Source organism: Bradyrhizobium sp. CCBAU 45394 (assembly GCF_028128655.1).
Taxonomy (GTDB): Bacteria; Pseudomonadota; Alphaproteobacteria; order Rhizobiales; family Xanthobacteraceae; genus Bradyrhizobium; species Bradyrhizobium diazoefficiens.
Genome location: NZ_LBIX01000177.1, coordinates 627,153 through 684,823, shown reverse-complemented (window position 1 = coordinate 684,823; position 57,671 = coordinate 627,153). Strand labels below are relative to the sequence as shown.

At 65.3% G+C, this 57,671-nt stretch carries 46 protein-coding genes and 1 pseudogene (2 of these 47 cut by a window edge); 18 read left to right on the top strand and 29 right to left on the bottom strand.

The features are described from left to right. From WN73_RS43935 to hpaR, 7 genes are all read right to left on the bottom strand, one after another. On the bottom strand, positions 1 to 2,313 hold the 5' portion of the coding sequence (locus tag WN73_RS43935; protein ID WP_271558432.1) for a transglutaminase family protein. The gene continues 957 nt to the left of window position 1, outside the view; the window shows 2,313 of its 3,270 coding nt (coding positions 1–2,313); its start codon is at positions 2,311 to 2,313; the stop codon falls past the left edge of the window. A gap of 294 nt (positions 2,314 to 2,607) precedes the next feature. Then, positions 2,608 to 3,912 carry a methyl-accepting chemotaxis protein gene (locus WN73_RS43930; RefSeq protein WP_028172347.1) on the bottom strand — a complete coding sequence of 435 codons (1,305 nt, stop codon included), beginning with the start codon at positions 3,910 to 3,912 and terminating at the stop codon, positions 2,608 to 2,610. Then, the gene (locus WN73_RS43925) at positions 3,890 to 4,411 is read right to left on the bottom strand and encodes a PAS domain-containing protein (RefSeq protein WP_011085759.1); all 522 of its coding nucleotides are present in this window, start codon (positions 4,409 to 4,411) and stop codon (positions 3,890 to 3,892) included. Before WN73_RS43925 ends, WN73_RS43930 begins: the two co-directional genes overlap by 23 nt. A 171-nt stretch (positions 4,412 to 4,582) precedes the next feature. Then, the gene (locus WN73_RS43920) at positions 4,583 to 6,106 is read right to left on the bottom strand and encodes a UxaA family hydrolase (RefSeq protein ID WP_271558431.1); all 1,524 of its coding nucleotides are present in this window, start codon (positions 6,104 to 6,106) and stop codon (positions 4,583 to 4,585) included. A 168-nt stretch (positions 6,107 to 6,274) separates the two neighbouring features. After that, positions 6,275 to 7,051 (bottom strand): HpcH/HpaI aldolase family protein, encoded by a 777-nt coding sequence (locus tag WN73_RS43915; RefSeq protein ID WP_008549964.1) that lies wholly within the window; start codon positions 7,049 to 7,051, stop codon positions 6,275 to 6,277. A gap of 115 nt (positions 7,052 to 7,166) precedes the next feature. Then, complete coding sequence (locus tag WN73_RS43910) at positions 7,167 to 7,394, bottom strand: hypothetical protein (RefSeq protein ID WP_028172349.1); 228 nt, start codon at positions 7,392 to 7,394, stop codon at positions 7,167 to 7,169. 90 nt (positions 7,395 to 7,484) lie between these two features. Further along, entirely contained in the window at positions 7,485 to 8,003 is a 519-nt protein-coding gene (gene hpaR, locus WN73_RS43905) for a homoprotocatechuate degradation operon regulator HpaR (RefSeq protein WP_028172350.1), read from the bottom strand. 111 nt (positions 8,004 to 8,114) lie between these two features. Here hpaR and hpaH point away from each other — a divergent pair, with 111 nt between their 5' ends. The 6 genes from hpaH to WN73_RS43875 all read left to right on the top strand — a co-directional run bounded on the left by hpaH (position 8,115) and on the right by WN73_RS43875 (position 14,516). Beyond that, positions 8,115 to 8,921: a 2-oxo-hept-4-ene-1,7-dioate hydratase gene (gene hpaH / locus WN73_RS43900; RefSeq protein WP_028172351.1), complete on the top strand. Its 807-nt coding sequence runs from the start codon at positions 8,115 to 8,117 to the stop codon at positions 8,919 to 8,921. A 31-nt stretch (positions 8,922 to 8,952) separates the two neighbouring features. Further along, positions 8,953 to 9,351: a 5-carboxymethyl-2-hydroxymuconate Delta-isomerase gene (locus WN73_RS43895; protein ID WP_271558430.1), complete on the top strand. Its 399-nt coding sequence runs from the start codon at positions 8,953 to 8,955 to the stop codon at positions 9,349 to 9,351. After that, positions 9,344 to 10,882, top strand: coding sequence for a 5-carboxymethyl-2-hydroxymuconate semialdehyde dehydrogenase (gene hpaE / locus WN73_RS43890; RefSeq protein ID WP_271558429.1), 1,539 nt, complete (start codon positions 9,344 to 9,346; stop codon positions 10,880 to 10,882). The genes WN73_RS43895 and hpaE overlap by 8 nt, the downstream gene beginning before the upstream one ends. A gap of 126 nt (positions 10,883 to 11,008) precedes the next feature. Beyond that, the gene (gene hpaD / locus WN73_RS43885; RefSeq protein WP_271558428.1) at positions 11,009 to 11,992 is read left to right on the top strand and encodes a 3,4-dihydroxyphenylacetate 2,3-dioxygenase; all 984 of its coding nucleotides are present in this window, start codon (positions 11,009 to 11,011) and stop codon (positions 11,990 to 11,992) included. A gap of 3 nt (positions 11,993 to 11,995) precedes the next feature. Then, on the top strand, positions 11,996 to 12,865 hold the full coding sequence (locus WN73_RS43880) for a fumarylacetoacetate hydrolase family protein (protein WP_060911122.1): 870 nt from the start codon (positions 11,996 to 11,998) through the stop codon (positions 12,863 to 12,865). Positions 12,866 to 12,890: 25 nt separating this feature from the next. Beyond that, on the top strand, positions 12,891 to 14,516 hold the full coding sequence (locus WN73_RS43875; protein ID WP_011085749.1) for a thiamine pyrophosphate-dependent enzyme: 1,626 nt from the start codon (positions 12,891 to 12,893) through the stop codon (positions 14,514 to 14,516). Here WN73_RS43875 and WN73_RS43870 read toward each other — a convergent pair. The 5 genes from WN73_RS43870 to WN73_RS43850 form a co-directional block, all read right to left on the bottom strand. Next, positions 14,494 to 15,738: an MFS transporter gene (locus tag WN73_RS43870; RefSeq protein ID WP_271558427.1), complete on the bottom strand. Its 1,245-nt coding sequence runs from the start codon at positions 15,736 to 15,738 to the stop codon at positions 14,494 to 14,496. The genes WN73_RS43875 and WN73_RS43870 overlap by 23 nt on opposite strands. A gap of 56 nt (positions 15,739 to 15,794) precedes the next feature. Further along, entirely contained in the window at positions 15,795 to 16,448 is a 654-nt protein-coding gene (gene alkB, locus WN73_RS43865; RefSeq protein ID WP_271558426.1) for a DNA oxidative demethylase AlkB, read from the bottom strand. A gap of 9 nt (positions 16,449 to 16,457) precedes the next feature. Then, entirely contained in the window at positions 16,458 to 17,204 is a 747-nt protein-coding gene (locus WN73_RS43860; protein ID WP_271558425.1) for a 2OG-Fe(II) oxygenase, read from the bottom strand. A gap of 282 nt (positions 17,205 to 17,486) precedes the next feature. Continuing rightward, a complete protein-coding gene (locus tag WN73_RS43855; RefSeq protein WP_060911117.1) occupies positions 17,487 to 18,173 on the bottom strand; it encodes a DUF2848 domain-containing protein in 687 nt (228 codons plus the stop codon). Then, positions 18,166 to 19,515 (bottom strand): amidase, encoded by a 1,350-nt coding sequence (locus tag WN73_RS43850; protein WP_161535827.1) that lies wholly within the window; start codon positions 19,513 to 19,515, stop codon positions 18,166 to 18,168. The genes WN73_RS43855 and WN73_RS43850 overlap by 8 nt, the downstream gene beginning before the upstream one ends. A 179-nt stretch (positions 19,516 to 19,694) precedes the next feature. Here WN73_RS43850 and WN73_RS43845 point away from each other — a divergent pair, with 179 nt between their 5' ends. The 4 genes from WN73_RS43845 to WN73_RS43830 all read left to right on the top strand — a co-directional run bounded on the left by WN73_RS43845 (position 19,695) and on the right by WN73_RS43830 (position 23,519). Further along, the gene (locus WN73_RS43845) at positions 19,695 to 20,108 is read left to right on the top strand and encodes a Zn-ribbon domain-containing OB-fold protein (protein WP_271558424.1); all 414 of its coding nucleotides are present in this window, start codon (positions 19,695 to 19,697) and stop codon (positions 20,106 to 20,108) included. Between the two features lie 3 nt (positions 20,109 to 20,111). Beyond that, positions 20,112 to 21,251 (top strand): thiolase C-terminal domain-containing protein, encoded by a 1,140-nt coding sequence (locus WN73_RS43840; protein WP_161535828.1) that lies wholly within the window; start codon positions 20,112 to 20,114, stop codon positions 21,249 to 21,251. 106 nt (positions 21,252 to 21,357) lie between these two features. Then, a complete protein-coding gene (locus tag WN73_RS43835; RefSeq protein WP_011085741.1) occupies positions 21,358 to 22,272 on the top strand; it encodes an SDR family oxidoreductase in 915 nt (304 codons plus the stop codon). 128 nt (positions 22,273 to 22,400) lie between these two features. After that, on the top strand, positions 22,401 to 23,519 hold the full coding sequence (locus WN73_RS43830) for an SMP-30/gluconolactonase/LRE family protein (protein ID WP_271558423.1): 1,119 nt from the start codon (positions 22,401 to 22,403) through the stop codon (positions 23,517 to 23,519). A gap of 90 nt (positions 23,520 to 23,609) precedes the next feature. On the opposite strand, the gene ppc is transcribed toward WN73_RS43830, so the two are convergent. From ppc to WN73_RS43800, 6 genes and pseudogenes are all read right to left on the bottom strand, one after another. After that, the gene (gene ppc, locus WN73_RS43825) at positions 23,610 to 26,408 is read right to left on the bottom strand and encodes a phosphoenolpyruvate carboxylase (RefSeq protein WP_271558422.1); all 2,799 of its coding nucleotides are present in this window, start codon (positions 26,406 to 26,408) and stop codon (positions 23,610 to 23,612) included. A 129-nt stretch (positions 26,409 to 26,537) separates the two neighbouring features. Then, positions 26,538 to 26,942, bottom strand: a complete 405-nt coding sequence (locus WN73_RS43820; protein WP_161535831.1) for a YccF domain-containing protein — start codon at positions 26,940 to 26,942, stop codon at positions 26,538 to 26,540. Between the two features lie 49 nt (positions 26,943 to 26,991). Next, entirely contained in the window at positions 26,992 to 28,077 is a 1,086-nt protein-coding gene (locus tag WN73_RS43815) for a rhomboid family intramembrane serine protease (protein ID WP_271558421.1), read from the bottom strand. 87 nt (positions 28,078 to 28,164) lie between these two features. After that, a pseudogene (locus WN73_RS43810) lies at positions 28,165 to 28,960 on the bottom strand (enoyl-CoA hydratase/isomerase family protein). Between the two features lie 122 nt (positions 28,961 to 29,082). Beyond that, positions 29,083 to 30,627, bottom strand: a complete 1,545-nt coding sequence (locus WN73_RS43805; protein WP_271558419.1) for an acyl-CoA synthetase — start codon at positions 30,625 to 30,627, stop codon at positions 29,083 to 29,085. Between the two features lie 116 nt (positions 30,628 to 30,743). After that, on the bottom strand, positions 30,744 to 31,553 hold the full coding sequence (locus WN73_RS43800) for a crotonase/enoyl-CoA hydratase family protein (protein WP_271558418.1): 810 nt from the start codon (positions 31,551 to 31,553) through the stop codon (positions 30,744 to 30,746). A 105-nt stretch (positions 31,554 to 31,658) separates the two neighbouring features. On the opposite strand from WN73_RS43800, the gene WN73_RS43795 reads away from it, so the two are divergent. Next, positions 31,659 to 32,531, top strand: coding sequence for an SDR family oxidoreductase (locus tag WN73_RS43795; protein WP_028172371.1), 873 nt, complete (start codon positions 31,659 to 31,661; stop codon positions 32,529 to 32,531). Positions 32,532 to 32,745: 214 nt separating this feature from the next. Next, a complete protein-coding gene (locus tag WN73_RS43790) occupies positions 32,746 to 34,323 on the top strand; it encodes a fatty acid--CoA ligase (protein ID WP_271558417.1) in 1,578 nt (525 codons plus the stop codon). 117 nt (positions 34,324 to 34,440) lie between these two features. On the opposite strand, the gene WN73_RS43785 is transcribed toward WN73_RS43790, so the two are convergent. Next, a complete protein-coding gene (locus WN73_RS43785; RefSeq protein WP_271558416.1) occupies positions 34,441 to 35,715 on the bottom strand; it encodes an acyl-CoA dehydrogenase family protein in 1,275 nt (424 codons plus the stop codon). A 210-nt stretch (positions 35,716 to 35,925) separates the two neighbouring features. Here WN73_RS43785 and WN73_RS43780 point away from each other — a divergent pair, with 210 nt between their 5' ends. Continuing rightward, a complete protein-coding gene (locus WN73_RS43780; protein ID WP_063921431.1) occupies positions 35,926 to 36,705 on the top strand; it encodes an enoyl-CoA hydratase-related protein in 780 nt (259 codons plus the stop codon). A gap of 249 nt (positions 36,706 to 36,954) precedes the next feature. On the opposite strand, the gene WN73_RS43775 is transcribed toward WN73_RS43780, so the two are convergent. From WN73_RS43775 to WN73_RS43765, 3 genes are read right to left on the bottom strand one after another with little or no spacing between them, the layout of a single operon-like run. Then, on the bottom strand, positions 36,955 to 37,332 hold the full coding sequence (locus tag WN73_RS43775) for a DUF6285 domain-containing protein (RefSeq protein WP_011085729.1): 378 nt from the start codon (positions 37,330 to 37,332) through the stop codon (positions 36,955 to 36,957). Between the two features lie 3 nt (positions 37,333 to 37,335). Continuing rightward, positions 37,336 to 38,322, bottom strand: a complete 987-nt coding sequence (locus tag WN73_RS43770) for a phosphotransferase family protein (protein ID WP_271558415.1) — start codon at positions 38,320 to 38,322, stop codon at positions 37,336 to 37,338. Further along, complete coding sequence (locus tag WN73_RS43765; RefSeq protein ID WP_011085727.1) at positions 38,319 to 39,107, bottom strand: enoyl-CoA hydratase/isomerase; 789 nt, start codon at positions 39,105 to 39,107, stop codon at positions 38,319 to 38,321. Before WN73_RS43765 ends, WN73_RS43770 begins: the two co-directional genes overlap by 4 nt. Positions 39,108 to 39,286: 179 nt before the next feature. Here WN73_RS43765 and WN73_RS43760 point away from each other — a divergent pair, with 179 nt between their 5' ends. From WN73_RS43760 to WN73_RS43750, 3 genes are all read left to right on the top strand, one after another. Next, a complete protein-coding gene (locus WN73_RS43760; RefSeq protein WP_271558414.1) occupies positions 39,287 to 40,066 on the top strand; it encodes an SDR family NAD(P)-dependent oxidoreductase in 780 nt (259 codons plus the stop codon). Positions 40,067 to 40,193: 127 nt separating this feature from the next. Then, the gene (locus WN73_RS43755; protein ID WP_028172377.1) at positions 40,194 to 40,574 is read left to right on the top strand and encodes a VOC family protein; all 381 of its coding nucleotides are present in this window, start codon (positions 40,194 to 40,196) and stop codon (positions 40,572 to 40,574) included. Between the two features lie 287 nt (positions 40,575 to 40,861). Next, positions 40,862 to 42,139 carry an acyl-CoA dehydrogenase family protein gene (locus tag WN73_RS43750; RefSeq protein ID WP_271558413.1) on the top strand — a complete coding sequence of 426 codons (1,278 nt, stop codon included), beginning with the start codon at positions 40,862 to 40,864 and terminating at the stop codon, positions 42,137 to 42,139. Positions 42,140 to 42,314: 175 nt separating this feature from the next. Here the strand turns inward: WN73_RS43750 and yghU are convergent, their stop codons facing one another. Further along, the gene (gene yghU / locus WN73_RS43745) at positions 42,315 to 43,190 is read right to left on the bottom strand and encodes a glutathione-dependent disulfide-bond oxidoreductase (protein WP_011085723.1); all 876 of its coding nucleotides are present in this window, start codon (positions 43,188 to 43,190) and stop codon (positions 42,315 to 42,317) included. Between the two features lie 113 nt (positions 43,191 to 43,303). Further along, entirely contained in the window at positions 43,304 to 44,962 is a 1,659-nt protein-coding gene (locus WN73_RS43740) for a flavin-containing monooxygenase (RefSeq protein WP_271558412.1), read from the bottom strand. Positions 44,963 to 45,230: 268 nt separating this feature from the next. Here WN73_RS43740 and WN73_RS43735 point away from each other — a divergent pair, with 268 nt between their 5' ends. Continuing rightward, on the top strand, positions 45,231 to 46,364 hold the full coding sequence (locus WN73_RS43735) for a nitronate monooxygenase (RefSeq protein ID WP_011085721.1): 1,134 nt from the start codon (positions 45,231 to 45,233) through the stop codon (positions 46,362 to 46,364). Between the two features lie 116 nt (positions 46,365 to 46,480). After that, positions 46,481 to 47,998 carry an acetyl-CoA acetyltransferase gene (locus WN73_RS43730; RefSeq protein ID WP_092192920.1) on the top strand — a complete coding sequence of 506 codons (1,518 nt, stop codon included), beginning with the start codon at positions 46,481 to 46,483 and terminating at the stop codon, positions 47,996 to 47,998. 149 nt (positions 47,999 to 48,147) lie between these two features. On the opposite strand, the gene WN73_RS43725 is transcribed toward WN73_RS43730, so the two are convergent. From WN73_RS43725 to WN73_RS43705, 5 genes are all read right to left on the bottom strand, one after another. Next, positions 48,148 to 49,350 (bottom strand): efflux RND transporter periplasmic adaptor subunit, encoded by a 1,203-nt coding sequence (locus WN73_RS43725; protein WP_271558411.1) that lies wholly within the window; start codon positions 49,348 to 49,350, stop codon positions 48,148 to 48,150. Then, positions 49,337 to 52,516: an efflux RND transporter permease subunit gene (locus tag WN73_RS43720; RefSeq protein ID WP_271558410.1), complete on the bottom strand. Its 3,180-nt coding sequence runs from the start codon at positions 52,514 to 52,516 to the stop codon at positions 49,337 to 49,339. The genes WN73_RS43725 and WN73_RS43720 overlap by 14 nt, the downstream gene beginning before the upstream one ends. Positions 52,517 to 52,685: 169 nt before the next feature. After that, the gene (locus tag WN73_RS43715; RefSeq protein ID WP_271558409.1) at positions 52,686 to 54,380 is read right to left on the bottom strand and encodes a methyl-accepting chemotaxis protein; all 1,695 of its coding nucleotides are present in this window, start codon (positions 54,378 to 54,380) and stop codon (positions 52,686 to 52,688) included. Positions 54,381 to 54,617: 237 nt separating this feature from the next. Beyond that, on the bottom strand, positions 54,618 to 56,810 hold the full coding sequence (locus tag WN73_RS43710) for a methyl-accepting chemotaxis protein (RefSeq protein ID WP_039184072.1): 2,193 nt from the start codon (positions 56,808 to 56,810) through the stop codon (positions 54,618 to 54,620). A gap of 179 nt (positions 56,811 to 56,989) precedes the next feature. Beyond that, positions 56,990 to 57,671: the final stretch of a methyl-accepting chemotaxis protein gene (locus tag WN73_RS43705; RefSeq protein WP_028172386.1), read on the bottom strand. Its footprint extends 1,010 nt past the window's final position; the window shows 682 of its 1,692 coding nt (coding positions 1,011–1,692); the start codon falls outside the window, past its right edge; it ends in the stop codon at positions 56,990 to 56,992.

The following is a 57,671-nucleotide window of genomic DNA, read 5'->3' as shown; positions in this document are numbered from 1 at the left end:
CGAGAGCGCGATCTCAAGCTCGTAGATGCTGTCGTGCCGGGCCTCGTCGATGCGCGGCGCCTGGCTGGTCGGGCCGATGAAGAGGCCGGAGAAGAAGTAGGACAGCGACGGATGCCGCTGCCAGTACAAGACCAGACTCTTGAGCAGATCGGGCCGGCGCAGGAACGGCGAGTCCTGAGGTGAGGAGCCGCCGACCACGACGTGATTGCCGCCGCCGGTGCCGGTGTGGCGGCCGTCCACCAGGAAGCGGTTAGCGCCGAGGCGAACCTTCGCCGCGTCCTCATAGAGGCCGGAGGTGATGTCGACCGCGTCGCGCCAGCTCTTGGCCGGCTGGATGTTGATCTCGATGACGCCGGGATCGGGCGTCACCTTGATGACCTCGATGCGCGGGTCGAACGGCGGCGGATAACCCTCGACATGGACCTGGAGCTGCATCTCCTCGGCGGTCGCTTCGAGCGCCGCGACGAGTTCGAGATAATCCTCGATCCGCTCGACCGGCGGCATGAAGGCGCAGAGCACGCCGTCGCGGACCTCGACCGACATCGCGGTGCGCACCGGGATCGACGTGTTGAGATGCTCGGGCGCGACCCGCGGCGGCGCTTCCGGGCGCGCCGCGAGGGTGAACACCGGCAGCTTGCCGCGCGCCTCCATCGGGTCGCGCTCCACGATGTAGGGATATTGGTTCGGCGGGACGTAGCCGAGCGAGCCGATCGGCAGGCGCAGGCCGAGCGGGGAATCGCCCGGCGTCAGGAACAGATGATTGCGCCGCAGCGTCCAGCGCTCGCTGCGCCAGCGCGGCGGCGCGTTCCAGCGCTGCACCGGCAGCACGAATCCGCGCGGGGTGTCGAGGCCCTGCTCGAACACCCGCGCGATCCGCGCACGTGCCTCCGGATCGGACAATTTGGAGTCGGTCGGATCGACGTTGACGGGAAGCTCGGCTTCCTTCTGAAGCCAGAGCGCGGTGTCTTCATAGGCCGGCATGATGTAGCCGGGATCGAGCCCAAGCCGCAGCGCCGCGCCCCCGATAAAGGCCTCGGCGTCCTTCGTCCCCGCGGGCCGCGGGTTCTCGATCTTGGCGATCAGGTCGACATTCTTCCAGATCGGCACGCCGTCCTTGCGCCAGTAGAGGCCGAAGGCCCAGCGCGGCAGGCTCTCGCCCGGGTACCATTTGCCCTGGCCGTAATGCAGAAGCCCGCCCGGCGCGAAGCGCGTGCGCAGGCGGCGGATCAGATCGTCGCCGAGCGCGCGCTTGGTCGGGCCGACGGCTTCCGTGTTCCACTCCCCCGCCTCGAGATCGTCGACCGAGACGAAGGTGGGCTCACCGCCCATCGTGAGCCGCACGTCCGCGCTCGCGAGATCGCCGTCGACCTGCTCCCCGAGATCGTTGAGCCGAGCCCAGGATTCGTCGGAGAACGGCTTGGTGATGCGCGGCGCCTCGCGGATGCGCTTCACGCTCATGTCGAAGGCGAACTCGACCTCGGCAAAGCCGGCACCGCCGGAGATCGGCGCGGCCGAGCGATAATGCGGCGTGGCGGCCACCGGGATATGCCCCTCGCCCGCCAGCATGCCGGAGGTGGCGTCGAACCCGATCCAGCCCGCGCCCGGCAGGTAGACCTCGGCCCAGGCGTGCAGGTCGGTAAAGTCGTTCTCGACCTCGGGCGGTCCCTCGATCGGATCGATGTCGGGACGGATCTGGATCAGGTAGCCGGAGACGAAGCGGGCGGCGAGCCCGAGATGACGCAGAGTCTGGATCAGGAGCCAGGCGGAGTCGCGGCACGAGCCGGCGCCAGAGGAGAGCGTCTCCTCCGGCGTCTGCACGCCGGGCTCCATGCGGATGATGTAGCGGACGTGTTTCTGAAGCTCGCGATTGAGATCGACCAGGAAGTTGACGGTGTTCGGGGCTTCATGCGGGATCGTGTCGAGAAATTTTGCGAACAGGCGATCCGGCTTGACGGTCTCGAGATAGGGCGCCAGCTCCGTCTTCAGGTCCTTGGGATATTCGAACGGGAAGCTGTCGGCATAGGGCTCGACGAAGAAGTCGAACGGGTTGACCACGGTCATCTGCGCCGTGAAATCGACCTCGAATTTCAGCTCGGTCGTCTTCTCCGGAAAAACGTAGCGCGCCAGCCAGTTGCCCTGCGGATCCTGCTGCCAGTTCACGAAATGGTTGGCCGGCGTGACCTTGAGCGAATAGCTCAGGATCGGCGTGCGCGTGTGCGGCGCCGGCCGCAGACGGATGGTCTGCGGACCAAGATCGATCGGGCGGTCGTATTTGTAGTGCGTGACGTGGTGTAACGCGACGTAGATCGACACGGGGTACGGTGCTCCAGCAGCTTTTTTGAGCAGAACACCTGACGCCAGTGCGATCAAGCACTAACAACGGGCAGACCGTGCCTAGGAAGTATCCGTCGTTGCCCCGTAGGCCTGGACGGAGCGAAGCGTAATCCGAGCTACACGGGCAGTATCGTAGGGTGGGCGAAGCGAAGCGTGCCCACCGCTTTCGTCGTGTGGATCGATGGTGGGCACGGCGCAAGATCGCCTTTGCCCACCCTACGAACGTGGATGCCCGGGACAAGCCCGGGCATGACGACCTCTTGTAGGGTGACGCTACGCCGCCGAGGTCAGCCGCTGCAGGAACTGCGTGACCTCGCGCTTGAGCGTCTCGACCTCGCCATGGACGCGTTCGGAGGCGCTGTTGACGCGGCTTGCAACCCGCCCCGTGTCGGCGGCGGCCTCGCTGATGCCGGTCACGTTGGAGGAGACCTGGGAGGTGCCGGCCGACGCCTCCTGGACGTTGTGGGCGATCTCGCGGGTGGCAAGACCTTGCTGCTCGATCGCGGTCGCGATCGAAGCGGTGATCCCGTCGATCTCGGCGATGGTCTGCGCGATCGCCTCGACCGCTGCGACCGAATTGGTCGTCGATTGCTGCATCTCGCCGACCTTGGCGCTGATCTCCTCGGTCGCCTTCGCGGTCTGGTTGGCGAGGCTCTTGACCTCGGAGGCCACCACTGCGAAGCCGCGACCGGCCTCGCCCGCACGCGCCGCCTCGATCGTGGCGTTGAGCGCCAGGAGGTTGGTCTGCTCGGCGATCTCGCTGATCAGCTTGACGACGTCGCCGATCCGCATCGCCGCATCCGCAAGCGTGCGGATCTCGCTGCCGGCGCGATTGGCTTCGTTCACGGCGCGTCCGGTGCTCGCGGTCGAGCCGGTCACCTGACGGCCGATCTCGGCAATCGAGGACGCAAGCTGTTCGGCTGCGCTGGCGACGGTGGCGACGTTGCGCGAGGCATGATCGGACGCGCTGAGCACGCCGGAGGTCTGCCGGCTGGTCTTCTCGGCCGCCGCCGCCATCTGGCCGGCGTCGGATTCGAGATCGGTCGCGGCACCCATGAGGGTGCCGGCCACCTGGTCGAGATGCGTGCCGAACTGCTGTGCGAGGTCCGCGATCTCGACGACCCTGCGGCCGAGACTGTCGGTGCCGGAATTGATGACGGCGGCCGAACGGCGGAACGAGCCGGGCAATCCGCGCGCCAGGATCTTGCGGAAATACTTGCCGCGGCTGGCATACTCCATCGACGCCGAGGCTTCACGCAGATAGGCGTCAGTGATGTCGAGCATGTCGTTGACCGACTTCTGGATAGCGCCGATCCGCCCGGCCTGACGGTCGCTCAGGATGCGCGCCTCGAGATCGCCGCGCGCCGCCTTGCGGCACACATCCGCGACCTCATCGACGGCCACCGCCGTGCGACGCTGGCACCAGACGGCATAGCCGAGCAGCGCGACCGTCGCGCCTGACAGCGCCGCACTGATGATTCCAGTCACACCGAGAAGCGAGAGTCCGAAGGCAACGACGGCGAGGATACACGCGAGCGCGGTCGCTCCCTGCGCCTTAGAGAGAGAGCACAAATTCATCGTAACCGACACCTTGTTGCTTGAGCAGGCCGACCATCGCATCGAAGCTCGCATGCATGCCGTCCTTGGCATTGGCATGCCGCGCTTCTTCCGCGCACAGCGTCTTGTAGATCGGCTTGATGCGCTCGACCTGCGCCGGATCCGGTTTGCGACGGTTGGAGTGATAGCCGACGATATTGCCGCGTTCGTCGAACGTCGGCGTGACGTGGGCGAACACCCAGTAATGACTGCCGTCCTTCGCCAGATTGACGACGTAGGCGAAGATCTCCTGCTTGGACTGAAGCGTGTCCCAGAGCAGCTTGAAGACGCAGCGCGGCATGTCGGGGTGGCGGATCAGGCTATGGGGGGCGCCCATCAGCTCGGCATAGCTGTATTTCGCCATGCGGATGAAAATGTCGTTGGCGTAGGTGATGCGGCCCTTGAGGTCGGTCTTCGATACGATCAGCTCCTCCTCACCGAGGAGATTTTCCACGCCAGTCGGCCGTATCGCACGCGTCATCGTTGACGAATCCTCACGAAGGGCAGCGCCCTCGAAGGAGTCGCCCGCATCACCTCACGATTACGGTGCGAAATGTTAATCCCGAGTGACCGCAGGAGCTCCTGCGGTCATATGACACCTACGTATGACTACTTAGGTGTCCGCGTCCTGCAGCGAGGTGCATCAGCACCGCTACATCGTCGCGCCCAGCACCCAGGGCGCGAACTCGGCGCCGCCGAAATCGAAGCTCTCGCTCTTGGTCGGCTGTCCCGAGGCCGTCTTGAGGATGAGCTCGAAGATGCGCTGGCCGCATTGCTCGACGCTCTCCTCGCCCTCGAGGATGGTGCCGCAATTGACGTCCATGTCCTCTTCCATGCGCTTGTACATGGGCGTGTTGGTGGCGAGCTTGATCGACGGCGCCGGCTTGCAGCCGAACACGCTGCCGCGGCCGGTGGTGAAGCAGACCAGATTGGCGCCGCCGGCGACCTGCCCGGTCGCCGCGACGGGATCGTAGCCGGGCGTGTCCATGAACACGAAACCCTTCTTGGTGATGGGCTCGGCGTAGCGCAGCACCTCGACGAGGTTGGTGGTGCCGGCCTTGGCCATCGCGCCGAGCGACTTTTCCAGAATGGTGGTGAGGCCGCCGGCCTTGTTGCCGGGGCTCGGATTGGCGTTCATCTCGGCGCCTTCGCGCTCGGTGTAGGCGTCCCACCAGCGCATGAGATCGACCAGCTTCTCGCCGACCTCGCGGCTGACGGCGCGGCGGGTGAGCAGGTGCTCGGCGCCGTAGGTCTCCGGCGTCTCCGACAGGATCACGGTGCCGCCGTGGCCCACGATGAGATCGCTGGCGGCGCCGAGCGCCGGGTTGGCCGATACTCCGGAATAGCCGTCGGAGCCGCCGCATTGCAGGGCGACGGTGAGCTCGCTTGCCGGCACCGTTTCGCGCTTCACCTTGTTGGCGTCGGCGAGCGCCTCGCGCACAAAGGCGATGCCCGCCTCCACCGTCTTGCGGGTGCCGCCGACCTCCTGGATGTCCATCGCGCGCAGGCGGCCGGCGAGCTTCTGCTCCTCCATGAGGCCGCCGATCTGGTTCACCTCGCAGCCGAGGCCGAGCACGATGACGTGGGAGAAATTGACGTGGCGCGCGTAGCCGCCGAGCGTGCGGCGGAGCAGCGCCAGCGGCTCGTTCTGCGTCATGCCGCAGCCGGTCTTGTGCGTCAGCGCGACCACGCCGTCGACGTTGGGGAAATCGGCCAGCGGGTTGTCGCCGCTGAAGGGGTTCTTCTTGAAGACGTCGGCGACGAGGCTCGCGACATGCGCGCTGCAATTCACCGAAGTGAGGATGCCGATATAGTTGCGCGTGGCGACGCGGCCGTCCGGGCGGCGGATGCCTTCGAAGGTCGCCGGCAGGTCGAAGTTCGGCGTCGGCTTGACGTCGGCGCAATAGGCATAGTCCTTGGCGAAATCGCCCATGCCGCAATTCTGGGTGTGCACGTGCTGGCCGGGCGCGATCGGCACCGTGGCAAAGCCGATGATCTGGCCGTAGCGCCTGATCGGCTCGCCCACGGCGATCGGCTTGATCGCGACCTTGTGGCCGGAGGGAATGCGCTCGACCGTCGTCACGCCGTCGGCCACCGCTGTTCCCGGCGGCAGGCTCGCGCGCGCGATCAGCACACCATCATCGGGATGCAGGCGGATGGCGGGGCTGATGGTCATGAGAGGTCTCCTTAGGTCTTCAAAGTATCGTGCCCCGGACGCTGCGCAGCGCGAAGCGGTGCGCTGCAGATCCGGGGCCCAGTTGTTACGTCATGTACTTCACTTGCTTCTGGGTCCCGGCTCTGCGAAGCGGCGCTAGGCGCCGCATCGCGTCCGGGACACGAGAGATCAGGCCTTACCGCCGGAATCCTTGCGGGTCGCATTCACCTGCATCTTGGCATAGGTGGTCATCAGGCCGACCTCGTTCGACAGCGTCACCAGCTTGAAGCCCATGTTGATGGCGCGCGCCGCGCCTTCGGCGCCGCTGCAATGGATGCCGGGGTTGAGGCCGCGCTTGCCGCACTCCTTGATGATCTTCTCGTAGATCGCGAGGATCTCCGGCTCGCTGCGGTCAAGCTTCGGCTCGAGACCGTAGGAGAAGCCGAGATCGGACGGGCCGATATAGACGCCGTCGATGCCCTCGACGTCGAGGATCGCCTCCATGTTCTCGACCGCGGTTTTGGTCTCCATCATCGGCAGCAGAATGGTGTCGGCGTTCGCCGTCTTCTGGTAGGAGCCCGCGGTGCCGTACATGCCGGCGCGGATCGGGCCGTTGGAGCGGACGCCCTGCGGCGGATATTTCGAATAGGAAACGAGGTTCCTGGCCTCCTGCGGCGTGTTGACCATCGGGCAGATCACGCCATAGGCGCCGCCGTCGAGCACCTTGCCGATGATGCCGGGCTCGTTCCAGGGCACGCGGACCATCGGGGTCACCGGATGCTTGTCCATGGCCTGGAAGCACTGCACCATCGACAGATAGTCCTGCACGCCGTGCTGCATGTCGACCGTGACGCTGTCGAAGCCGCATTGCGCGATCATCTCGGCCGAGAAGCCGGAGGGAATCGCGAGCCATGCGTTGACCACGGCCTTGCCCGACTTCCAGATTTCCTTGACCTTGTTCGCCACGTTGCCTTCCTTCTTTGTTGTTTGGGCCGTCGTCACCATGACGAGCGCCGCGACAGCACGGCCCCGCTGTTAGCGCGAACCGGAGCGCCGCGCTACGCTCGCAATGACGCAAGACCTATGCAGTCGCCCTCTGGATGCTGCCTTCGCTGACGCCGACCTCGCGGGCGGTATTCACTATCGCCGCCCGGGTGTCATCCGGCAAGGGGATGCCGTTTTGGGTGCGCTGGATGCGGGTTTTCCGCCCGGGATCGCCGGGAATCAGCACCTGATCGAGCCCTGCTACCGGCTTGAAGTCGACATGGCGCAAGACCTCTGCATCGAACACATGGGAGGTATCGACCACCTTGGGGATCGACAGGGAAGGCCAGCATGCGGTCGGCAAAGCGCCGGCCGCAGGAGGTGGCCCCGGTTCCGGTCAGCGCGCCCCCGGCCCTCACTCCTCGGCACTTGCCTCGTTGCCGGCGCCGAGCCCCGCAAGACTCTGTTCGAGTTCGCCGAGCATCTCCTGCAATTCGGCGAGCTTGCGGGCGCCGAAGCGGCTGGTGATCTCGGCGTAGATCGCCTCCGACGTCGGCGCGACGGAGGCCATCAGCTTCACGCCCTCCTTCGAGATCGAGACCATGCTGCGGCGCTGGTCCGCCTTCGCGGTCTTGCGCTCGATCAGGTTGCGCGCCTCGAGATCGCGCAGGATGCGTGACAGGCTCGGCCCGAGCAGAAACGCCGTGCGCGCGAGTTCCGTGACCTCTGCGGCGTCGATGGCCGCCAGCGCACGCAGGATGCGCCATTGCTGCTCGGTCAAACCGTGCTCACGCAGCGAGGGACGAAACTGCCGCATCACCGCCTCTCGCGCGCGCAAGAGCGACATCGGCAGCGAGCGCGAGAAATCGCGCATCGGAACCTGCCGTGCGGCAGGCGCGCTAGCTTTGGCGGGATCAGCCGGTCTCTTCGTCATGACGCCCTTTCAAGCCGCAAAATGTTTGCAGTGCAGCAAGGTCAGATTCTGTTTGACGCATTCACTTAACATGTTAAGTATCTCCCCGCACCACGATTTGTCAGATCACAGATGGCGCTTTCCAACGACGATATCCAAGCTTGCGCGAGACGTCTGCACCAGGCGGAGAAGACCCGCACGCAGATCCGGCAGCTCTCGCAGGATTTCCCTGGCATCACCATCGCTGACGCCTACGCGATTCAGAAGGCCTGGGTCGACGTCAAGATCGCCGAGGGGCGCCTCGTCAAGGGCCACAAGATCGGCCTGACCTCGAAGGCGATGCAGAGTGCGCTCAACATCGACGAGCCGGATTCCGGCGTGCTGCTCGACGACATGTTCTTCGCCGACGGCGGCCTGGTCCCGACCGAGCGCTTCATCGCGACGCGCGTCGAGGCCGAGCTCGCCTTCGTCATGAGCAAGCGCCTCGCCGGCCCCGACTGCACGATGTTCGACGTGCTCAACGCCACCGACTTCGTGGTGCCGGCACTGGAGATTCTGGACACGCGGATCGAACGCGTCGACCCCAAGACCAAGGCCACGCGAAAAATCTTCGACACCATCGCCGACAATGCGGCGAATGCCGGCATCGTGCTCGGCGGCCGGCCGATCCGCCCGCTGGAGGCCGATCTGCGCTGGATCGGCGCGCTGTGTTTCAAGAACGGCCAGTTGGAAGAGACCGGCCTTGCCGCCGGCGTGCTCAATCATCCCGCCACCGCCGTGGCTTGGCTTGCCAACAAGATCGCGCCGCTCGGCCTTGCGCTGGAGCCCGGCCAGGTCGTGCTCGCCGGCTCCTTTATCCGTCCGATCGAGACCCGCAAGGGCGACACAATTCAGGCCGATTATGGCGCCTACGGCTCGGTGAGCTGCTACTTCGCCTAGGCGAACAAAAAAGACAGGGAGTGAAACCGCCATGCCGCATTTCACGATCGAGTATTCGGCCAATCTCGATGGCCGCCTCGACATCGGCGCGGTCTGCGAAGTGGTGCGCAAGGCGGCGGTGGAGACCGGCATCTTCCCGCTCGGGGGCATCCGCGTCCGCGCTGTCAGGTGTGAGCATTATGCGATCGCGGATAGCAGGCAGGACTACGGCTTTCTCGACATGGTGCTGCGCATCGGTGAGGGCCGCGACCTCCCCACCCGCAAGACAGCCGGCGAGCACGTCTTCCAGGCCCTCTCGCGGCATCTCGATCCCGTCTTCGACGCCAGCAAGTTCGCCCTCTCGTTCGACATGCAGATCAACGACAAGGACACCAGCTGGAAGCGCAACAACATCCACGACGCCCTGAAAGTGGAGGCCACCCATGGATAAGCCCACGCCGAAAGCCGATGTGTTCCAGGCCAACCGCGACCGCGTCGCGCCGCTCTTGAAGACGCTGCGCGCCGACGGCATCGGCCACATGATCGACGGCAAGATCGTCCCCTCGATTTCAGGCGAGACCTTCGAGACCAAGTCGCCGGTCGATGGCGCTGTGCTCGCGAGCGTTGCGCGCGGCAATGCCGAGGATATCGATCGCGCGGCAACCGCCGCAGCGCTCGCCTTCAAGTCGTGGCGCGAGATGGGGCCCGCGATGCGGAAGAAGCTGCTGCATCGCGTGGCTGATGCCATCGAGGACAATGCCGACGACATCGCCGTGCTGGAATGCATCGACACTGGGCAGGCCTATCGCTTCATGGCCAAGGCCGCGATCCGCGCCGCTGAGAATTTTCGCTTCTTCGCCGACAAATGCGCGGAAGCCCGCGACGGCCAGAACACGCCGAGCGATGAGCACTGGAACGTCTCGACCCGCGTGCCGATCGGCCCGGTCGGCGTGATCACGCCGTGGAACACGCCGTTCATGCTCTCGACCTGGAAGATTGCGCCTGCCCTGGCCGCCGGCTGCACCGTCGTGCACAAGCCGGCGGAGTGGTCGCCGGTGACGGCCGCCATTCTCGCAAGACTTGTCAAGGAAGCCGGCGTCCCCGACGGCGTGCTCAACACCGTGCACGGCTTCGGTGAAGAGGCCGGCAAGGCGCTGACCGAGCATCCCGCCATCAAGGCGATCGGCTTCGTCGGCGAGAGCGCGACGGGCTCGGCAATCATGGTTCAGGGTGCACCGACCTTGAAGCGCGTGCATTTCGAGCTCGGCGGCAAGAACCCGGTGATCGTGTTCGACGATGCCGATCTCGACCGCGCGCTCGACGCCGTCGTGTTCATGATCTACTCGCTCAATGGCGAGCGCTGCACCTCGTCGAGCCGGCTGCTGATCCAGGCCAGCATTGCGGAGAAATTCGTGGAGAAGCTGACCGCGCGCGTGAAGGCGCTGAAGGTCGGCCATCCCCTCGACCCCTCAACCGAGATCGGACCGCTGATCCACGAGCGGCACCTCGCAAAGGTCTGTTCTTATTTCGACGTCGCGCGCCAGGACGGCGCGACCATTGCGGTCGGCGGCAAGGCCTATGACGGACCCGGCGGCGGACATTATGTCGAGCCGACGCTGGTCACTGGCGCGCATGGCAAGATGCGCGTCGCGCAGGAAGAGGTGTTCGGCCCCTTCCTCACCGTGCTGCCCTTCAAGGACGAGAAAGACGCGATCGAGATCGCCAACGACATCCGCTATGGCCTGACCGGCTATGTCTGGACCAACGACGTCGGCCGCGCATTGCGCGTCGCCGACGCGCTGGAGGCCGGCATGATCTGGCTGAACTCGGAAAACGTCCGCCATCTGCCGACGCCGTTCGGCGGCATGAAGGCCTCGGGCATCGGCCGCGACGGCGGCGACTACTCGTTCGACTTCTACATGGAAACCAAGCACGTCTCGCTGGCGCGGGGCACGCACAAGATTCAGAAACTGGGAATTTAGGGAAACGGTCATTCCGGGGCGCGAAGCGAGCCCGGAATCCATTCATCCACCAACTCTGCTGCGCGATGGATTCCGGGTTCGGCTCTGCGAGCCGCCCCGCAATGACAGGACCGAGGGGAAACGCCAATGCCGGTACCGCAACATATCTTCGAGCCGCCCTTCAACATCATCCGTTCGAGCCACGTCGTGCTCGACGTGACCGATCTGAAGCTCAGCCGCGCGTTCTACGAGACCACCGTCGGCCTGCATGTCGAGGACGCCGACGACAAGGTGGTGTATTTGCGCGCCGCCGAGGAGCATCAGCATCACTCGCTGGTGCTGCGCAAGGCGGCTGCTCCCGCCTGCGCCCGGCTCGGCTTCAAGGTCGGCAACGACAAAGACCTCGACAAGGCCGCCGCGTTCCTCTCCGAGAACAGCCTCGCCTACGCCTTCACCGACCAGCCCTTCCAGGGCCGCACGCTGCAATTCACCGATCCCTTCGGCTTCCAGATCGAGCTCTATGCTGCGATGGACAAGCGGCCGCATCTGCTGCGCCGCTACGACCTCTACCGGGGCTGCCACCCGCAGCGGCTCGACCATTTCAACGTCTTCGCCGCCGAGGTGCAGGACACCGTGGACTTCTATGCGCGGCTTGGCTTCCGCCTCACCGAGTACGCGGAAGAAGACGGGCCGAACGGGCGCATCGCCGCCGCCTGGATGCATCGCAAGGGCAATGTCCACGACTTCGCCATCACCAACGGCAAGGGCCCGCGGCTGCATCACTTCGCCTATTGGACGCCGACGGCGATGAACATCATCCATCTCTGCGATGTCATGGCCTCCTCGGGCTTCGTCAAGAATATCGAGCGCGGCCCCGGACGCCACGGCATCTCGAACGCGTTCTTCCTCTACGTCCGCGATCCTGATGGACACCGCCTCGAGCTCTACACCAGCGACTATTTCACCGGGGATCATGACCACGAGCCGCTGCGCTGGTCGCTGCGCGATCCGCGCCGCCAGACGTTGTGGGGCGCACCTGCCCCGCGCTCCTGGTTCGAGCAAGGCTCACCCTTCACGGGCCAGACCGTGCGCGAGCCGAAATTCGTCGCCGATGTGCTGGTGGCGGATTAAGCGATGAAGCTCCCTCGCCTCGCCACCTATTCCGTCAAGGGTGAACCCAGGTACGGCGCCGTCCTCGAGGGCGGCATCGTCGATCTCTCCGCGCGCTACGCCAAGGATTATCCGACGCTGCGCGAGGTGATCGCCGCCGGAAAGCTCGTCAGCCTTGCTGAGGAAGCCGCGGGCCGCACGCCGGTTCACGCGCTCGGCGAGATCACCTGGCTGCCGCCGGTGCCTGCGCCGGAAAAGATCATCTGCATCGGCGTCAACTATCCCGACCGCAATGCCGAGTACAAGGACGGCCAGGACGCGCCGAAATATCCGAGCATGTTCATGCGCTCGCCCCGCTCGTTCGTGGGCCATGATACGCCGCTGGTCCGTCCGCGCGCCTCCGCGCAGCTCGACTATGAAGGCGAGATCGTGCTCGTCATCGGCAAGGCCGGCCGGCACATTCCGGAAAGCACCGCGCTCGACCACATCGCCGCCCTCACGCTCTGCAACGAAGGCTCGGTGCGCGACTGGCTGCGCCACGCCAAGTTCAACGTCACGCAGGGCAAGAATTTCGATTCCAGCGGCAGCCTCGGCCCGTGGCTGGTGCCTTACATGCGGGAATCGCAGATCGCCGACATCAGGCTCACCACACATGTCAACGGCGAGCTGCGGCAGGACGACCGTACCAGCCGGCTGATGTTTCCGTTCCGCTATCTCATCAGCTATATCTCGACCTTCGCAACGCTCGTTCCCGGCGATGTCATCGTCACGGGCACTCCGACCGGCGCCGGTGCGCGGTTCGATCCGCCGCGATACCTGAAGCCCGGCGATGTGATCGAGATCGAAGCCGAGGGCATCGGGCGCCTGCGGAACGGCGTCGTCGACGAAGCCTGACCAACGATTGAAATGGAATAGCAGAATGACCACCCTCACCGGCGGCGAAGCGATCGTAAGTGGCCTTGTTGCCCATGGCGTCGATACCGTGTTCGGCCTGCCCGGCGCGCAAATCTATGGCCTGTTCGACGCCTTCCACCAGGCGCAGCTCAAGGTGATCGGCGCGCGGCACGAGCAGGCCTGCGGCTACATGGCGTTCGGTTATGCGCGCTCCAGCGGCAGGCCCGGCGTGTTCAGCGTGGTGCCCGGCCCCGGCGTGCTCAACGCCAGCGCGGCGCTGCTCACCGCATACGGCTGCAACGAGCCGGTGCTATGCGTCACCGGCCAGGTGCCAACGCAGTTTTTGGGCAAAGGCCGCGGCCATCTGCACGAAATGCCGGACCAACTCGCGACCCTGCGCACCTATGTGAAATGGGCCGACCGGATCGAAGCGCCCGGCAACGCGCCAACCACCGTGGCGCGCGCCTTCCAGGAGATGGCATCGGGACGGCGCGGGCCCGCCTCGGTTGAAATGCCCTGGGATATCTTCACCCAGCGCGCGGACACGGCTGCGGCGCAGGTGCTGGAGCCCCTGCCCGCACCGCTTCCCGACCCCGATATGATCAAGCAGGCGGCCGCGCTGATCAAGGCGAGCAAAGCGCCGATGATCTTCGTCGGCAGCGGCGCGATCGACGCAGGCGAGGAGATCCTCGAGCTCGCCGAGATGATCGACGCGCCCGTGGTCGCGTTCCGCAGCGGCCGCGGCATCGTCTCCAATGCGCACGAGCTCGGCCTCACCATGGCCGCCGCCTACAAGCTGTGGCCGAACACCGACCTCATGATCGGCATCGGCTCGCGGCTGGAGCTGCCGACCATGTCGCGCTGGCCCTACCGCCCCGACGGGTTGAAGAGCATCCGCATCGACATCGATCCGGTCGAGATGCGGCGCTTCATCTCGGACACCGCCATCGTCGCCGATGCCAAGGCGGCGACCGCCGATCTCGCCGCCGCCGTCAGCAAGGCGGGCTACAGCAAGACCACCGGCCGCCGCGGCGCGATCCGCGAGGTCACCGCAGCGGCGCAGCAGGAAATTCAGCGCATCCAGCCGCAGATGGCGTATCTCAACATCCTGCGCGAGGTGCTGCCGGCGAACGCGATCGTCACCGATGAATTGTCGCAAGTCGGCTTCGCCTCCTGGTACGGCTTCCCGATCTACGAGCCGCGCACCTTCATCACGTCAGGCTATCAGGGCACGCTCGGCTCCGGCTTTCCGACCGCGCTCGGCGCCAAGGTGGCGAACCCGGACAAGCCGGTGGTGGCGATCACCGGCGACGGCGGCTTCATGTTCGGCGTGCAGGAACTTGCCACCGCCGTGCAGTTCAACATCGGCGTGGTGACGCTGGTGTTCAACAACAACGCCTACGGCAATGTCCGCCGCGACCAGCGCGAGCGCTTCGACGGCCGCGTGGTGGCGTCCGACCTCGTCAACCCGGATTTCGTCAAGCTCGCCGAATCCTTTGGCGTGGCGGCGGCGCGCGTCACCGCGCCGGACCAGTTCAAGGCGGCGATGGAGAAGGCGCTTAGCCACGGCGGGCCGTATCTGATCTCGGTCGAGGTGACGCGGGACTCCGAAGTCAGCCCGTGGGCGTTCATCCACCCGCCGAAGCCTTGAGGCCGGGCGCGCCCTGAAGTCGCGCCGCCGCGATCACCAACAGGCCCGCGCCTGCGACCGACCAGCAGGCGACCGGGGCCCAGTGCAGCAGCGGCGCGTACTCGGGCATTTTCTGCAAGCCGCCGGCGACCGCCGCCATCCGCGCGAAGGTGCCGAGCGCCAGCGCCGAGAACACGAGGCCGGTGACCTTCCCCTCCGCACCGGTCGAGCCGATCGCCAGCGCGGCCGAGATCGCGCTCATCAGCATGCAGCCCCAGGCCGCGCCGGCGAGAAACTGCGCGGCGATCAGCGTGTTGAGGCTGCCGGCAAGCTCCGCTGCCGCGATCGCGACCGCTCCAAGCAATCCGGCGGCGCCCATCACGATCAGGCCGCCGCGGTGCTTGACGATGAGGCTCGCCGGAAACATCGCGATGTTGAAGCCGATCCAGAACACCGGCATCAGCCACTGCAGCTCGTCCGGCTTGGCGAACCGCAGATAGAACGGCGCGCTGTTCATGGCGAAGTGCAACTGATAGCCGAGCGCGAGCGCCACCATCGCGACGATGAAGGCGATCGGCACCAGGCCCAGCGGCTTGGCCGCCTCGGCCGGCGTCGGCGGCGAGGTGTCGCGCGCCAAATCGTACTCGATCCGCGACAGCCCGAGCGCCGTCAGCAGCAGCACCGCGCCGGAGATCACGAAGGGCAGCCGCGCGTCGTGCTCGCGCAGCATCACGCCGAGATAGGGCGAGACGGCGCCGGCGAGGCCATAGCCCAGCATGGCCAGCGCCGCGAGAAACGGCACCTGCGGCCTGGCGCGGTACTTGCCGAGCAAGGTCAGCGGCGGCGCGCGCAGGGCCGACGACGTGACCGACCAGACCACGATCAGCGCGATCAACCCTACCTGCGCACCCGCGCCGATCCCGGCCACGAAAGGCAGCGCGACGAAGGCCGCGCAGGAGATCGCCGCCAGCACGCCGACGAACAGGCCGAGCCGCCCGACGACGGGCGCGATCCTGTCGGCCGCAATCCCCATCGCGGTATCGGCGATGGTGAAGATGGCCTGGTCCAGCATCAGGATGAAAATCACGACCGCCGGCGCGAGGCCGACATCCGCCGCGAGCCTTGGCAGATAGACGACGTAGGTCGTCCAGCCCAGCGTGAACACCAATTGCAGCACGGCGAGATAAAGTCCCGTGCGAGCCGCGTTTGCGCTCGCGCCAGTCGAGACCTGCGCAGTGGTCATGTCGCCGCCTCCCCCTCGCCGAAGCTTAGACGACAGACTGGCCCTAAGGAAATGCTTCAGAGCACCTTGCGGAAGGTCAGATTGATGCGCTGCCGTCCGAGCAGCGCGTGCTCGCCGTCGGCGAGCGGCGCCACGCCGTGATAGGCGAGCCGGCTAGCCCCGCCCCAGACCGCGACGTCGCCATGGACGAGCCGGAAACGGCGCGGCTTGTCGCTGCGCGCCATGCCGCCGAACAGGAAGGTCGCGGGCAGTCCGAGCGAGACCGAGACGATCGGGGCGGCGAAATCCAGCTCGTCCTTGTCCTGATGCAGCGACAGCCGCGTGCCCGGCTCGTAGCGATTGACGAGGCAGGCATCGGGCGCAAAGCCCGTGAAACCGCCCTGCTCCGCAGCACGGCGCGCCAGATCGCGAAACACCGGCGGCATCGCCGGCCACGGCGCGCCGGTTCGCGGATCGATCGGGTCGTAGCGATAGCCGGTGTGATCGGTGATCCAGCCGCGCTCACCGCAATTGGTCATCGCCACCGACATCTGATAGCCGCCGGGCGTGGTCATCCGCCGGAATGGCGATTGCGCCACGATGGCGCGCACGGCGGCAATCAGCTCACTCTCGATCGGCCTGACGAAGCCGCGCAGCAAGACGGCGCCGTCGGCGATCTCCTCGCGCGAGGGCTGCGCCTCGGCAATGCTATCAAACAAATCCGACGTCAACGCCTGCGCTCATTTGGCATCATGAAAGATCACACCCAGCGTATGGCGTTGGCCGGACCTGATACGGCTGACGCCATGGCGGAGGTTAACCCGATAAGTGCCGCGTGTCCCCTGCACCGGGCGGTGATGCACAGCGAAGGCGACCGCATCGCCCTGCGCCAGCGGGACCACCTCGGCGCGGGACTGCATGCGCGGGCGCTGCTCGGTCAGCACGAACTCGCCGCCGGTGAAGTCGCGTCCGGGCTCGGAGAGCAGGATCGCGACCTGGAGCGGGAACACGTGCTCGCCATAGAGGTCCTGGTGCAGGCAGTTGTAGTCGCCCGCCTCGTATTGCAGCAGCAGCGGCGTCGGCCGCGCCTGCCCCGCCTCGTGGCAACGCTTCAGGAACGCCGCGTGCGCGGCGGGGTAGCGAATGTCGATCCCCATCGCTTCGTTCCAGCGATTGGCGACGCCTTGCAGGTGCGCATAGAGCGCCGGGCGCAGCTGCGCGATGAGATCAGGCAGCGGATAGGAGAAGTACTTGTACTCGCCGCGGCCAAAGCCGTGGCGGCCCATGACGATGCGGCTGCGGAAGTGCGCGTCATCGAGATAGAGCGCGGCGATGGCGCGGCATTGGTCGGGGCTGAGCAGGCCCTTGAGGACGGCGCAGCCCTGGGTATCGAGTTCTCCGGTGATCCGGGGCCAGTCGAGGGCATCGACCTGGGAGGCAACGTCAGTTCCGGATTCAGTTGCGGCAATACGTTTGGCGACGCCCATGGCTCATCCTATCCACATCCGTCATTCCGGGGCGCGCCCTCTTGGGTGCGAGCCCAGAATCCATCAAGCCGCAGAGACTGCGGATGAATGGATTCCGGGCTCGCGACGTCGTCGCGCCCCGGAATGACGGAGGTCGTGTCGCAAGTCCTGACGACCGTAACCACCCGATTTCCGACTGCCTCCCCGTCATTGCGAGCACAGCGAAGCAATCCAGAATCCCACCGGGGAACCAGTCTGGATTGCTTCGTCGCAAGGGCTCCTCGCAATGACGGTGGAGAGCCTTCAGCCCCTCACCGGCAACGTCACCACGTCGTACCCATGCCTGATCGTCCGCTTCAGCACGGGGTCTTCCAGCTCGAAGTCGAACCGGTCGGCGGGGCGGATGCCACCTTTGGCCGCAAACGTGCCGCCGAACATGGCGCAGCCGTCGGGGAACCTGGTGCCGTCGAAGCCGCGCGCGATCAGATCGGCGACGGGGAGCATCGCGTCGAGCGTGCCCTCCTGGTAGAGCACGCGCTCGCCCTTGATCGTGGCGTAGGAACGCAAAATCATCCTGTCCCAGTGGCCGATGACCTCCTCGAGCTCCCACAGCACTGACGCAATCGGCTTGTCGCACATCTGCTTGGAGACTGTGACGTTGTAGGCCTCGACCTTGCGGTCGGTGTGATCGGAGCCGCAGCCGACGAAGATGCGGCCCTGCCAGCCGATCAGCACGAACTCGACCTCGCCGGACGAGTCGCCGCCGCAGCACTCGATGCGGTCTTCCATGGTCAGCCTCCGCGCCGAGGCGCGGTAGTAGATCGGGGTCGAGGCCGGCGGGGCGATGCCCATCTCTTGCAGCTCGGCGATGTGCTTGTCGCGCGCGACGGGATCGCGGCCGGTCCAGCCGGCGATGACCATCTGGTCGATCGCCAGCGTCAGCGGCGTGGTGGCGTCCTGGGCATCGACGGTGAAAGTCAGGTCAAACACGAATTACGGCCTCCATGCCGGCAGCAAGTTCAAAGATACGGCGGTCCGATCCGCCCGCACCCGCCAGCATCAGGCCGACGGGAACGTCGCCCTCGCGATGTGCGGGCAGCGAGATGGCGCAGCCGTCGATCATGTTGATCAGGGTGCAGTTGCGCAGCGCGCGCAGGTTCTGGGTGGTGAACGCCTTGTCGTCGGCAAGGTCGGCGATCTTCGGCGGGGTGTTGGCGGTGGTCGGCAGCACCAGGGCGTCATAGGGGGCGATGTGCGCATTGACGCGGGCGATCAGCGAGCGGCGCTCGTTGAGAAGATCGATGTAATCCGCCGCGCTCTGCGCCTCGCCGCGCATGATGCGCACGGATACGCGGGGATCATAGACGTCCCCCTTGGTCGTGATGAGATAGCGGTGCCAGGCGTAGCTCTCGGACGCGGCAAAGCCGCCCTTGGCGTTCATCGGGCCGATATCGTGGAATTCGGCCATCTCGATGCGATCGATGATGGCGCCGTGATCGGCCAGCGTTTTCAGCGCGCGCTCGAACGTCTCGGCCACAGCCTTGTCGAGGTCGTCGAGCGCGATCGTGGTCGGCACCGCCAGCCGCATGCCCTTCACCGGGCGCGGCCTCAGCGCGACGACCGGCTCGTTCGCGAGCACGGCGTCGAGTATGGCACAGCAGCTGACCGATCGCGCCAGCGGCCCGATGCTGTCGAGCGAGAACGACAGCGGCACGGCGCCGTCGAGCGGCACGCGACGCTGCGTCGGCTTGTAGCCGACGATGCCGTTGAAGGCCGCCGGAATCCGGCAGGAGCCGCCGGTGTCGGTGCCGAGCGCGCCATGCGCCATGCCGTCGAGCACGGAGACCGCAGCACCCGAGGACGAGCCGCCTGGCACGTGGCCCTCGGCCCGGTTCCAGGCGCCTTTCGGCGTGCCGTAGTGCGGATTGATGCCGATGCCGGAATAGGCGAACTCGGTCATGTTGGTGCGACCGATCAGGACGAAGCCGGCCTTGCGCAGCCGCTCGACCGTCGCGGCGTCGTGCTCGGCCGCCGGGGAATCGTCGAGCGCGCGGGAGCCGGCGCGCGTCACCTGGCCCTTGATGTCGAAGAGGTCCTTGATCGAGATCGGGATGCCGGCATAGCGCGACGGTGCGGCCTTGACCTTGCGCAAGGCGTCCATCGCATCCGCCGCCGCGAGCGCGGCGTCCTTGTCGACGTGGATGAAGGTGCGCTGGCCCTCGCCGGCGGGGTCGGCGATCCTGGCGAGACAGGCCTCGACCAGCTTGCGGGAGGTGGTGCGGCCGCTTTCGAGGTCGTCGGCGAGCTTCGCCAGTGTCGGAAAATCGGGCATGTCTGTCTCACGGAATATTTGCGCGCGCAATCTATAGCGCTGCTTCAGTTCGACACAAGCATTGTGCGCATGATGGCATGCATGCGCATTGCTGGACCGTTGACGCGCCATGGTCGATTGTCGCATCAAGGTCGAAGCAGGCAGGCACAAAGGCCTGCCGCCCGGGAGGACCCGCCGACATGGCCGAACCGCAGCGCGCGCGACCGAAACCGACGCCGGAGACCCAGCATTTCTGGGACGGCACGAAAGTGGGCGAACTGCGCCTGCAGCGCTGCGACGCCTGCGCGCATGTCTACTTCCCGCCGCGCCCGTTCTGCCCGTCCTGCGCCTCGCGCAAGGTCAGCATCTTCAAGGCGAGCGGCAAGGGTTTCCTCTACAGCTACGTGATCAACCACCGTCCCGCCGCGCCCGGCTTCACGCCGCCTTATGCGATCGCCGTGGTGGAGCTTGCCGAGGGACCGCGGATGATGAGCAACATCATCGACTGCCCGCAGACCCCGGAAGCGCTCGAACTCGACATGAAGCTCGAGGTCGCCTTCCAGGAGCTCGACGACAAGATCACCCTTCCCGTCTTCCGTCCGGCGAAGGGGTAAGCCATGCGCAGCAACCAGGTCGCCGTCGTCGGCGCGGCCGAGACCACCGAGCTCGGCGTCATCCCCAACGCCTCGCAGCTCCAGCTTCACGCGGACGCGGCGCTCAATGCCATCGCCGATGCCGGGCTGAAGCTCTCGGACATCGACGGCTTTGCCACAGCGGTCGAAACGCCGCAGCAGGTCTGCCACTATCTCGGCATTAGGCCTACCTGGGTGGACGGCACCTCGGTCGGCGGCTGCTCCTTCATGCTGCATGTTCGTCATGCCGCCGCGGCGATCGAGGCCGGCCTGTGCAAGACCGTGCTGATCACCCATGCCGAGAGCGGCAAATCGATGATCGGCAAGCTGCCGCGCTCGACGCCGGCGGACAGCCTCAACGGCCAGTTCGAGGCGCCCTATGGCGTCTATGGTCCGCCCAGCATGTTCCCGATCCCTGTGTTGCGCTTCATGAAAACCTACGGCATCACCCACGAGCAGCTTGCCGCGGTCGCGGTGGTGCAGCGCGAATGGGCGGCGAAGAATCCGCGGGCGATGATGAAGGAACCGATCACGGTCGCTGATGTCCTCAATTCGCGCATGATCGCCTATCCGTTCCGCCTGCTGCAGTGCTGCCTCGTCACTGACGGCGGCGGCGCGCTGATTCTGACCTCGGCCGACCGCGCCAGGGATTTTCCGCGCAAGCCCGTCTACATCATGGGCACCGGCGAGAGCGTGGAAACGCCGATGGTCAGCCAGATGGAGACGTTTAATTCCTCGCGCGCGTTCAAGACCGCGGGTCCCCTCGCGTTCAAGGAAGCCGGCATCGCGCACAAGGACGTCGATCATCTCATGATCTACGACGCGTTCGCGCATCTGCCGCTGTTCGGCCTCGGCGATCTCGGCTTCATGCCGCATGAGGAAACGGGGAAGTTCATCGCCGACGGCAACACGCGGCCCGGGGCTAAGCTACCGCTCAACACCAATGGCGGCGGTCTCTCCTACATGCACTCGGGCATGTACGGCATGTACGCGCTCCAGGAGAGCGTGCGCCAGATGCGCGGCATCGCGCCGGCGCAGGTGCCGAACGCGAAGATTTCGGTGTGCCATGGCGTCGGCGGCATGTTCGCGGCATCGGGCACGATCGTGTTTACGAACGAGAGGTAACGCACCGTCATTCCGGGGCGCGCGCAGCGCGAACCCGGAATCTCGAGATTCCGGGTCTGGTGCTTCGCACCATCCCGGAATGACGGGCATAACAGGAGGCACCCACATGACAAAATCACTGCAAGACAAGGTCATCATCGTCACCGGCGCAGGCCGCGGCATCGGACGGGAGATCGCGCTGCTCTGCGCGGCGGAAGGCGCCAAGGTCGTCGTCAACGATCCCGGTGTCGCTGCCGACGGTGCCGGCTCGAGCGCTTCTCCCGCCGAGGAAGTCGTCGAGGAGATCAAGAAGCGCGGCGGCGCGGCGGTTGCCAATTTCGAGTCGGTGGCGGAAGCGATTCCCGCCAGCAAGATCGTGAAGACCGCGACCGATCATTTCGGCCGGCTCGACGGCGTCGTCAACAATGCCGGCATTTTGCGCGACATGATCTTCCACAAGATGAGCGTGGAAGCGTTCGAGGCCGTCATCAAGGTGCATTTGATGGGCTCGTTCTACGTCAGCCACGCCGCGGCGCGGATTTTCCGTGAGCAGGAGAGCGGCTCCTTCGTGCACTTCACCTCCACCTCGGGCCTGATCGGCAACTTTGGCCAGGCCAACTACGCCGCCGCCAAGCTCGGCATCGTCGGCCTGTCGAAGTCGATCGCGCTCGACATGGGCCGCTTCAACGTCCGCTCCAACTGCGTCTCGCCGTTCGCCTGGACCCGCATGATCGGCACCATCCCGACCGAGACCGAAGCCGAGAAGGCACGCGTCGAGAAGATCAAGCAGATGGGCCCGGAGAAGATCGCGCCGGTCTGCGCCTATCTGCTGTCCGATGCCGCCAAGGACGTCAGCGGGCAGATTTTCGGCGCGCGCATGAACGAGCTGTTCCTGTTCAGCCAGAACCGCCCGCTGCGCTCGGTGCATCGCAGCGAAGGCTGGACGCCGCAATCGATCGCGGAACACGGCATGCCGGCGCTGAAGGGCTCGTTCTACAAGCTCGACCGCTCCGCCGATATCTTCCCCTGGGATCCCGTGTAAGGATCCGTCCAGCCGCATTTCCGGCATCCCTGCCCTGCGATCTCTGGTTGTCTCGATCAGAGATCGCCCCGGTTTACGCCCGATTGCAGGCGGATGCTGTCCTCCCAACAAAACTTTGGGAGGAAACCATGACAAGAATACTGACCAACTCCGACAATACGACTGCAAGCGAGCGTGGCGGTCTCGGCCGCCGCACTCTTCTCAAGGGCGCGGCCACGGTGGCCGCAACCGCCCTGCTCGCCGCGCGCGCTGACGCCCGCGAGTTCGGCGCCAATGCCGAGCCGCAGCGCTATCCCGACCCCGACATCATTGCCATCGACCCCAAGCGCTTCAAGGCCAAGGTCGGCAACACCGCGATCAAGCGGCTCTATACCGGCTGCCTGTGGGCGGAGGGACCGGCGTGGAATGCGCAGGGCCAATATCTCGTCTGGAGCGATATCCCGGCCAACCGGCAGCTGCGCTATCTCGACGACGACGGGCACATCTCCGAGCAGTTCCACAAGCCGTCGAACGAGGCCAACGGCAACTCGTTCGACACCGAGGGCCGCCAGATCAGCGCCGAGCGCACCCGCCTCGTCCGCTACGAGCATGACGGTTCGGTGACGACGCTGGCCGAGCAGGCTGGCGGCAAGCCGCTCAACGGCCCCAACGACATGGTCGTGCACCCCAACGACAAGGCGATCTGGTTCACCGATCCCGGTTATGGCGCGATCAGCATCTACGAGGGCAAGCTTGCCAATACCGGCTCGTTGCAGCCGTATCAGAAGGAAGCGGTCTATCGTCTCGACACGCAGACCGGACAGGTTGCGAAGGTCGCCGACGAGCCGTTCAAGCCGAACGGCATCGCATTCTCTCACGACTACAAGAAGCTCTATGTCTGCGACACCGGCATCACGCATTATCCGCAGGCGGAGAACGTGGTGTGGTCCTACGACATCGACGGGCCGAAGCTGTCGAACCCGAAGCGGCTGATCGACATGAAGCTCGACGGCAAGTCGGGCTTCCCCGATGGCCTGCGGGTCGACACCGAGGGCAACATCTGGGTCGGCGCCGGCTGGGTCGGTCCGGGCTATGACGGCGTGCAGGTGTTCGCACCGAACGACGGCGCGCGCATCGGACAGATCCTGCTGCCCGAGACCTGCGCCAATGTCTGCTTCGGCGGCAGGAAGCGCAACCGCCTGTTCATGACCGCGAGCCAGTCGCTCTATGCGGTCTATGTGGAGACACAGGGGGCGCATTTCTGTTGATGTGTGCGCCGTCATTCCGGGGCGGCTCGCAGAGCCGAAATCTCGAGGTTCCGGGTTCGCCCTTCGGGCGCCCCGGAACGACGGCTGAGGTTAGCCCGTATTCCTCAGCCCCGCAGAGATACCGTTGATGGTGAGCTGAATCCCGCGCAGCACCTGTTCGTCCGGGTTCTGCGCGCGGTGCTCCCTCAGCAGCTCGACCTGCACGTGGTTGAGCGGGTCGAGATAGGGGAAGCGGTGGCGCACGGAGCGTTCGAGCAGCGGGTTGCCTTGCAGCAGCCGGTCCTGGCCCATGATGTCGAGCAGCGTCTCGATGCAGGAATGCCATTCGCGGCGGATGCGGCCGAAGATTTTTTCGCGCAACGCCTCATCCGGTACGAGCTCGGCATAACGCGAGGCGATCGCGATCGAGCTTTTCGCCAGCACCATGTCCATGTTCGACAAGAGCATGCGGAAGAACGGCCATTCCTTGTAGAGCTCTTTGAGGAACGGCATGCCCTGTTGCGGATGCTCGGCGATCCATTGCTCGACCGCGGTGCCAAAGCCGTACCAGCCCGGCAGCATCAGGCGGCATTGCGCCCAGGAGAACACCCAGGGAATGGCGCGAAGGTCTTCGATCGCGCGGGTCTTCTTGCGCGAGGCCGGGCGGCTGCCGATGTTGAGCGTCGCGATCTCGTTGATGACGGTCGAGGCCCAGAAGTAATCGACGAAACCGTCGGTCTCGTAGACAAGGCCGCGATAAGCCCTAAAGGCGAGACTCGACAATTCGTCCATTGCAGTGAGGTATTCGCGGCGCGGCGCGCTCTGGCGCGGATGCAGCAGGCTCGCCTCCAGCGTCGCGGCGGCGAGGATCTCCAGATTGTTGCGGCCGACTTCGGCGTTGGAATATTTCGACGAGATGATCTCGCCCTGCTCGGTGATGCGGATCTGGCCGTTCACGGCGCCGCCGGGCTGCGCGATGATCGCGTCGTAGCTCGGCCCGCCGCCGCGGCCGACCGAGCCGCCGCGGCCGTGGAACAGGCGCAGGCGCACGTGATGGCGCTCGAACACGTCGACGAGATTGATCTCGGCCTTGTAGAGCTCCCAGCCCGAGGTGACGAAGCCGCCATCCTTGTTGCTGTCGGAATAGCCGAGCATGACCTCCTGCACGCTGCCGCGGCTGTCGACCAGGCGGCGGTAATCGTGCAGCGACAGCATGCGGTCCATGATGGCGCTGGAGGCCTGCAGATCCTCGATGGTCTCGAACAGCGGCACGATGTTGATCGCGCTGCGCCCGGAGGGATGGACGAGGCCCACCTCCTTGAGCAGCACGGCGACCTCGAGCATGTCCGACATGCCCTTGCACATCGAGATGATGCATTGGGGGATCGCGTCCGAGCCGAACTTCGCATGCGCCTCCGCGGCGGCGTGGAAGACGTTGAGCTCGCCCATGGTCTCGTCGCTGTACTTGACGAACGGGGACACCAGCGCGCGCGTGCTGCGGAGTTCGTTGGTGAGCAGCGAGATGCGCGCGTCCTCGCCAAGCGCGAGATAGGACATGCCGGGGTTGGCGGCGTCCATCAGCTCCGCGATGGTGCGCTCGTGCACCGCCGAGTTCTGGCGGATGTCGAGCCGCGCCAGATGGAAGCCGAAGCAGTCCACCGCGCGGCGCAACAGCCGCAGCCGGCCGCGGGCGATGACGCGGGCGTTGTTGGAGATCAGCGAACGGTGCAGCACGTCGAGATCGGCTTGCAACTCCTTGACGCTCTCGTAAGGCCTGCCCTTGCCGACCGGCCGGCGCGTGATCTCGACCTCGAGCGCTTCAGCCGTCGCCGTCAGGCGCGCATAGATGCCGGAGACCGCGAGGCGATACGGCTCGCCGCTCCGGTGCGGCGACGTATCGGGCGAGCGTTCCGCCAGCGTGCGCAGCTCCTCGGAGACGTCGGCGAGATGGGCCGCAATCGACAGCTCGGAGCCGAGCACGTGCAGCTCGTTCAGATAGAACTGCATCACCCGGCTCGACTGCAGCCGCAGCGTGCCGCGCATGACGTCGGCGGTGACGAAGGGATTGCCGTCGCGATCGCCGCCGATCCAGCTGCCCATGCGCAGGAACGAGGCGAGCTCGCTGGCCGCCTGCTCGCTGTCCTCCTCCAGCCGGTCTTCCAGCACGTTGACCAGCCGCGGCACCTCGCGCAGGAACGTGTAGTCGTAGAAGGACAGGCCGTTGGCGACCTCGTCGAGCACGGTGAGCTTGGTCCGGCGAAGCAGATTGGTCTGCCACAGCGTCAGCACCTCGCGGCGGAGCTGCTCGTCGCTGGCGGCGGCTTCGTCCTCGGTCAACGCGACGCGCTCGCGGCGGTCGAGCAGGCTAGCGACCTCCATCTCGCGGTCCATGGTGCTCTTGCGGCGGACCTCGGTCGGGTGCGCGGTCAGCACCGGGCTGACGAGCGCGGTCTTGAAGAAGTTGCGCAGGGCGTCAGGGCCGATGCCCGCGGCCTTGGCATGCGCCAGCGTGTCCGCCAGCACGCCGGAGCCGCCGATCTTGGCCGCGGTGCGGGCGCGCATCTGGCGGATGTTGTTCTGGTCCTCGGCGATGTTGGCGAGGTGGGAGAAATAGCTGAAGGCGCGGACGATCCGCACCGTCTCGGAGGTCGACATGCTGTCGAGGATCTGCTCGAGCTCGCGGCGGGCGAGCCGGTCCTCGTCGCGGTGGAACCGGATCGAGGTCTGGCGGATGCGCTCGACCAGGTCGAACAAGTCGGCGCCCTCCTGGTCGCGCACCGTGTCGCCCAGGATGCGTCCGAGCAGGCGAATGTCGTCCCGCAGCCGGGCATCCGCCTCCAGCGCCTGGACGTCCTCCGGGCGATTGGGGCGAGAATCTGCGGCGTCGGATGGTAATGTCTGGAGGGACATGGCTCGCTCCCCTGGTTCGAGCTCGCTTGGCTCCCCGGCCGACTGAGTGTGCGATATTTTTCTGCCGCAGTGCAAGGCGAACTTGGGGGCGGCGCACACTTGGGGTGTTACTTGGGACCGGGACTGCCGCTAGGCCGGCACAATCACCTTGCCGATCGGCCACAGCGCGATGCCCGCGAGCTTCAGGTGTGCCCAGGCGAAGGGGATGCCGATGATGGTGATCGCGAGCACCAACGCGGTCACGAGGTGGCCGAGCGCCAGCCACCAGCCGGCCAGCACGAACCAGATGATATTGCCGATCACGCCGAGCGGGCCGGTGCCGATATCCTCGACACCCGTGACCTCGTAGCGGCTGACCGCTTTCGAGCCGAACGGCAGCAGCGTGTAGACGGCGATGTTGAACGCAGCCCGCGCCCAGGGCAGGCCAATGATGGTGACGGCCATGATGACCGCGGCGACCAGCCAGCCGAACGCCATCCAGGCGCCGCCGATGAGGATCCAGAGCAGGTTGAGCAGGATGGAAACAGGGGCCATGGGATTATCCGGAGGTCGGTGATCCCTCTTTATAGCACGCCTTCCGCGGTCATAGTCCATGACGTCGGCTGCGTTCGGCACGCAACGACGTGCCGACGAATCCAACATCCTCGATCCCGCGCGAAATCTCCTTCGAACAGAGCCAAAGCGTCACCGCAGCGGCGCCAATCGCGGCCAGCCCCGAAATGAGAACAGGATTGGGGCAGAATATGACGAGAAGATTATCGAGCGGAACGGAGCCAGTTGGCCAGCGCGGGCTGCAAGTCGATGCCAGAGCCCCACCGGAAAGCATCACGGCCGCAGCGTTCGCTCCGGCCAGAACCGTCACGACGATCGCGAGGCCCTTCTTCATGGAGAGGATGAGATCAACCATCTTCACCACGGCACAACACGCGGCCACGACGACGAGGGCCGGGCCCCATCCGGCGCCCCCGGCGGCGATCACCTGAGCCTGGCCGCTCCAGGCCCACAGCGCGGCAACGCAGGCAAGCAGGGTGAGATTGACCTTTACCGCTTCCGGAAACTTGCACCGAAGCACATGGATATTCGCCTTCTCGATGAGGTCCAGCAATGCGCAGGCGATCAAGCCAGCTGCAAAACCACCAAGATGGACACCCCAGTCAATCCGTGAATTGCCGAACGCAAACGCGATGTTCAATCCGATGTTGATCGCGAAGAAATCGAACCCGACATCGAGCTTGCCGAGAATCCACAGGCAAAGCAGCGCGCCCAGAATGCCCGACGTGGCGCCGGACGCGCCGACCGTCAAATAGGGCGTGGAATGAATGCCATTGCCGATGACGGCGCCGAACACCATCGCGCAGAGGTAGATGATGAGGAAATAGGCCGGTCCCACCCGCCGCTCGAGATGCCCGCCCCACAGCACCAGACACAACATGTTCATCGTGAGGTGGACGAAATTGACGTGCAGGAAGCCGTAGGCGAGCAGTCGCCAATACTCATGCCGCGCGATTGCGGTCGTGTACATGCCACCGTAGCGATACAGCAACTCCGCCGGCGCCGACGGACCGCCCGCCTGGATGAAGCAAAACCCCGACGTGAGGACCGTCACCGTCATCAGCGCGTAGACGGCCGCATGAGGGACTTCGAAGAAGCTGGCGCGGAATGAGGGCATAGGTGATCGCAAGCGGCTGGAGCGGGACCGCCAATCTAGCCGAGCCGATCCATAATTGCCACTCCTGCGTGTGCCAGCCGACCTGGCCTACCGCCCCTCGAACTTCGGCTCGCGCTTCTCCATGAAGGCCTTCATGCCCTCGGCCATGTCCTGGGTTTTGAACAATGGCAGGAGTTGGAGATAGACGTGGTGGACGTGGTCGGAGAAGTTCTCGTTGAGGCCCATCCGCATCATGCGCTTGGAGGCTTGCACCGCGAGCGGCGCGTTGGCGGCGATTTCGCAGGCAATCGCAGTGGCGCGGCTCATCAAGTCGGCGTCCGGCACGACCTCGTTGGCAAGGCCCCAGTCCAGGCACTCGCGTGCGCTCAGCGTGCGGCCGGTGAAAATCAGCTCGGAGGCCTTGGCCCAACCGAGCATGCGTGGCAGCAGCCAGGTGCCGCCGGATTCCGGCACCACGCCGCGCTTGACGAAGGCTGCGGCGAGTTTTGCGGATTCCGCCATGATGCGGATGTCGCAGCCGAGCGCGGTGTCCATGCCGTAGCCGGCGGCGCCGCCGTTGACGGCACAGATGGTCGGCTTGTCCATCGCCTGCAAGACCGTCGGCGGTGTGTTGCGCAGGTTGATCGTGGTCGGAGAGGACGCCGCGCTCAGGCCATTGCCGTCGCGCTCCTTGCGCAGGTCGAGACCCGCGCAGAATGCCCGCCCCTTGCCGGTGAGGATCACGACGCGTGACGTTCTTGTCCTCATTGGCCTCGGTCAAGAGCCGCGCCAGATCGTTCAGCATCGGCCCGGAGATCGTGTTCATGCGCTCCGGCGCATTCAGCGTGATGGTCGCGATGTGATCAGCGACCTCGTAGAGGACTTCTTTGGTGGCGTCACTCATGACGAATGTTTCCCCGTCCTGTGTCTCGTAGGGTGGGCAAAGGCGCGTTTGCGCCGTGCCCACCATCAGCAACTTCGATTGTCATGGTGGGCACGCTTCGCTTTGCCCACCCTACGCATTCTTCAGATCTTCCGCCCCGCCTGCTCCCAATAGGGATCGCGCAGGCGGCGCTTGAATATCTTGCCGGAGTCTTCGCGCGGCAGCCCGCTGCGGATCTCGATGTGCTTGGGCACCTTGTAGTCGGCGAGCGAGGTCTTCAGCCGCGCGCGGACATCCGCGGCATCGAGCGTGATGCCCGCTTGCGGCTCGACCACCGCCATCAATGCCTCGCCGAATTCGGCGTCGGGGATACCGAACACCGCGCAATCATGCACGCCGGGCACGGCGTGCAGCACGGACTCGATCTCGGCCGGATAGATGTTGACGCCGCCCGAGATCACCATGTCGCGCTTGCGATCGCAGATGAAGACGTAGCCGTCTTCGTCGATGTAGCCGACGTCGCCGGAGGTGATGAAGCCGTCACGGTCGATCTCGGCGCGCTTCTCCGGCTTGTTGTGATAGGTGAAGTCGGCCATCTCCGCCATGCGGGAATAGATCTCGCCGATCTCGCCCACACCCAGCACGCGGCCGTCCTCGCCGAGGAAGCGCAGCTCGGCGCCGGGAGAAATCTTGCCGACGGTGCCGGGCTTCTTGAGCGCGTCCTCGGAGGTCGCAAAGGTGACGGCGCTGGATTCGGTCGAGCCGTAGAATTCGTAGATCACCGGCCCCCACCAGTCGATCATGGCGCGCTTGACGTCGGCCGGGCAAGGCGCTGCCGCGTGGATGATATGGCGCAGCGAGGAGACATCGTACTTCTTGCGCACCTGTTCCGGCAGCTTCATCAGGCGGATGAACATGGTCGGCACCATGAAGACGGTGTCGATCCTGTAGCGTTCGATCAGCTCCAAAAACTCTTCCGCCTCGAAGCGCGGCATCAGCACCAGCGCGCCGCCGAGTTTTCCCGCGCGGATGCCGAACGAGTTCGGCGCGGAATGATAGAGCGGGCCCGGCAGGATCGCGCGGGCGCCCGGCTTCAGACCATAGATCATCGCGCGCATGCGCTCGCCGGCGGCCTGCTGCTCCGGCGTCGGCGCATTGCGCCGCACGCCCTTGGGATGGCCGGTCGTGCCTGACGTATAGATCATGCTCATCGGCTGCGGCACGATTGGGCCGTCATAAGGCTGATGCTGCGCGAGCCAGGATTCGAAATCGATCGCGAAGTCCGGCGTCGCCAGATGATCCGGATCGATCTTGTAACTGGACAGGATCTCCGGCGGCGTCGGCACGCTGAGCACGGTGACGCCCGATGGAATCGCATCGCGCAGCGCGTGCAGCATGTCGGCCTGCCCGATCAGCACGGGCGTGCCGGTGTCGTTGAGGATGTAGTTGATCTCTTCCGGCTTGAAGTGCCAGTTGATCGGCACGCCATAGGCACCCAGCCGCATCGCGGCGTAGGCGGCCTCCAGGAAGGCGATGTCGTTGCGCATCAGCATGCAGACGCAATCGCCCGGGCGGACGCCGATCTTGCTGAGGCCGTTCGCGATGCGGTCGGCGCGATTGGCGACCTCGGCGTGGGAACGGCGGCGGTCGCCGGAGACGATGCCGAGGAATTGGGACGTTTCGCTCATTGTTGTTTTTCTTTGTTGTGGGTAGTGGCCGTCATTCCGGGGCGATGCGCAGCATCGAACCCGGAATCTCGAGGTTCCGGGTCTGGTCCTTCGGACCATCCCGGAACGACAGAGAACTAATCCGCAAACTTCGGCGCACGCTTCTCCAGATTGGCGCGCACCGCCTCGGTCTGGTTCGCACTACCGATCAGCTTCTGCTGCTCGACGGACTCGGCCAGCAGCGCCGGGCCCGGATCGACCGAGAGATTGTTGAGCAGGCGCTTGGCGGCGCGGATCGCATCGGGGCTCTTGCCGGCGATCTCGCGCGCCACTTCCAGCGCGACCGCCCGCGGATCGTCGCAGATCCGCGTGGCAAGGCCGTAAGCCATCGCCTCCTGCGCGGAGAAGATGCGCCCCGTATAGGTGAGATCGCGCAGGATGTCGTCGCGCACGAGACTGGCCAGGATCGGCGTGCCCGCCATATCAGGCACGAGGCCCCATTTGATCTCCATCACCGACATCCGCGCATCGGGGGAGAGGAAGCGCATGTCGGCACCGAGCGAGAGCTGGAAGCCGCCACCGAAGGCAACGCCATGCACGGCCGCGATTACGGGAACAGCAAGCTGGCGCCATCCCCATACCGCCTGTTGCGGAAAGTTCGCCTGGCCGTGCGTGCGCTTGGTGAGGTCGCGATTTTCGCCACCCGGAATTCCGTTGCCGCCCTTCTCCTTCATGGCGGCAAAACGCCCCATGTCGAGACCGGCGCAGAACGCCCGGCCTTCGCCTGAGAGCACGACGACGCGGACGCTTTTGTCCTTCGAAAGCCGGTCTGTTGCGGCAACAAGGGCCTCGAACATGGCCTGATCGAGCGCGTTCATCTTGTCCGCGCGCACCAGGCGCACGTCGGCGACGCCTTCCGAGATCGAGATCGAGACGCGCTCTTCCATGGATGAATTCTCCCCTGTTCTTGTTCAGTGCCGCTTTACAGGAAGCCGGCGGCCGGATTTAGTCAATCGATCAATTAACCGACAATCCCTACGGGGGAAACACCCATGTTCAAGGAAAATCTTCTGGCCGGCCGGCGCATCCTCGTGACCGGCGGCGGCACCGGGCTCGGCAAGTCGATGGCGGCGCGCTTCCTCCAGCTTGGAGCCGAAGTGCACATCTGCGGCCGACGCAAGATCGTGTGCGACGAGACCGCGACCGAATTGATGGATCTTTATGGCGGACGCGTCACCAGCCACGGCGTCGACATCCGCAACGCGCTCGCGGTCGAGGAGATGATCGAAAACATCTTTCGCGAAGCGCCCCTCACCGATCTCATCAACAACGCCGCCGGCAATTTCATCTCGCGCACCGAAGAGCTGTCGCCGCGCGGCTTCGACGCCGTCGCCAACATCGTCATGCACGGCACGTTCTACGTGACGCATGCGGTCGGCAAGCGCTGGATCACCTTGAAGCAGCCGGGCAACGTCGTCTCGATCACCACGACCTGGGTGCGCAACGGCTCGCCCTATGTGGTGCCGTCGGCGATGAGCAAGTCGGCGATCCACGCCATGACGATGTCGCTTGCGACCGAATGGGGCCGCTACGGCATCCGCCTCAACACGATCGCGCCCGGCGAAATCCCGACCGAGGGCATGAGCAAGCGCATCAAGCCGGGCGACGAGGCCGGCGCGCGCACCAAGGCGATGAACCCGATGGGCCGCGTCGGTACCATGGAGGAGCTGCAGAACGTCGCCGTGTTCCTGATCTCCGGCGGCTGCGACTGGATCTCCGGCGAGACCATCGCCATGGACGGCGCCCAGGCGCTCGCGATGGGCGGCAATTTCTACCAGCTCCGCGACTGGAGCGACGACGACTGGAAGACCGCGCGCGAGAGCATCATGGCCCAGAACGAGAAGGACCGGGCGAAGCGGGGGTAGCCGCTCTCTCCGTAGTCGTCCTGGCGAAAGCCAGGACCCACTACCACCGAATGTCGTTTGGCGAAGATTGGTCATGACCGGTCTTCGCCAAATTGCGTTTTACGGCTATGGGTCCTGGCTTTCGCCAGGACGACGGCGGGGCTCCCCCATCTTGTCTTCACTCGCGGATGACGCCACACTCGGCGGCATAAGAACAAGACGTCACGGGAGGAACATGTCCACACAGCCATTGGCGAATCTCGCCGACATGGTGCGCGAGCGCGCGACGAGTCGCGGCAATGCCACCGCCTACGAGTTCGAGGGCCGCGTCACCAGCTTCGTCGCGTTCGACATCAAGACCAACAAGGTCGCCAACGCGCTTCTGGCGATGGGCGTGAAGAAGGGCGAGCGCATCGCCTATCTCGGCAAGAACAGCGACTTCTATTTCGAGCTGCTGATGGGCGCGATGAAGGCCGGCGTGGTGATGGCGCCGGTGAACTGGCGGCTTGCCGGACCCGAGGTCGCCTTCATCGTTTCGGATTGCAAGGCGCCGGTGCTGTTCGTCGGGCCGGAGTTCATCACACTGGTCCGCCAGATCAAGGACCGGTTGCCTGGCGTCCGCACGATCATCACCACCGAAGGCGGCGCGCCGGAATGGCAGGATTTTACGGCCTGGCGCGATGCGCAGAGCAGCGACGATCCGAAGGTACCGATCGATACGAAAGACATCGCGATCCAGCTCTACACGTCAGGCACCACGGGCAAGCCGAAGGGCGCGATGCTGAGCCACGCGAACTTCCTCAACCTGGTGCAGACAGGCAACGCCGCGGACAAGCCGGAGTGGAACCGGTGGTCGACCGACGACGTGTCGCTGGTCGCGATGCCGATCTTCCACATCGGCGGCTCGGGCTGGGGCGTGATGGGTCTCTATCACGGCGCCCGCGGCGTGATCGCACGCGAGTTCGATCCGACCAAGGTGCTGGATTTCTTCGAGCAGTCGGGCATCACGAAGCTCTTCATGGTGCCGGCAGCGATGCAGTTCGTGGTGCGGCAGCCGCGCGCGAAGACAGTCGATTTCTCCAGGCTGAAATACATGCTGTACGGCGCCTCGCCGATTCCGGCAGCGCTGCTGAAGGAGTGCATCGAGGTCTTCAAATGCGGCTTCGTGCAGATGTACGGCATGACCGAGACGACAGGCACCATCGTCGCGCTGCCGCCGGAGGATCACGTCGAGGGGCTGGAGCGGATGCGCTCGGCCGGCAAGGCGCTCCCCGGTGTCGAGATCGCCATTCTGGATGCGGACGGCAAGCCGCTGCCGCCGCGCCAAGTCGGCGAGATCGCGACGCGCTCGGGCTCCAACATGGCGGGCTACTGGAATTTGCCGGAGGCAACCGCGGCGACGCTGCGCGGCGACGGCTGGCTGCGCACCGGCGATGCCGGCTACATGGACGAGGACGGCTATCTCTACATCCACGACCGCATCAAGGACATGATCATCTCCGGCGGCGAGAACATCTATCCCGCCGAGGTCGAAAGCGCGCTGTGCGATCATCCTGATGTCGCCGAAGCCGCCGTGATCGGCGTGCCCGACGATAAATGGGGCGAAGCGGTGAAGGCGGTGGTGGTGATGAAGCCCGGCAAGCAGGCGACCGCGACCGACATCATCAACTTCACCCGCGAGCGCATCGCAGGGTTCAAGACGCCGAAGACCGTGGAGTTTCTGCCGACGCTGCCGAGGAATCCGTCAGGCAAGATTTTGCGACGGCAATTGAGGGAGCCGTATTGGGCCGGGAAGGATCGGCGGGTGAACTGATCGCGCGATGCCGTAGGGTGGGCAAAGGCGCAACGCGCCGTGCCCACGGTCTCGTTTCGTATTCGAGGGATCGTGCGTACGCTTCGCTTCGCCCACCCTACGACAGCCGTGCAAGCCTCAATGCTTCCCCGGTCCCATATATCCGAACAGGAACCCCGCCACCTTGCGCATCTGGATCTCCTCGCTGCCTTCCGTGATCCGGTAGCGGCGATGGTGCCGATAGATATGCTCGAACGGCTTGTGGCGTGAATAGCCCATGCCGCCGTGGACCTGCATGGCGCGGTCGGCGGATTCGCAGCAGAGGCGGTTTGCCCAGTAGTTGCACATCGAGACGCGGTCGGAGAGCGTGCGCTCGATCTGCTCCTCGGTGAGCTGGTCCATTTCCCAGGCGGTCTTGCGGATCAGAAGGCGCAGCATCTCGGCTTGCGTCGCGAGCTCGACAAGCGGGAACTGGATCGCCTGGTTCTCGGCGAGCGCCTTTCCGAACGGCTTTCGCTCGCGCGCATATTTGACGCTCTCGTTGATGCAGTAGACCGCGGCACCCAGCGAGCTCGCCGCCTGACGGATGCGGTTCTGGTGCACGAAGCACTGCGCCAGCGACAGGCCGCGGCCGACCTCGCCGAACAGCGCATCCTCGGGCACGAACACGTCGGTGAAGCTGACGCGGGGATGATCGGTCGGCATGTTGAAGGTCCACATGTACTCCTCGACCTTGACGCCGTGGCTCTTGGCCGGCACCAGGAAGCAGGTGATGCCGCGCGCATCGCCGTCATTGCCCGAGGTGCGTGCGAACAGCGCGCAATGCGTGGCGACGTGCATGCCCGTCGTCCACATCTTCTCGCCGTTGATGATCCAGCCCTTGACGTTGTCGCGGGTCGCCGGCACCGCACGCGTTTCCATGTGGGTGGCGTCCGAGCCGTGATGCGGCTCGGTGAGGCCAAAGGTGATGCGGTACTTGCCCTTGATCGAGCCGTCGATCATCGCCTTCTGGTCGTCGCGGCCGTAGCGGTCGAGCATGGTGACAACAGGGAAATTGCCGACGATGGAATGCTCGTTCTGAAGGTCGTTGTGCAGGCCAAGGCCCTTGGCGGCAAAATGCTCGCGGATCACCGCCATCCAGAGGTTGGAGCCGTCCTTGCCGCCATACTGCTTCGGCACCGGGAAGCGCAGGTGCCCGGCGGCGTCCGCGAGATCCTTGGCCTTGCGCAGCAGCGCCTCCCATTCGTGCCGCGGCAGGCCGCCGTTCTCGAAATCGGTGCGCGCCCATTCGCGACGATGATCAAAGAAGCGGATGTTGTCGTCGGCCGCTTCCAGCGGCTTGATCTCGCGTTCGATGAAACGGTCGAGCTCTCCGAGATAGGCGACGAGATCTGTTGGCAATGAGAAATCCACGGCTCTCTCCCGGATGATTTTTTCGTTTTGCGTTAAGGCGCTAAGCACGCTTTTGCTTCGCACGATTAAGGTGAGAAGAGCGCGCGCAAGTCAAGCAAGCCGAGGCGTGCCGGCTGCGCAAGGCGCATTGCGCAATTCGATGGTGCCCCGGCGCTTGTGCACGCTAGTATGACGGCAATATTCCTTCAGGAGAAAAAGCGGGAGCGAGCGATGGAGCTGAAATTTTCCAAGGTGGAACGCAAGGGACCGATCACGATCGTCACGCTGTCGCGGCCCGAGGTCTACAATGCGCTGCATACCGACGCGCATTTCGAGCTCCAGAAGGTGTTCGACGATTTCTCGGCCGATGCCGAGCAATGGGTCGCGATCGTCACGGGCGCCGGCGACAAGGCGTTCTGCGCCGGCAACGACCTGAAGTGGCAGGCGGCCGGCGGCAAACGCGGCTGGGACAAGGGCGGTTTTGCCGGCCTCACCTCCCGCTTCGACTGCGACAAGCCGATCATTGCCGCCGTCAACGGCGTTGCGATGGGCGGTGGCTTCGAGATCGCGCTGGCCTGCGACCTGATCATCGCCGCGGAGAACGCGACCTTCGCCTTGCCCGAGCCGCGCGTGGGCCTTGCCGCCCTCGCCGGCGGCCTGCACCGGCTGCCGCGCCAGATCGGCCTGAAGCGCGCCATGGGCATGATCCTCACCGCGCGCCATGTCAGCGCCAAGGAGGGTCACGAGCTCGGCTTCGTCAACGAGGTGGTGCCGCAGGGCGAGGCGCTGACGGCGGCGCTACGCTGGGCGGAGATGATCACCAAGAACTCACCGATGTCGATCCGGGCTTCAAAGCAGGCGATCCAGAAGGGGCTTGGCGTCTCGCTGGAGCAGGCGATCGAGGAGCAGCGCGAATATCCGGCGGTGAAGGCGATGGTGGCCTCGCAGGACTACATCGAGGGCCCGAAGGCGTTTTCGGAGAAGCGGCCGCCGAAATGGGTGGGGAAGTAATCCCTCCTGTCATTCCGGGGCGCGCCGTCAGGCGCGAGCGCGGAATCCATCGGGCCACGGCGACCGCGGATAAATGGATTCCGGGCTCGTCGCTTCGCGACGCCCCGGAATGACGAGGAGAGTGTGGCGCACCACTGCATCAACGCCGTCATTGCGAGCGCAGCGAAGCAATCCAGACTGCCTCCGCGGGGACACTCTGGATTGCTTCGTCGCAAGGGCTCCTCGCAATGACGGAGAATGTAGCGCCGCCTACCCGCCACGCCCCAGCTCGCGCTTGTACGACGCATAATTCGGCTGATCCACCGCAAGCTTGTCCATCGTGGTCGCCCACAGATGCTCGGCGAGGCCCGGCGTTGCGATATCCACCTCGCCCCTGGCGATACGCTCGGCCAGCACGCGGTTGAGGTCCGTCACCGAGCCGTCAATGCCGAGCAGTGCACGCAGCCGCTCCACCTCTTTCGCATCGCTCCCCTCCTCCTGCGTCAGCTGCCGCGTGACGAGATCGAGGATGTTGATGGCGACGCGCAGCTTGAACGCCTGGTGGCCGGAGATCAGCGGTGCGATGTCGCTGCGGAGGAAATCGGCGACTGACTTGGTCAGCTCGACCGGTGTCGGTTCGTCCTGCATGTGTCAACTCCCGCGCGGCGCCAAGAGCCGCAACAGATCGATCTCGGTCTCGGAGGCGCGACGCCCGATCATGGCGCGCTCCATGGAATGGTCCGGTCCCTCGCGGAACCGCTGCATCATGCCGCCGCACATGATGCCCCAGCGCAGCGTGCCCATCACTTCCCAGAATTTTACGCGCGCGGGATCGACTTTTCGGCCTGCCGCTTCGTAACCCGCGAACAATTCCTCGCGAGTGCCAAAACCGCCGACGGGCTTGTCGATCTCGCCGAACCGCCAAGAGTTAACGCAGACCCAGCCAAGATCCTCCATGGGATCGCCGAGATGGGCGAGCTCCCAGTCGAGCACGGCGCGGACGCCGTCGGGGCCGATGATGAGATTGCCGTTGCGGAAATCGCCATGCACCAGCGTCTCCTCGGCCGAGGGGCCGGGATCGTGGTCGCGCAGCCAGCGCAGCGCCAGCTCGAACACGGGCTTGGGCCAGTTCAGGCTGCGATAGTCGCGCTCGAATTCGCCGATCTCCTGGGTCGCGCCGCGACTGCGCAGCTCCGGCAGCTTGTCCAAAGGCAGCCTGTGCAGGCCCGCGAGAACGCCGCCGATTTGCCGCGCGAGAAGCGGCCGCGCGGCCGCATACTCTTCATCGCGAAGAATCTTGCGCGCGATGGTCTCGCCCTCGACCCGCTGCATAATGAAGCCGGTGCCGAGATCGTCCTCGGCCGTCAAGACATGCATCACGCGCGGCGACGGCACGCCGGCTTCATAGGCGAGCTGCATCAATTGCGCTTCAGCGCCGAGCCCCGCCGCGCGCGTCGGAGCCGCGCCATAACCCTTCGGCGAGCGGCGCAGGATCGCACCGATCGGCCCGTCGGGATGCGCGATGTCGAAGCGCCAGGTTTCCTGGCTGGCACCGCCGGACAGCTTGGCCGCGCCGGTGACGCCGGTCGCCCCCTCGCACCAGCGCGTGACGCTGCGGGAGAGTTGCGCTTCGATCATTTGCCCTTGAACTGCGCGGGGCGCTTCTCCAGGAACGCGCCGACGCCCTCGCGAAAATCCTGGGTGTCGCCGGCGCGGAGCTGGCACTGGAATTCGAGGTTGAGCTGATCCTCGAAGGAATTTTCCGGGCTGTCCCAATAGAGCTTGCGGATCAGCGACAACGCCACCGTCGGGCCGCTGGCAAGCTCGCGCGCCAGCTTCATCGCCTCCTCCATCAGCACGCCGTCATCGTAGACGCGATTGACGAGGCCCCATTCCAGCGCCTTCTCGGCCGGGAGCCGCTCGCCCATCAGCGACAGCTCGATCGAGCGGGCCCGACCAATGAGCCGCGGCAGCAGCCAGGTCGACCCGCAATCCGGCACGAGGCCGATGCGGCGGAACGCCTGCAGGAAGTAGGACGAGCGCGCACACAGGATCATGTCGCCAAGCAGCGCGAAGCTCATGCCGGCACCCGCCGCCGGCCCATTGACCGCGGTGACGATCGGGCAGTGCAGATTGCGGATGCGGCGCAGGAACGGGTGAAAGCCGGTCTCCAGCGTCAGGCCGGCCTTGGTCTTCTTCGACTGGTTGTTGCGGCCCTGAAGATTAGCGCCAGTGCAGAACGCCCGCCCCGCGCCGGTCAACACGACGCAGCGCACCTCGTCTTTCTTCTCTTCGATCGCATCGAGCGCCTCGGCAAGGCCACCCAGCATGTCCACGGAGACCGCGTTCATCACCTCCTGATGGTCGAGCTTGAGGATCGCGACCGAACCATCGAAATCGAGCGTGACGTGTTTGAACTGCATGGTTTCCTCGTCAGTTGCGGCCTGCGTCAGTTTCGCAGACCGGAATTACTTTTGCCGGGGCGCATATTTGATTTTTGGCGCGGTCTTGTCCATGGTGATCGGAGCATAGCAAGCAATCTTGCGCGCAGCGGCTGGTGCGCGTCATGCCAGAAAGTCTTGCCAAAAACGGGAAACGCGCCATGAACCTTTTCGACCTCTCCGGCCGTGTCGCCGTGATCACCGGCGGCAATGGCGGCATCGGGCTCGGCATCGCGCAGGCACTGGCCGGCCAGGGCTGCAACGTTTCGATCTGGGGCCGCAATCCTGGCAAGAACAGAAGCGCTGCCGCGAGCCTGGCGGGACTTGCCGGCAAGGTGGATACCCGCGTCTGCGACGTCACCGATCCGGCCTCGGTCAATGCCGCGATGAAGGCCACGCTCGACACCTTCGGCCGGGTCGACGGCTGCTTCGCCAATGCCGGCATCGGCGGCGGCGGCCGGCGCTCCTTCATCGAGCGCACCGAAGAGGAATGGCGCACGATGTTTTCGACCAATCTCGACGGCGTGTTCCACGCGTTCCAGGCGGCCGCCAGACACATGACCGACCGCGCCAATGCCGGCGATCCCTTCGGCCGGCTGGTCGCGACCTCGAGCCTCGCCTCGATCTTCGGCACCGCGCGCAACGAGCACTATGCCGCGACCAAGGCTGCCATCAACGCGCTGGTGCGCGCGCTCGGCGTCGAGCTGGCACGCCACGGCGTCACTGCGAATGCGATCCTGCCCGGCTGGATCAAGAGCGACATGACCGCCGGCCTCATGGCCAACGACAAGTTCGTCGCCAATGTGATGCCGCGCATTCCGCAGCGTCGCTTCGGCGAGGCCAGCGATTTCGGCGGCATCGCGGTGTATCTGATGAGCAGGGCGTCGTCGTATCATACGGCCGATACGTTCGTGATCGACGGCGGCTATACCGCGTTTTGACATCTCGTAGGTGGGCAAAGGCGCTCTTGCGCCGTGCCCACCAGAAATACTTTCGAAGGCCGTGGGCACGCTGCGCTTTGCCCACCCTACGGCTTCTCGTTTTGTGAGCGCAGAGGGGACAGGGCGAATGTTTTCACACATCATGATCGGCACCAACGACCTCGACAAGGCGAAGGCCTTCTACGACCAGCTGCTCAGCACGCTCGAGGTGCGGCCTGCACGGGTCGACGGCCATCGCATCTTCTACATCACCAAGACCGGCGTGTTCTCGGTGACGAAGCCGATCAACGGCGAGCCCGCGACCTGCGCGAACGGCGGCACCATCGGCTTTGCCGCCAACTCGCCTGAGCAGGTCGACAGGTGGCACGCGGCCGGCGTCGCCGCCGGCGGAACGCCGATCGAGAATCCGCCCGGCATCCGCGAGGGCGCGGGGAACAAGCTTTATCTCGCCTACTTGCGCGATCTCGACGGCAACAAGATCTGCGCGATGCACCGGATGCCGAACTGATTGCCCCAGGACGCTGTCATTCCCCGCGAAGGCGGGGAATCCAGTACGCCGCGGCTTCTCCGTGAGTCGCTGACGTCACGGAGTACTGGATCGCCCGGTCAAGCCGGGCGATGACAACCGTGAGTGCGGCCCGCGCCTGCCACCTCACTCCATTCAAACAACATTTCAAACGCCCTCGCGATATTCCATCGCGTGGCATGGCTCGCGTGAAAAATGCGCGCTCGCACTTTGGCCGCGCTGCGACTATTCTCGCGTTCAGCACGAACTCAGCGCCCCCGGGAGGAACAATGAAAAAACACACCTACATTCCCCGCACCACCAACTACACGCTCAATCCGGGCGACGAGCTCAACGACCTCCGCATGTCGGATCAGGTTCGCCCGCTCTACGATCACGTCAGGAAGTTCATCCGCGACACCGTCGAGCCGATGTCGATCGAGTTCGCCAAGGCTGGCGAGAGCAAGGAAGACCGCTGGAGTTTTACGCCGAAGCAGCTCGAAGTGCTCGAGGTCGCCAAGAACAAGGCCAAGAAGGAGGGCCTCTGGAACTTCTTCCTGCCCGATGACGAGACCGGCCAGGGCCTGAAGAATCTCGACTATGCCTATATCGCCTCCGAGCTCGGCAAGAGCCCGCTGGCCTCCGAGACGATGAACTGCTCGGCGCCCGACACCGGCAACATGGAGGTGCTGGAGCGCGTCGGCACCAAGGAGCAGAAGGAGAAGTGGCTGAAGCCGCTGCTCAACGGCGAGATCCGCTCGGCCTATGTCATGACCGAGCCGAACGTCGCCTCCTCCGACGCCAAGAACATCTCGACGACGGCCAAGCTCGTCGGCGACGAATGGGTCATCAACGGCGAGAAGTATTACATCTCCGGCCTAGGGGATCCCCGCTGCAAGATCCTCATCGTGATGGTGAAGACCAATCCGGATGCGGCGCCGAGCAAGCAGCAGTCGCAGATCCTGGTGCCGCGCGACACGCCCGGCGTCGAGGTGCTCGGACCCATGTACGTGTTCGGCCAGGACCACGCCCCGCGCGGCCACATGCACATGCGCTTCAACAATGTGCGCGTGCCGAAGGAGAACATGCTGCTCGGCGAAGGCCGCGGCTTCGAGATCTCGCAGCTCCGCCTCGGCCCGGGGCGCATCCATCACTGCATGCGCACCATCGGCAAGGCCGAGAAGGCGCTCGATCTGATGGTGCAGCGCGGCCTGACCCGCGAAGCCTTCGGCAAGAAGATCGCCCATCTCGGCGGCAACATGCAGATCATCGCGCAGGCGCGCTGCGAGATCGAGGCGATGCGGCTGATGGTGTTGAAGGCGGCGAAGGCCATGGACGTGCTCGGCAACAAGGAAGCCCGCGTCTGGGTCTCCATGGTGAAGGCCATGGTGCCAGAGCGCGCCTGCAAGATCATCGACCAGGCCATCCAGATGCACGGCGCCACCGGCATCTCGCACTGGACCCCGCTCGCCGAGATGTACCAGGACGTGCGCCACCTGCGCTTTGCCGACGGTCCGGACGAGGTGCACTGGATGGTCGTCGGCCGGCACGAGCTGAGCATGGCCTGAACTCTATCCGTCCCTCTCTCCGTACTTGCGGGGAGAGTCCCGTAGGGTGGGCAAAGGCGCGCTCTTCGCGCGCCGTGCCCACCATCTCGGCTCTTCGCATGACGTGGTGGGCACGCTCCGCTTTGCCCACCCTACGAAGCTCCCCGCACGCGGGGAGAGGCGAAGACAGCGACACCTACGTCGCCGGCGCGAGCTTGTCCTGCGTCTTGGTTTCGAAATCGGATGCGTCGTGGCGCTCGTGGAGCTGGCTGGCGGGGTCGCCGGAGACGCGGTTGACCATGCGGCCGCGCTTCACGGCCGGACGCTTGGCGATCTCGTCGGTCCAGCGCTGCACGTTCTTGTAGTCCTGCACCGAGAGGAATTCGCCGGCGCCGTACACCAGCCCCTTGGCGAGCGCGCCATACCAGGGCCACACCGCGATGTCGGCGATGGTGTACTCGCTGCCCGCGAGATATTCGTTGTCGGCGAGGCGCCGGTCGAGCACGTCGAGCTGGCGCTTGGTTTCCATCGCAAAACGGTCGATGGCGTATTCGATCTTGGTCGGCGCGTAGGCGTAGAAATGGCCGAAGCCGCCGCCGAGGTACGGCGCGCTGCCCATCTGCCAGAACAGCCAGGACATCGCTTCGGTGCGGGTCTTGATGTCCTTCGGCAGGAAGGCGCCGAACTTCTCGGCGAGATAGAACAGGATCGAGCCGGACTCGAACACCCTGACGGGCTCAGGGCCGGAGCGGTCCATCAGCGCCGGGATTTTCGAGTTCGGATTGATGTCGACGAAGCCGCTGCCGAACTGGTCGCCGTTGCCGATCCTGATCAGCCAGGCGTCGTATTCGGCCCCCTTGTGGCCGAGCGCCAGAAGCTCCTCCAGCATCACCGTGACCTTCACCCCGTTCGGGGTCGCCAGCGAATAGAGCTGGAGCGGATGGCGGCCGACCGGCAGCTCCTTGTCGTGGGTGGGGCCGGCGATCGGGCGGTTGATGCTGGCGAACTGCCCGCCATTCTCCTTGTTCCAGGTCCAGACTTTGGGCGGCACGTAGGCGGGGACGTCAGTCATGCGGGGCTCCGGCGGAAAGATGCGCCTGCATTAATTAGCCCGCGAGCGGCCGATGACAAGCCCTGCCGGCTCTGCGTCCGGCGCGGGCCTCACGCCGGTGTCATGCATCCGGCCTAACCCGTCACCACCCTGCGCGGCTGCTCCGCCCGTGTCATCACGAACCCCTCATACCCCTTCCCCGCGACCTCGTCGCAGATCCGCCGGTAGACCCCGACGCCGCCGATATAGGGCATGAAGATGCGCGGCTTGCCTGGGATGTTGGCGCCCATGTACCAGGAATTGGCCTGCGGATAGAGCGTGCCATGGGCAACTTCGTTGACGTGCGCGACCCACTTGTCCTCCGCCCCTCCGTCCGCCTCCATCGTGGCGAGGCCTTGCTTGCGCATGTGGAGGAGGCAGTCGGCGATCCAGTCGACATGCTGCTCGATCGACACGATCATGTTCGATAGCACCGACGGGCTGCCGGGCCCGGTGATGATGAAGAGATTGGGAAAGCCTGCGCTCATCAGGCCGAGATAGGTCTTGGGGCCCTCGGCCCATTTCTGGTTCAGCGTCCGCCCGCCGCGACCGCGAATGCCGATCCGGGCGACCGATCCGGTCATGGCGTCGAAGCCGGTCGCCATCACCAGCGCATCGACCTCGTGATCTGCCCCCGCGACACGGACAGCGTTCGCGGTGATCTCCTCGATCGGATTGGTCTTGATGTCGACCAATGAGACATTCGGCCGGTTGAAGGTCGCGAAGTAATCCGTATCGATGCAGATGCGCTTGGTGCCGATCGGATGGCTGTTCGGCTGGAGCAATTTCGCAGTGCTGGCGTCCTTGACGATCTCGGTGATCTTGCCGCGCACGTAGTCGGCGGCGGTGTCATTCGCGGCCAGATCCAGGCCGAGATTGTTGTAGGCGTACATGAAGGTGAGCCCGCCGCGATCCCAACGCGCCCCGTATCTGGCGTGCCTGTCATCCTCGCTGTCGTCGAGAGCGCCGCGATCGGGCTGCTCGGCATAGATGCCGTTGCGCGCGACCTCGCGGGCGAAGCGACGGATCTCCGAATAGTTGTTGCGGAACGCATCGCGTTCCTCATCGGTCAGCGTGGCGTTGCGGGCGGGAATCGAGAAATTCGCGGTGCGCTGGAAGACGGTGAGATGCTTTGCCTGCTCGGCAATGATGGGCGCCGACTGGATGCCGGATGAACCGGTGCCGATGAGGCCAACGCGCAGGCCCGTGAAGTCCACGGGCTCGTGCGGCCAGTTGCCGGTGTGGTAGACGGGACCTTTGAAGTTTTCGAGACCCTTGATGTCGGGCTTGCGCGCGTTCGACAGGCAGCCGGTGGCGAGCACGACGAACTTCGCTTCGACCGTCTTTCCGCCGGAAATCGTCACCGACCAGCCATTAGTCTGTTCATCGAAGACAGCGCGCTCGACGCGCGTGTCGAACTGGATGTCGCGGCGCAGATCGAAACGATCCGCGACATGGTTGGCGTATTTCAGGATCTCTGCCTGCGGCGCGTAGCGTTCGGTCCAGTCCCATTCCTGCTGGAGCTCCTCCGAGAACGAGTAGGAATATTGCATGCTCTCGACATCGCAGCGCGCGCCCGGATAACGATTCCAGTACCAGGTGCCGCCGACCCCGCCGCCCTGCTCGTAGACTCGCGCCGAGAAGCCAAGCCTGCGCAGCCGATGCAACATGTACATGCCGGCAAAGCCGGCGCCGACGATGACCACGTCATAGGCTTCACTGGCCTCGGCCGGACTCGATTGCGCTGGCGACATCGGTTGGCGCTCCCTCGTTGTTGTCTGTTGTTGTTCGCCAGCATTCTCTCACGTCGGCCAAAGCGCAAGAGGCTCATTCACGGCCGCCGCTCCGCTTATTTTGCGCGACGGAATGGCTCCTCGCGTGGCGTGGCGCCTATACGCAAGATGCGCGGCGAAATCCGGCTTGGCATCGCCGGCGACGATGGGTTAGCGTCGCACGGCCTTCGCCAAGGACAACAAGAACGCAAAGCAATAACAGCAACGCGACGGCCGCCGGGAGAGAGCCATGAAATCGCCGATCTGCGACATGCTGGGCATCGAGTTCCCGCTGCTCGCCTTCAGCCATTGCCGCGACGTCGTCGCCGCCGTCAGCCGCGCCGGCGGCTTCGGCGTGCTAGGTGCCACCGTGCACACGCCTGATACGCTCGAACGCGAGCTGAAATGGATCGACGACCACGTCGACGGCAAGCCCTACGGCATCGACGTGCTGATCCCCGAGAACATCTCGACGGCGGGCGAGAAGGACGTCACCTGGAAGAGCCTGGAAGCGCGCGTGCCGCAAGAGCATCGCAACTACACGCGCGACCTCCTGAAGAAGTACGACATCGAGCTGACGACCACTGAAATGGCCGACAACCAGCCGCAGCCGTTCGACGGAAAGACGGCGCTTCAACTGCTCGAGGTCTCGTTCAATCATCCGATCAGGCTGATCGCGAACGCACTCGGCGTGCCGCCGAAAGCGATGATCGAGATGGGCAAGAAGCACGGCGTGCCGGTCGCAGCTCTCGTCGGCGCCAAGGAGCACGCGCTGCGCCAGGTCGCGGCCGGCGTCGATATCCTCGTGGTCCAGGGCACCGAGGCCGGCGGCCATTGCGGCGAGGTGTCGACCATGGTGCTGGTGCCGGAGGTGATCAAGGCAATCAAGAAGATCCGCGACGTGCCGGTGCTGGCGGCCGGCGGCATCATGACGGGACGGCAGATGGCGGCCTGCATGGCGATGGGCGCGGCCGGCGCCTGGACCGGCTCGGTGTGGCTCGCGACCGTGGAAGCCGAGACGACGGAAATCTTCCGCGAAAAGATGATCGCCGCGTCCTCGCGTGACGCGGTGCGCTCGAAGGGACGTACCGGAAAGCCCGCCCGGCAGCTCCGCTCGGTGTGGACCGATGCCTGGGACCGCGCGCCGGAGAGCCCCGGTGCGCTGCCGATGCCGCTGCAAAGCATCATCAGCCGCGACGCCTTCAATTCGATCGACCGCGCGGCGGCGGCTGGCAACGCCAGGGCGCGCGATCTCGTCAGCTACTTCGTCGGCCAGGGCGTCGGCCTGATCGACAGCGTGAAGTCGGCGGGCGCGGTGGTGCAGGAGTTCAAGGAAGAGTTTGCCGAGGCCGTCGAGCACATGAATGAGCTGGTGGCGGAGTAGCACCCACATCGTCATTGCGAGCGTAGCGAAACAATCCAGACTGCCGCCGCGGAAAGATTCTGGATTGCTTCGCTTCGCTCGCAATGACGAAGCAACTGATATCGTGAATTGAGGCCATGACCGACAATACCAACATCCCCGAAGACCGCATCCCCGTCATCGTCGGCATCGGCGAGATCGTCGACCGCCCCAAGGAGATCACCGAGGGCCTCGAGCCGTTCGATCTGCTCGAACAGGCGCTGCGGCGCGCCGAAGCGGATGCCGGGGCAAAGCTGCTCGGCGAGGTGCAGTCGCTCGACGTCGTCAACTTCCTGAGCTGGCGCTACCGCGACCCGGAAAAGCTGCTGGCGCAGCGACTCGGGATCACGCCTTCGCATTGCTATTACGGCCCGGTCGGCGGCGAGAGCCCGATCCGCTACATCCACGAGGCCGCAAAGCGCATCGCGCGCGGCGAATGCAGCGTTGCCGCGGTCTGCGGTGCGGAGGCGCAGTCGACCGCGACCAAGGCCGAGCGCGCAGGCGCGAAGCTGCCATGGACGCCGTTCGCGCATGATGTCGAGGAGCCCAAGCGCGGCGCAGCGTTCCAGAAGCCGCTGGCCGTGAAGCTCGGCGTGTTCCGGCCCGTCACGGTCTATCCGTTCTATGAGGCGGCCTCCTCCGCTCATTGGGGCCAGACGCCGCGCGAGGCGATGGCGGAATCGGGCACACTGTGGTCGCGCTATTCCGAGGCCGCCGCACAAAATCCAAACGCCTGGCTGAAGCGACGCTATGCGCCGGACGAGATCACGACGCCGACCGCGGACAACCGTCTCATCGCCTGGCCTTACAACAAGCTCATGGTCGCCAACCCCAGCGTCAACATGGGTGGCGCGCTGCTGCTCACCAGCCTTGCCAGGGCGCGCGCGGCGGGTATCGCCGAGGACAGACTGGTCTATCCGCTCGGCGGCGCCTCGGCGGAGGAGCCGCGCGACTATCTCCTGCGCGACCAGTTCTACGAGAGCCATCCGCAGAATGCGGTGCTGAAAGCCGCGGTGGACCTCGCCGGCGGCGACGGCACGGCATTCGAAGCGATCGAGCTCTATAGCTGCTTCCCCTGCGTGCCCAAGATGGCGCGGCGGACGCTGGGCCTTTCCGCCGACGTGCAGCCGACCGTGACCGGCGGCCTCACCTTCTTCGGCGCGCCGCTCAACACCTACATGACGCATGCGGCCTGCGCGATGGTGCGGCGCCTGCGCGATGGCGCCAGGCTCGGCCTGCTCTACGGCCAGGGCGGCTTCGTCACCAAGCATCATGCGCTGGTGGTTTCGAAGGCGCCGCCGCGCGCGGCGCTGGCGCAGGAGACGAGCGTGCAAGAAGAGGCCGACCGCAACAAGCGCGCGGTGCCGAATTTCGTCGCGGAAGCCTCGGGCAAGGGCAAGGTCGAGAGCTTTACGGTGCTCTACGGCCGCGGCGGGGATGTCGAGCACGGTGTGGTGATGCTGCGCACGGAAGATGACCGCCGCACGCTGGCACGGATTCCGGCGGGTGATACCGCGACGCTGGCGCATCTCCTCAACATGGATCGCACGCCGGTCGGCTCGCTTGGCGAGATCGCGATGGCCGGCGATGGCGTACCGGAGTGGCGGGTATCCTGATCTCCCTCTCCTCGTTCTTACGGGGAGAGGGTCGGGGTGAGGGGCTGCGTCCGCAAACACCGTGAGAGTTGGACTCGCGGAGAGTCCCCCTCACCCGAATTGCTTCGCAATTCGACCTCTCCCCGCAAGCGGGGCGAGGTGAAGAAAAGCTAGCTCTTCGGCGCCTGCTTTTCCGACGCGGTGGCCGGCTTGCCCTTGGCGCCGGCGCCGACGACGCGGACCTGATCGCCGTCGGACAGGCCGTCCGGCGGAGCGGTGATGACGCGGTCGTCCGGCGTGATGCCTGAGGCCAGCTCGATCTCGCGGCCGAGATCGCGGGCGATGGTCACGGTCTTGAACAGCACCCTGTCGTCCGCACCGACGGTCGCCACACGCAAGCCGCTGCCGTTGAAGATCAGCGCGCTGGCGGGAATGCTGAGCGGCGCGGAGTCGCGCTGGAGGCTCAACTTCACGCTGGCATAGCCGCCGGGCATTAGTTCGCCCGAGGAATTGTCCAGGCCAAGCTGCATGCGCGTGGTGCCGGAGGCAACGTCGACGGCCTGCGAAGACGCTTCCACCGTCGCCTGGAAGGTCCGGTTCGGATACTCCGGCAGCGCGATGGTGGCCTTCGCGCCGATCTTGATGGCCGGCACGTAATTCTGGGGCACGTTGACATAGACGCGCAGCTTGGTGATGTCCGAGACCACGAACATCGCCGGGCCCGAGCCGCCACCGGCATTGATCAGCGCACCGACGTCGGTATCGCGCGCCGTGACCACGCCGTCGAACGGAACGGTGATCTTCTTGTAGCCGGCCAGCGCTTCCAGCCGCTCGACATTGGCCTGTCCCGAATGCACCGCGGCGTTCTTGTTGGAGAGATCGGCGGTGCGCTCGTCGATCTCCTGCGCGGAGACGAAGTTGGAGGCGACCAGCGTCTTGCGCCGGTTCAACGTCGCTTCCGACAGCCTTGCGCTGGCCTGCTGGCTGGCGAGGTCGGCGCGGGCCTGCAGGAGCTGCTGATCGAGGTCGGGCGCCTCGATCTCGGCAATCACCTGCCCTGCCTTGACGCGGGCCCCCATGTCGGCGCTCCAGCTCTTCAGGTAACCCGACACGCGCGCGAAGATCGGGGCACGGTAGTAGGCTTCCAACCGGCCCGGCAGATCGAGGCTGGCGTTGAGCGCCTTGGCGTTGGGCTGCGTCACCGCGACGCTGGGAACGGCCTGATCATCGGTCCATTCCTTCAACTTGGTGCCCTGCTCCTCGCGCGCGCGGATGCCGGTGCCGACGACAAGGCCTGCCGCAATCAGCGCCACCACGCCGAAGATGCCCAGTTTCCGGTGCGACACCGGGGAGCGGGATTCAGTGGGCGACATGCGGAGTCTCCAAGGGGGCGGCGGCTTCGGCGCCTTGTTTCTTGTGTACCATGCTGAACACCACGGGAACAAACATCAGCGTGGCGAAGGTTGCAAAGATCAGGCCGCCGATCACGGCGCGGCCGAGCGGCGCATTCTGCTCACCGCCCTCGCCGAGGCCCAGAGCCATCGGCGCCATGCCGATGATCATGGCAAGCGCGGTCATCAACACCGGGCGGAACCGGACGAAGCCGGCTTCGAGCGCAGCCGCAACGGGATCGCCGAGCTCCGCGTAGCGCTCGCGCGCAAAGGAGATCACGAGCACGCTGTTGGCGGTGGCAACCCCCATGCACATGATGGCGCCGGTGAGCGCCGGGACCGACAGCGTGGTCTCGGTCATGAACAGCATCCACACGATGCCGGCGAGCGCGGCCGGCAGCGCCGTGATGATCACGAACGGGTCGGACCAGGACTGGAAATTCACGACGATCAGGAAGTAGATCAGTACGACGGCGCCGAGCAGGCCGAACAGCAGGCCGGTGAAGGCGCTGTTCATGGTCTGCACCTGGCCGAGCAGCACGACGGAAGATCCCTTCGGCACCTCCTTCGCGGTGTCGGCGATCACCTGGCGGATGTCGGCGGCAACCGCGCCGAGATCGCGGCCCGAGGTCGTAGCGAAGATCTGCACCATCGACTGGATGTCGTATTGCGACACCACCGCGCTCGACGTCGAGCGCTTGATGTCGGCGATGCCGCCGAGGATCGGCGACTGCGCGTTGCCGGTGGCGGTGATCGGCAGCGTCTGTAGCGCGCCGAGCGAGTCGATCTGGTATTGCGGCGTCTGCATCACGATCGAATAGGACACGCCGTTATCCGGATTGAGGTAGTAGGTCGGCGCCACCTGCGAGGAACCGGCAAGATTGACCACGAGACTGTTGGTGACGTCGCGCTCGGTCAGGCCGACATATTGCGCACGGGTACGGTCGACATCGATATTGAAGGTCGGGTTGTTCGGCGATTGCTGGATGCGCGCATCGGCAACGCCGGGAATCTTGCGGACCTTGGCCAGCAGATTGTTGGCGTAAGCGAAGTTGGCGCTGATATTGGCGCCGCGGATCTGAAGGTCGATCGGCGCCGGCGCACCGAAGTTCAGGATCTGGCTGACGATATCGGCCGGCAGGAACGCGAAGCTGACGCCGGGGAACAGCCGCGGCAGCCGCTCGCGCAGCACGCGCACATGCTCTTCGGTCGGCTTGTGGCCTTCCCTCAGCTTGATCTGGATGTCGCCGTCCTGCGGGCCGATCACGCCCGTGTTGTTGTAGGTCATGTTGATGCCGGAGATCGGCATGCCGATGTTGTCGGTCATGGTCTCGATCTCACCCGGGATCAGCTTGCGCACGGCCTTCTGCACGTCGGCGAGCCGGTTCGCGGTCTCCTCGACGCGGGTGCCAACCTGGGTGCGGACATGCATCAGGATGTTGCCGGCATCGACCGCGGGGAAGAAGTTGCGCCCGAGGAACGGCACCAGCGCAAAGGACGCGCCGACCACGCAGAGGAAGCCGATCACGAACACCGCGCGATGCGCCAGCGCCAGCCCAAGGAAATCATGGTAGCCGCCGCGAATGCGCTCGAAACGCTTCTCGAACCCGCGCTGGAACCAGACCAGCGGATTGCGCGATGTCGGCGGCTCGCCCTCGTGGTGGACATGCGCATGCAGCAGATAGTTCGCCATGGTCGGCACCAGCGTGCGCGACAGGATGAACGACCAGATCATCGCGAACATCACCGCTTCGGCCATCGGCACGAACAGGAAGCGCGCGACACCGGTGAGGAAGAACATCGGCACGAACACGATGCAGATGCAGAGCAGCGAGACGAAGGCCGGCGTGACGATCTGGTTGGCGCCGTCGAGGATCGACTGCTCGACCGGCTTGCCCTGCTCCAGATGGTAGTTGATGTTCTCGATCGTCACGGTGGCGTCGTCGACGAGGATGCCGACGGCGAGCGCGAGACCGCCGAGCGTCATGATGTTCAGCGTCTCGCCGATCGCCGAGAGCATGATGATGGCGCCCAGCACCGACAGCGGGATCGAGACCGCGATGATGATGGTCGAGCGCCAGCTGCCGAGGAACAGCAGGATCATGACGCTGGTCAGCAGCGCCGCGATCACGCCCTCGAAGGCGACACCTTCGATCGCGCCGCGAACGAACACCGACTGGTCGCCGATGAAGCCGATCTTCAGCGCGTCCGGGAGCTGGTCCTTGACCTCGATCACCTTCTGCTTGATGCCGGCGATGATATCGAGCGTCGAGGTCGCGCCCGCCTTCAGCACCATCATCAGCACCGAGCGGTTGCCGTCGACATGAACGATGTTGGTCTGCGGCGGATTGCCGTCACGCACGGTCGCGACATCGCGCACATAGACCATCGCGCCGTTGACGGTCTTGATTGGGAGGTTGCCGAGCTCGTCGATTTTCAGCGGCGAGTTGTTGAGCTGGATGTTGTATTCGAAGGTGCCGATCTTCTGGGTGCCTACAGGCGTGATCAGGTTCTGCGCAGCCAGCGCATTGGCGACGTCCTGGCCCGACAGGCCGCGGGCCTGGAGCGCGGTCGGGTCGAGATCGATCTGGACCTGGCGCTGCTTGCCGCCGAACGGATACGGAATCGCCGCACCAGGCACGGTGACCAGCGGGGTGCGCAGATTGTTAATGCCGATATCGGCGAGGTTCTGCTCGGTCAGGCCGTCGCCCGACAAAGCCACCTGGATGATTGGCACGGTCGAGGCGGAGTAGTTCAGGATCAAGGGCGGCGTCGCGCCCGGCGGCATCTGCTTGAGCAACGTCTGCGAGATCGCTGTGACCTGTGCGTTGGCAGTGCGGATGTCGACGTTCGGCTGAAAGAAGATCTTGATGATGCCAAAGCCGTTATAGGAGTTGGCGACGATATGCTCGATGTCGTTGACCGTCGTCGTCAGCGCACGCTGGAACGGCGTCGTGATGCGGCCGGACATCTGGTCGGGCGGCAGGCCGGTGTACTGCCAGACCACGCCGATCACGGGAATGCGGATGTCGGGGAAGATGTCGGTCGGCGTCCGCAGGGCTGCCAGCGGTCCGATGATCAGGAGCAGGAGCGCGAGCACGACAAACGTATAGGGTCGGCTCAGGGCAATACGGACCAGAGCAATCATGCGCCAGGCAATTCCAGGTCAGGCAGGGATACGGAATCCGCCCCCACGGGGATCCTGTTTCCCCTTTACCTGAGCACCGCCGGAAACGCTAATCACCGGCAGCTTTCCTGCATTCACTTCCCTGCTACCGCACTGCGAAATCGGCATCGCAGCTATGCGGCCGCACACGTCACGCTGCGCGGACGGAGTTCAGGAACTTGCCGACCTCGAGCTTGAGGCGGTTGGAGTCGCGGGACAGCATCTGCGCCGCCGACAGCACCTGCGAAGACGCCGATCCGGTTTCGGATGCGCCGCGCTGGACGTCGCCGACATTGGAAGACACCTGCTGGGTGCCGTTGGCCGCCTGCTGCACATTGCGGGCGATCTCCTGGGTCGCCGCGCGCTGCTGCTCCACGGCTGCGGCGATCGCCGAGGATATTTCGGAAAGGCGCGCGATGGTGCCGGAGATTTCGCTGATGGCGCCGACCGATTCCTGCGTCGCCGCCTGGATGCCGCCGACCTGCTGGCCAATCTCGCCGGTCGCCTTCGCCGTCTGTTCGGCGAGCGCCTTGACCTCGGAAGCCACAACCGCAAAGCCGCGGCCGGCCTCGCCGGCACGTGCCGCTTCGATCGTGGCGTTCAACGCCAGGAGATTGGTCTGGCCCGCGATGGCATTGATGAGCTCGACAACGTCGCCGATCCGAGAGGCCGCCCGCGACAACTCGCTGACGCGTTCGGTGGTGGCGTGCGCCTGGCTGACGGCCTCGCTCGCAATCCGGGTGGAATCCTGCACCTGGCGACCGATCTCGTGGACCGACGACGACATCTCCTCGGCGGCCGATGCCACCGAATGGACGTTGGTGGAAGCTTCTTCCGAGCCGGCTGCGACCACCGTCGCCAGTTCCTGCGCCCGGCGCGCCGTCGAGGACAGCGTCGAGGCCGACGCCTCGAGCTCGGTCGCAGCTGACGACACGGTCTCGACGATCTCGCCGATCGCGGCCTCGAAGCCGTCGGCAAGTTTGGTCATGCCGGCCTTGCGCTGCTCCTCGGCGCGGCGCTGCACCGCCTGGACCTCGTCGCGGCTGAAGCGGATGATGGTCTGCACGGTCTGGAGGTTGCGCAGCGCCTCGCCGATCTCGTCATCGCGTTCGATGACGATGCGGTTGTCGAGCTTGTCCTGCACGAGGTTGAGCATGGTGTCGTTGAGGTGCCGCATCGGGCCCTGGATCGCGCGCATGGTCGCAAGGCCGGCGAAGCCGACGATGGCGATGCCGACCAAGGCCAGCAGCGTCAGATCCAGGCTGGTCGAACCGCCGGTGGAGAGCGCGCCGCCGATGCCGAGCGCCAGCATGAACAGCGCCTGGAGCGTCATCGTCGTGACCAGGCGCGCCTTCAGCGTCCCGGTGAAGACGCTGAAGCGATCGAGCAGCGAGCGGCGGCGGATGATGCCGGCATCGACGCGATAACCATGCGGCTTCTTCTCGCGGATCGCGGCATAGACCTCTTCGGCGAGCTTGCGCTGGTCGGCCGGCAGCCTGGTGCGGATCGAGGTATAGCCGGTGACATGGCCGTTCTCGCGGATCGGCGAGGCCGTCGCCAGCACCCAGTAGAAGTCGCCGTTCTTGCGGCGGTTCTTCACCGCGCCGAGCCACGGCTTGCCGGCCTTCAGCGTGTCCCAGAGATTGTCGAACGCCTCCGGCGGCATGTCGGGATGACGGACGATGTTGTGCGGCTGGCCCATCAGCTCGGCCGACGTGAAGCCGGCGGCGGCGAGGAAATCCTCGTTGAAGTAGGTGAGCTTGCCCTTGAGGTCGGTCCGGGAGACGATCAGTGTCTCGTCACTGACCGGATATTCGACATCAGTGACAGGAAAATTCTTGCGCATCGAAGCCCCCAAAGACCGAATTCAGTCTGAAATCATTCCAATCAGGACTGCCGCAGCGCGAGACCGCCCTCGCCCAATTCTTGAAAATCCGCTTTAACCATCGATGAAACGATCTGTCCGCAAGACTACGGGTACCCCTCGTAACGCCACCTAAAAGCGACATCATGCTACCGGAAGAATGAAAGGAGCGACGTTTTTGGCGCCGCTCCTCGCTCGATCGACGGGTTGTGCGAGGGTCTACGCGGCGCGGACGTTGGTCAGGAACTTGCTGACCTCGTTCTTGAGCCGGCCCGAGTCGTTCGACAGCATTTGCGCCGCCGACAGCACCTGCGAAGAGGCCGTGCCGGTCTCGGTCGCGCCATGCTGCACGTCGGTGATGTTGGAAGAGACCTGCTGGGTTCCTTGCGCCGCCTGCTGCACGTTGCGGGCGATCTCCTGCGTGGCCGCGCCCTGCTCTTCCACCGCGGCGGCGATCGCCGACGAGATCTCCGACAGACGCTCGATGGTCGAGGAGATTTCCTTGATCGCGCCGACCGAGTCGTTGGTCGCAAGCTGGATGCCGGAGATCTGCTGGCCGATCTCGCCGGTCGCCTTCGCGGTCTGCTCGGCGAGCGCCTTCACCTCGGAGGCCACCACGGCGAAGCCGCGGCCGGCCTCGCCGGCGCGTGCCGCCTCGATAGTGGCGTTCAGCGCGAGCAGGTTGGTCTGGCCGGCGATGGTGTTGATCAGCTCGACGACGTCGCCGATGCGGGCGGCCGCCCTGGAGAGCTCGCTGACGCGCTCGGTGGTGGCTCGGGCTTGGCCGACGGCGTCGCTCGCCATCCGCGCCGATTCCTGCACTTGACGGCTGATCTCGCCGACCGAAGAGGCCATCTCCTCCGTTGCCGAGGCCACCGACTGCACGTTGCCCGATGCCTGGTCTGACGCCGCAGCGACGACCTTGGTAAGCTGTTGCGCCCGTTCGGCGGTCGAGCTGAGCGTTCCGGCCGAGGATTCCAGCGCACCGGACGCGGCCGACACCGTCTCCACGATGCCGCCGACCGACGCTTCGAAGCTGTCGGCCAGCTCGTTCATCGCGCGCCGGCGCTCGCGGTCGGCAGCCGCCTGGTCCTGGGCACGCTGCTCGATGCTGCGCTTGATGTCGCCCTGCATCGACCTGAGCGACGTCGCCAGCCTACCGACCTCGTCGGCCTGCTCGATCCCGAGCTGCTGATTGAAATCGCCCTTGGCGATGCCATCGGCGAAATTGGCACAATCCTGGATCGGCCGCGCGATCTTGCGTGCGGCGAACGAGATCAGGAAGATCGCCGCCAGCACGATGACCAGGCCAACGCCGAGCTGCCAGAACGTGTTCGAGGTCGCACGGGCACTGAGCGAGGCGTCGAGTTGCCTTGCAGACGCAAGCACCACGTCGCGGGGGATCGAGATCACGATCGACCAGGCGTTCTCGGTGAGCCCGAAGCGGATCGGCGCATAGATGTCGATGTTGGCGAACTTCGGATCGTCCTGCACCGTGCCCTTGCCGGCCTTGACGATGGCGAGGCTTTCACTCCAGCGAGCGTCGGCCTCGGAGGCGTTCTTGCCGATCACGTCCTGATTGGCGCTGTTGGCGACGATCAGCCCGGTGTCGTTGAGGATCGCGACCTTGCCCTTGCCCTCGAACAGCGAGCCGTTGATCTTGACGGCCAGCTTCTGCACGAAGTCGAGATTGTAGTCGGCGCCGGCGACACCGCGGAATTTGCCGTCGATCATGACCGGCACCGACATGGTCGCGAGGAAGACGGCCTTGCCCTGAACGATGTATGGCAACGGACCCAGGATGTTTTCCTTACCCGTGGTGTTCGGGTTGATGTACCAGGCGCCCTTCACGAGGCCGTTGGGATGCCGCTCGCTGCTGTCGTACTCGACGAGCGGCTGAACGGCGATGGCGCCGCTGGCGTTGCGCGTCCAATAGGGCAGAAAGCGGCCGGTATTGTCCGATCCCGCCTCCTTGCGTCCCTTGAACGACGCATCGTCACCATCCAGCGCGCCGGGTTCCCAGGCCGAGTAGGTGCCGTTGAAGGCAGGGTTGAGCTCGAGCACGTGACGCAGAAGCGCGTTGAACTGGGTCCGCCGCGCCGCGATCGGAGTGCCGGTCTTCTCGTCGGCGAGGATCGCGAAGGCATGTGCGGTGGTGCGCGCCGCATCAAACCCGACCTCCAGCTCAGCCTTGATGGCGTTGGCTTCGGTGGAGGCCCGGTTCATGAGGCTCTCCTTGGTCTGACGGTCGACCAGCTGCATGACCTCGTGGGTCACGTACTGGTTCATGCTCTGCGTGGAGAAGAGGCCGTAGCCGATCAGCACGATGCACGTCACTGCCAGGCAGAGGCCGGCGATCAGGGCGATCTTCAACTGGATGGAGCGAATGGCGGAAAATGAAAACAACTTCACGATTGAGTCTCCAAAACACTGCGACGAGTTAAGGTTCGCAGGGTTGGGAACCCGTAAAGAATTGGAACCGTACGACCCACGTGAAAAATAAGTCAGCAGGCGCCAAGCCATGCGCCAAAATCAAAGAGCGGCGCCGACGGCGCCGCTCTTGCGTAGTCCGATACCTGCTCTGACGGCCCTTACGCAGCGCGAACGCTGGTCAGGAACTTGCTGACCTCGGTCTTGAGTCGGCTCGAGTCGTTCGACAGCATCTGCGCCGCCGACAGCACCTGCGAGGAGGCGGTGCCGGTCTCGGTCGCACCGCGCTGCACGTCGGAGATGTTGGAGGAGACCTGCTGGGTGCCCTGCGCCGCCTGCTGCACATTGCGGGCGATCTCCTGGGTCGCTGCACCCTGCTCTTCGACGGCCGCAGCGATCGCCGACGAGATCTCCGAGAGACGCTCGATCGTCGAGGAGATCTCCTTGATCGCTCCGACCGAATCGTTGGTCGCCGCCTGGATGCCGGAAATCTGCTGGCCGATCTCGCCGGTCGCCTTCGCGGTCTGCTCGGCGAGTGCCTTCACTTCGGAAGCCACCACCGCGAAGCCGCGGCCGGCTTCGCCCGCGCGCGCCGCCTCGATGGTGGCGTTCAGCGCCAGGAGGTTGGTCTGGCCGGCGATGGTGTTGATCAGCTCGACGACGTCGCCGATGCGGGACGCCGCCTTGGAGAGCTCGCTGACGCGCTCGGTGGTGGCGCGGGCCTGACCGACGGCGTCGCCCGCCATCCGCGCCGATTCCTGCACCTGACGGCTGATCTCGCCCACGGACGACGCCATCTCCTCCGTCGCCGAAGCCACCGACTGCACGTTGGTCGAGGCTTCC

Bases quoted from the DNA above. Each gene is read 5' to 3' on its own strand.
- WN73_RS43930 (WP_028172347.1), bottom strand. From the start codon at position 3,912: ATGAATTTGTGCTCTCTCTCTAAGGCGCAGGGAGCGACCGCGCTCGCG.
- WN73_RS43925 (WP_011085759.1), bottom strand. From the start codon at position 4,411: ATGACGCGTGCGATACGGCCGACTGGCGTGGAAAATCTCCTCGGTGAG.
- WN73_RS43920 (WP_271558431.1), bottom strand. From the start codon at position 6,106: ATGACCATCAGCCCCGCCATCCGCCTGCATCCCGATGATGGTGTGCTG.
- hpaR (WP_028172350.1), bottom strand. From the start codon at position 8,003: ATGACGAAGAGACCGGCTGATCCCGCCAAAGCTAGCGCGCCTGCCGCA.
- hpaH (WP_028172351.1), top strand. From the start codon at position 8,115: ATGGCGCTTTCCAACGACGATATCCAAGCTTGCGCGAGACGTCTGCAC.
- WN73_RS43895 (WP_271558430.1), top strand. From the start codon at position 8,953: ATGCCGCATTTCACGATCGAGTATTCGGCCAATCTCGATGGCCGCCTC.
- hpaE (WP_271558429.1), top strand. From the start codon at position 9,344: ATGGATAAGCCCACGCCGAAAGCCGATGTGTTCCAGGCCAACCGCGAC.
- hpaD (WP_271558428.1), top strand. From the start codon at position 11,009: ATGCCGGTACCGCAACATATCTTCGAGCCGCCCTTCAACATCATCCGT.
- WN73_RS43880 (WP_060911122.1), top strand. From the start codon at position 11,996: ATGAAGCTCCCTCGCCTCGCCACCTATTCCGTCAAGGGTGAACCCAGG.
- WN73_RS43875 (WP_011085749.1), top strand. From the start codon at position 12,891: ATGACCACCCTCACCGGCGGCGAAGCGATCGTAAGTGGCCTTGTTGCC.
- WN73_RS43870 (WP_271558427.1), bottom strand. From the start codon at position 15,738: ATGACCACTGCGCAGGTCTCGACTGGCGCGAGCGCAAACGCGGCTCGC.
- WN73_RS43860 (WP_271558425.1), bottom strand. From the start codon at position 17,204: ATGGGCGTCGCCAAACGTATTGCCGCAACTGAATCCGGAACTGACGTT.
- WN73_RS43850 (WP_161535827.1), bottom strand. From the start codon at position 19,515: ATGCCCGATTTTCCGACACTGGCGAAGCTCGCCGACGACCTCGAAAGC.
- WN73_RS43845 (WP_271558424.1), top strand. From the start codon at position 19,695: ATGGCCGAACCGCAGCGCGCGCGACCGAAACCGACGCCGGAGACCCAG.
- WN73_RS43840 (WP_161535828.1), top strand. From the start codon at position 20,112: ATGCGCAGCAACCAGGTCGCCGTCGTCGGCGCGGCCGAGACCACCGAG.
- WN73_RS43835 (WP_011085741.1), top strand. From the start codon at position 21,358: ATGACAAAATCACTGCAAGACAAGGTCATCATCGTCACCGGCGCAGGC.
- WN73_RS43830 (WP_271558423.1), top strand. From the start codon at position 22,401: ATGACAAGAATACTGACCAACTCCGACAATACGACTGCAAGCGAGCGT.
- ppc (WP_271558422.1), bottom strand. From the start codon at position 26,408: ATGTCCCTCCAGACATTACCATCCGACGCCGCAGATTCTCGCCCCAAT.
- WN73_RS43820 (WP_161535831.1), bottom strand. From the start codon at position 26,942: ATGGCCCCTGTTTCCATCCTGCTCAACCTGCTCTGGATCCTCATCGGC.
- WN73_RS43815 (WP_271558421.1), bottom strand. From the start codon at position 28,077: ATGCCCTCATTCCGCGCCAGCTTCTTCGAAGTCCCTCATGCGGCCGTC.
- WN73_RS43805 (WP_271558419.1), bottom strand. From the start codon at position 30,627: ATGAGCGAAACGTCCCAATTCCTCGGCATCGTCTCCGGCGACCGCCGC.
- WN73_RS43800 (WP_271558418.1), bottom strand. From the start codon at position 31,553: ATGGAAGAGCGCGTCTCGATCTCGATCTCGGAAGGCGTCGCCGACGTG.
- WN73_RS43795 (WP_028172371.1), top strand. From the start codon at position 31,659: ATGTTCAAGGAAAATCTTCTGGCCGGCCGGCGCATCCTCGTGACCGGC.
- WN73_RS43790 (WP_271558417.1), top strand. From the start codon at position 32,746: ATGTCCACACAGCCATTGGCGAATCTCGCCGACATGGTGCGCGAGCGC.
- WN73_RS43780 (WP_063921431.1), top strand. From the start codon at position 35,926: ATGGAGCTGAAATTTTCCAAGGTGGAACGCAAGGGACCGATCACGATC.
- WN73_RS43775 (WP_011085729.1), bottom strand. From the start codon at position 37,332: ATGCAGGACGAACCGACACCGGTCGAGCTGACCAAGTCAGTCGCCGAT.
- WN73_RS43770 (WP_271558415.1), bottom strand. From the start codon at position 38,322: ATGATCGAAGCGCAACTCTCCCGCAGCGTCACGCGCTGGTGCGAGGGG.
- WN73_RS43765 (WP_011085727.1), bottom strand. From the start codon at position 39,107: ATGCAGTTCAAACACGTCACGCTCGATTTCGATGGTTCGGTCGCGATC.
- WN73_RS43760 (WP_271558414.1), top strand. From the start codon at position 39,287: ATGAACCTTTTCGACCTCTCCGGCCGTGTCGCCGTGATCACCGGCGGC.
- WN73_RS43755 (WP_028172377.1), top strand. From the start codon at position 40,194: ATGTTTTCACACATCATGATCGGCACCAACGACCTCGACAAGGCGAAG.
- WN73_RS43750 (WP_271558413.1), top strand. From the start codon at position 40,862: ATGAAAAAACACACCTACATTCCCCGCACCACCAACTACACGCTCAAT.
- yghU (WP_011085723.1), bottom strand. From the start codon at position 43,190: ATGACTGACGTCCCCGCCTACGTGCCGCCCAAAGTCTGGACCTGGAAC.
- WN73_RS43740 (WP_271558412.1), bottom strand. From the start codon at position 44,962: ATGTCGCCAGCGCAATCGAGTCCGGCCGAGGCCAGTGAAGCCTATGAC.
- WN73_RS43735 (WP_011085721.1), top strand. From the start codon at position 45,231: ATGAAATCGCCGATCTGCGACATGCTGGGCATCGAGTTCCCGCTGCTC.
- WN73_RS43730 (WP_092192920.1), top strand. From the start codon at position 46,481: ATGACCGACAATACCAACATCCCCGAAGACCGCATCCCCGTCATCGTC.
- WN73_RS43725 (WP_271558411.1), bottom strand. From the start codon at position 49,350: ATGTCGCCCACTGAATCCCGCTCCCCGGTGTCGCACCGGAAACTGGGC.
- WN73_RS43720 (WP_271558410.1), bottom strand. From the start codon at position 52,516: ATGATTGCTCTGGTCCGTATTGCCCTGAGCCGACCCTATACGTTTGTC.
- WN73_RS43715 (WP_271558409.1), bottom strand. From the start codon at position 54,380: ATGCGCAAGAATTTTCCTGTCACTGATGTCGAATATCCGGTCAGTGAC.